We start from the raw sequence: 55608 nt of genomic DNA, 5'->3' as shown, positions 1-55608 counted from the left end.
AGCGCGCCACGTTGAGCGCCGCCAGCTTGTCCGACAGGTGCATCAGCTCGCCGACCTGTTGCGGGCTCATCTCGCGCAGCTGACCGATCAGTTCCTGGGCGTGGTCCAGGTACTGCGGCTGGGTGAAGCGCACGGTGGCCGGCGGGGTGTCGTAGTCCAGGGTCTTGGCGGGGGAAATCACCAACAGCATCGAATGGTCTCCAGAAGGCGTGGCGCGATTCTAGGACGGATGACTGCCATGGCTCTACCTATGGCGACCATAGGTACGCCCGTCGATGGGGCGGCGGGTGGGCTGAAAACGGGCGTTGGGGCCGGAGGAAGAGGGCTTTCGCCGCAGGGGTGAATTCCGACTGTAACGGTGCTTTTTCACCTCGCCAAGGGTTATTCGTCGCACTGACAAAAAAGCCTTTACGCGATGAAAAAGTTCTTTTTTCTGTCATCCGGATTGGGGTATTAACGAAGAAGACCGCCGAACCCTGCATCACAGGTGGCGGCCCTTGGCCCTCACCTTGCAGGCACCCGATCGGCTCCGGCCGAGAGGGTCGGCGGCCCTCCCGCGACGGAGCGTTCTCCGTCGCCTGGCCTTCGAGAAGGTGACCGAGTATGGATGATCACGGACGCAGCCGCTCCACCCAGCCCACCCTGTACGTCCTCGACACCAATGTCCTGATCCACGATCCCAACGCGTTACTCAATTTCCAGGAACACCACGTCGCCATCCCCATGACCGTGCTGGAGGAGCTGGACAAGCTCAAGACCGGCAAGCACACGGTCGCCGCCGAATGTCGCCAGGCCATCCGCCTGATCGACCAGGTGCTCGGTGAGGCCGACCCCGCCGAGGTGGAGCAGGGCGTGCCGATCCGCCGCGGCAAGAACGAGCCCAAGGGCACCCTGTCGATCCTCATGAGCAAGCGCGCGGAGCCCCTCACCTGGCTGCCCGAGCACCTCAACGACAACAAGATCATCAACCAGCTGGTGGAGCTGCAGAGCCGGCGCAGCGGCTCGCCGGTGGTGCTGGTGACCAAGGACATCAACATGCGCCTGAAGGCGCGTGCCTGCGGCATCGCCGCCGAGGACTACCACACCGACCAGCTGGTCGACGACGTGGCCCTGCTGTCGCGCGGCTACCACAACGTCAGCGGCTCCTTCTGGGACCGCGTGAGCAAGGTCGAGACCCGTCAGGGCCACGGTCGCACCTGGCACCAGGTACAGCTCACCGACAACCTGCCGGCCGTGCATGTCAACGAGTTCATCGTCGACGAGCAGGGTTTCGTCGGCTGGGTCAAGGGCATCGAGGGGCGCAGCCTGACCATCCTCGACCTGCACCAGGAACCGTTGCTGCACCAGGAGGCCTGGGGCCTGCGCCCGCGCGACCTGTACCAGGCGCTGGCGCTCTATGCCCTGCTCGATCCGGACATCCACCTGGTCAACCTGTCCGGTGCCGCCGGCTCGGGCAAGACCATCCTGGCGCTGGCCGCTGCCATCGAGCAGACCATGGTCAGCAAGCGCTACCGGCGCATCATCGCCACCCGCAGCGTGCAGGGCCTGGACGAGGACATCGGCTTCCTGCCCGGCACCGAGGCGGAGAAGATGGAGCCCTGGCTGGGCGCCATCACCGACAACCTGGAAGCGCTGCACATGGACGACGAGAGCACCCACGGCAGCGTCGACTACATACTGCAGAAGGTGCCGCTGCAGTTTAAGTCGCTCAACTACATCCGCGGGCGCAGCTTCCAGCAGAGCCTGATCCTGATCGACGAGTGCCAGAACCTCACCCCGCACCAGATGAAGACCATCATCACCCGCGCCGGCAACGGCTCCAAGGTGGTCTGCCTGGGCAACCTGGCGCAGATCGACACTCCCTACCTGTCCGCCACCAGTTCGGGCCTGACCTACCTCACCGAGCGCTTCAAGGACTTCGAGCACGGCGTGCACATCACCCTGCAGGGGGTGCCGCGCTCGCTGTTGGCCGAGTATGCCGAGGCGCACATGTAGCACCGCTCGGCGGGCGGCCGTGGCCGCCCGCTGACCCGGCACCGGATAAGTTGTATACAATCCCCTCGATAGGCGCCCGGTTCGCGGCGCCGAGGAGGAGATTTCGCAGTGCTGACCCATCTCGATTCCCAGGGCCGCGCCAACATGGTCGACGTCACCGACAAGGCGGTGACTTCGCGCGAGGCCAGCGCCGAGGCGCGCGTGCGCATGCTGCCCGCCACCTTGCAAATGATCGTCGACGGCGAGCATCCCAAGGGCGACGTGTTCGCCGTGGCGCGCATCGCCGGCATCCAGGCGGCGAAGAAGACCCACGAACTGATCCCCCTGTGCCATCCGCTGCTGCTGACCGGGGTCAAGGTCGAGCTGGCCGCCGAGGGCGCCGACTGCGTGCGCATCGTCGCGCGCTGCAAGCTGGCCGGGCAGACCGGCGTGGAGATGGAGGCGCTGACCGCCGCCAGCGTCGCCGCGCTGACCATTTACGACATGTGCAAGGCGGTGGATCGCGGCATGAGCATCGAAACCGTGCGCCTGCTGCACAAAGCCGGCGGCAAGAGCGGCGAATACCGCCGCGAGGAGGGCGAATGATCCGCGTCCAGTATTTTGCCCGCTACCGCGAGGTGCTGGGCGTCGACGGCGAGCAGCTGCAACGCGCCGCCATGACCAGTTTGGACGACCTGCGCCGGCATCTGTTGAACAGGGGCGGCGTGTGGCAGGTGCTGGCCGAGCAGAACCTGATGTGCGCGCGCAACCAGGAGCTCTGCGGCCTGGAGACCGAGCTGGTCGACGGCGACGAAGTGGCGTTCTTCCCCACGGTCACCGGAGGCTGACATGGGCGTGCGGGTACAGGCCGAGGCTTTCTCCCCCGGCGCCGAGCTGGACGCCCTGCATGCCGCCAACCTGGGCATAGGCGCGGTGGCCGGCTTCGTCGGCTACGTGCGTGATTTCAACGACGGCCAGGACGTGCGCGGCATGTTCCTCGAACACTATCCGGGCATGACCGAGAAGGCCCTGGAGCAGATCGCCGCCGAGGCCGCCGAGCGCTGGCCGCTGCTGCGGGTGGAGATCCTGCATCGGGTCGGCCGCCTGGAGCCGGGCGAGCCCATCGTCTTCGTCGGCACCGCCAGCGCCCACCGCCAGGCGGCGTTCGATGCCTGCAACTTCGTCATGGACTACCTGAAGACCCGCGCGCCCTTCTGGAAGAAGGAAGACACCGCGGACGGCGCGCGCTGGGTCGAAGGCCGCGCCAGCGACCAGAACGCCGCCGAGCGCTGGTCCAAGAGCTGACAGAGGGATTCCTGCGACCGCCACTGGTGTGACTGGCGGTCGTGACAGGCTGTTGACGATTTGTACGTAAAAGTCCATTGTGGACTCACGAGTACAAGTCAGCGGCCGCGCATCATGTGTCAGCACCCGCCCTATCGCTTCCAGTCTCCGCTGCGGCCCAGGCCGCCGGCGCTTTCTTCTGCCCAGCCCTTGCTCGCCAACCTGCCCGCCGTGCGGCGGGCGCTTCCGGGAGTCACACCATGAAGAAACTCGCACTGCTGGGCGGCCTCGCCCTGAGCCTGCTCGCCTCCAGCCCGTTCGCCGCCGACAAGCCCCTGCGCCTGGGCATAGAGGCGGCCTATCCGCCCTTCGCCTTCAAGCAGGCGGACGGCTCAATCGCCGGCTTCGACGTGGACATAGGCGTGGCCCTGTGCGCCGAGATGAAGGTCGAGTGCCAGTGGGTCGAGCAGGAGTTCGACGGCCTGATCCCCTCGCTCAAGGTGAGGAAGGTCGATGCCGTGCTGTCGTCCATGACCATCACCGACGAGCGGCGCAAGTCGGTGGACTTCACCGGCAAGTACTACTACAGCCCGGCGCGCCTGACGATGAAGGCAGGCACCGAGGTCAGCGCCGATTTCTCCAGCCTCAAGGGCAAGCGCATCGCCGTGCAGCGCGCCACCACCACCGACCGTTTCGCCAGCGAGGTGCTGGCGCCCAAGGGCGTGGAAGTGGTGCGCTACAGCTCGCAGAACGAGATCTACCTGGACCTGGTCTCCGGCCGCGTAGACGGCACCCTGGCCGATGCCATCCCGGTGGACGAGGGCTTCCTCAAGACCGAGCAGGGCAAGGGCTTCGCCTTCGTCGGCCCGGCCTTCACCGACCCGGCCTACTTCGGCGAGGGCGCCGGCATCGCCGTGCGCAAGGGCGACCGGGAGCTGCTGGACAGGCTCAACGCCGCCATCGCAGGCATCCGCGCCAGCGGCGAATACCAGAAGATCCAGGGCAAGTACTTCGGCTTCGATATCTACGGCGACTGAGCCAGCAGGCGCTCCAGCTCGCGCTCGCCGCGAGGGCTGAAGGCGATCACTCGCGAGGCCGGGTCGCGCTTGGCCCAGCCCAGCTCCAGCAGGCGCTGCAGCAATTGCGCGCCGAGCGCACCGCCCAGGTGGTGGCGCCGCTCGCTCCAGTCCAGGCAGGGCCGGCACAGGTGCCGGCGCCGGCCGGCGGCGGCCTCCACGTCTATCTCCAGGGCGGCGAACCAGCGCTGGCCGGCCTCGGTCAGGCGCAGCTCATCGTCCTGTTCCTCGATGCAGCCGCGTTGCAGCAGCGTCTCGTAGGCCCTCACCCCGAGCTCCCCGGCCAGGTGGTCGTAGCACACCCGTGCCTTGCGCAGGGCCGGCTCGCGCGGGCTGGAGCGCACGCGCACGGCGCCAGCGCGGAAGGCCACGCCCATCAGCGTCTCGAGCAGGCGGGCGACGTCGGCGTCGGCCAGGCGGAAGTAGCGGTGGCGGCCCTGGGACACGGCGGCGATCAGGCCGGCGTCGAGCAGCTTGGCCAGATGTGCGCTCATGGTCGGCTTGCTCACGCCGGCGATCTGCGCCAGCTCGGTGGCGGTCAGCGCGCGGTCGGCCATCAGCGCGGTGAGCACTTCGGCACGGGCGTGGTCGCCGATCAGCGCGGCGATGCGGGCGATGTTGGGGCCGTCTTTCATGGTTCGATCCTAGTCGAACCATCGGTCGGCGATAAAGCGCTAACGTGAACTCAGCTTCCAAGGAGGACGCGACATGACCATTACCTGCTTCATCCGCTACCAGATCGATCCGTTTCAGCGCGAGGCCTTCCGCGAGTATGCGGAGAACTGGGGGCGCATCATCCCCCGCTGCGGCGGCCACCTGCTCGGCTACTTCCTGCCGCACGAGGGCAGCAACGACATCGCCTGGGGGCTGATCGCCTTCCCCAGTCTGGCCGCCTACGAGACCTACCGGGCACGACTGAAGAGTGACCCCGAGGGGCGCGCCAACTTCGCCATGGCCCAGGAGAAGCGCTTCATCCTGCGCGAGGAGCGCAGCTTCCTCGAAGGGGTGGAAGGCACCCTGGGCGTGGAGCCGCGGTCATGATCGCGGTGATCTTCGAGGTGCTGCCGGCCGAGGGGCGGCGCGACGCCTACCTGGGCATCGCCGCCGATCTGCGCGAGCAGTTGCAGGGCATCGACGGCTTTCTCTCCATCGAGCGTTTCGAGAGCCTCAGCCAGCCGGGCAAGTTGCTGTCGCTGTCGTTCTGGCGCGACGAGGCGGCGGTGCGCCAGTGGCGCACTACCGAGGAGCATCGCCAGGCGCAGAGCGCCGGGCGCGGCGGGGTGTTCGCCGACTATCGGCTGCGGGTGGCCGAGGTGCTGCGCGACTACGGCATGCAGCAGCGCGAGCAGGCGCCGGACGATTCGCGTGCCGTGCACGGCTGAGCGGGCGCGCTCGGCCGTCCGCGTCAGGCCTCGCCCTTGATCTCCTTAAGGTGCTTGTACACCGTGGCGCGGCCCATGTTCAGCACGTTGGCGATGTAGTTGGCGGCGCTCTTGCCCTTGAACGCGCCCTCGGCGTGCAGGGCCTCGACCAGCTCGCGCTTGTGCTCGCGGGTGAGCAGGTTGAGGCCGAGCTGGCGCTGCTGCAGCCAGGCGTGGAGGAAGGTGTTGATGCGCTCCTGCCAGTCGTCGCGGAACAGCGAGTCCGGCTGCGGGATCAGCTTGCTCGAGCTGAGCAGCAGCTCCAGCGCCTGTCGGGCGCTTTCCAGCAGGGTGATGTTGAAGTTCAGGCACAGCACGGCCACCGGCGTGCCGCGCGCGTCGCGCAGCACCGTGCTGAGCGAGCGGATCTTCTGCCCGTCCCAGTTGAGTTTCTCGTAGGGGCCGATGGTGCGCTCGTCCGGGGTGTTCTCCAGCAGATCCTCCAGCGCGGCATCGTCGCCGACCGCGCGCTTGGAGATGTTGTTGGCGATATGGTCGATCTTCTGCGTGCGCAGGTCGTGCAGCACCACCTCGACATGGGGGAAGAACAGGGCGGCGACGGCGTCGGCGATGGCGCGGTAGTTGTCGAGGTCGGCGGCGGGCATGCGGGAACTCCGGTTGGGCGCCCCGTGCGGGGCGCTGCGAGTGTGCCGCAAACCTAGCCCAGGCGGGAAGGCGAGAGCATGGCCTCGCTCAGGCCGAAGGCGGCGATGGGGGCGGGCAGCGGCAAGCCGCGGATCAGTGCGGCGCAGGCCTCGCCCATCGCCGCGCTGGTCTGGATGCCGTAGCCACCCTGGGCGGCGACCCAGAAGAAGCCCTCGGCATCGCGCGCATAGCCGCCGACCAGGCCGCCGTCGGCGACGAAGCTGCGCAGCCCGGCCCAGGTATGTTGCGGGCGGCGGATGCTTAGCGTGGTGTGTTCCTCGATCTGGTAGATGCCCATGGCGATGTCCAGCTCCTCCGGCTGCACGTCGTGCGGCGCCACCGGGTCGGCGTTGGCCGGCGAGCCGAGCAGCTGGCCGGCGTCCGGCTTGAAGTAGAAGGCCTCGTCGAGGTCGACCACGCAGGGCCAGGCGTGGCTGTCCACGCCCTCCGGCGGGAGGAAGGTGAAGGCGGCGCGGCGCCTGGGCGTGAGGCCGATGGGCGCGACCCCGGCCAGGGCGGCGATCTCGTCGCACCAGGCGCCGGCGGCGTCGATCAGCACCGGCGCCTGGTAGCGCTGCGCGCCGCACTCGACCTGCCAGAGCCCGGCGACCCGGCGGATCGCGGTCGCCTCCTGGCCGCAGTGGATCTCCCCGCCGTGCTGGCGGATGCCGCGCAGGAAGCCCTGGTGCAGGGCATCGGTGTCGATGTCGACGGCGCTCGGGTCGAACATGGCGCCGTGCACCCTGTCGCGGCGCAGCACCGGCACCAGGGCGCAGGCCTCGTCGGCGCTGAGCAGGCGCATCTCGGGCACGCTGGCGCGGCCGCTCTCGTACTGGCGCAGCAGTTCGCTGGGATTGCCGGAGAAGTCCACCACCAGCTCGCCGCGCGGGCCGAGCAGGCTGTGCGCGTTGAAGCCGGCGGGCGGGTTGTCGAAGAAGGCGCGGCTGGCGGCGGTCAGCGCGCGCACCTGCGGCGTGCCGTAGGCCAGGGTGTAGAGCGCCGCCGAGCGCCCGGTGCTGTGGTAGCCGGGCTGCGCCTCGCGCTCCAGCAGCAGGGTCTTGCCGTGCGGGGCGAGGAAGTAGCCGGTGCTGGTGCCGGCGATGCCGGCACCGATGATCAGGTAGTCGCAGTTCATTGGCCTCGTTCCAGCAGTAGATGCAGGGCATTGGCCAGGGCCATGTCTTCCAGGCCCAGACCGATGGAGCGGAAGAACACCGGGCGGCCGTAGTCCGGCCTGGGCGCGCGGCCGCTGACCAGCTCGGCCAGGTCGCCGCGAAGGCGCGTCGGGTCCCAGCCCCGCTCGGCGGCCAGAAGCATCTCGCCGGCCGAGCCGGGGGTGGTGGCGCGGTAGTCGCAATAGACATCCATGTCCGCCAGACTCGCCGGCGGCACCTCGTGGGCGCGCGGCGCGTTGGTGCTGATCGAGGTGACCAGCGCGTTGCGGCCGAGGCTCAGCGGGTCCAGCACCGGGCCGGCGGAGGAGGTGCACAGCAATATCACCTCGGCTTCGTGCACGGCCTCGTCCAGGCTGGCGCACAGTTGCAGACGCACATCCTCGGCCAGCAGTGCGGCGCGTTCGGCCGCGTCCTTGCCGGCCAGGCTCGGCGAGTACAAGCGGATGCTCTGCCAGTCGCGCAGGCCCTTGGCGTAGTGCAGGTGGGCCCGGGCCACCGGGCCGCTGCCGACGATGGCCAGGTGGCGCGCGCCGGCCGGCGCCAGTTCCTCCACGGCCAGCGCGGTGGTGGCGGCGGTGCGCGCGGTGGTCAGGCTCTTGGCGTCGCACAGCAGCAGCGGCTGGCCGCTGCGCAGCGACATCAGCAGGGTCCAGGCGGTGACGGTGGCGCCCTGCGGGCCGGGGATATAGGGCGAAGTCTTGACCCCGTAGACGCCTTCGTCGGCCAGCACGCCCAGGTAGTTGATGAAGTCGCCGCCGCCGGGCAGTTCCACCAGCTGCTGCGCCGGTTGCACGGCGCGGCCCTCGGCCAGGCTGGCGAACATGGTACGCATGGCCTGGGGCACGTCGAGGCGGGCGAGCAGGCGTTCGGCTTCGGTATGGTCGATCACGCGGGGCATGCTGAGACTCCATTTATACATAATTGTCCATGTTGGACTTTTAAGTATTCTCCGGCAAGCGGCCGTCCGCCGAATGGTGTCTGGCCGGAGGTCGCCGTCGCCTCAGGCTGGCCGTCCGGGGTGGAGCGCGGCGACCAGAAGCGCTCCGGGGAGGGCTGCCAGCGCGATCAGGTCCAGCTGGGCCGCCACCAGCTCCAGTAGGATTTCCATTGTGCTCCAGGTGTTGCCGAACGCCTGGGCGAACAGGATGGCGGCGATGGCGCAGGCCAGCAGCGCACAGCCGGCGAAGAGGGCGAGCCGGGCCACTCGGCTGCGCAGGTGGCGGCTCGCTGCCAGGAAGATCAGCATGCCGGGTGCGGCGGCCAGGAGGATCTCGGGCATGGCGTAGCCGACGCCGTCGATCAGCGTGGGCCACTCCAGCGCCAGCCGCCCCTGGCGCAGGCTACCGGTCAGCAGGGCGATGAACAGCGCCGTGCAGGGCGCGATGGCCAGGCTCGCCGGCAGCGCCATGACGAGGCGACGCATCTCAGATCGCGCCGCCGGCCTTCAGCTCGGCGATCTGTTCGGCGCCGTAGCCCAGTTCGCCGAGCACCTGCTGGTTATGTTCGCCCAGTGCCGGGCCGGTCCATTCCACGCCGCCGGGGGTCTCGCTCAGCTTGGGTACTATGCCAGGCATCTTGAACGGCTTGCCGTCAGGCAGCCTGGCGGCGAGGAACATCTCGCGGGCGAGGAACTGCGGGTCGCCGAGCATGTCCTCGGCCGAGTAGATGCGGCTGGCCGGCACCTCGGCGCGCTTCAGCACGGCCTCCACCTCGGCCAGCGGCAGGCTCGCCGCCCAGCGGTCGATCACCCCGTAGAGCTCGTCGCGGCGGGCGTCGCGGCCGGCGTTGTCGGCCAGGCTCGGATCGCTGGCCAGATCCGCGCGGTCGATGGCGCGCATGAAGCGCTGGAAGATGGCGTCGCCGTTGGCGCCGATCTGGATATGCTTGCCGTCGGCGCAGGTGTGGATGGAGGAGGGGGTGATGCCGGGCATGATGTTGCCGGTCCTCTCCCGGACGAAGCCGAACACGTCGAACTCCGGCACCATCGACTCCATCATGGCGAACACCGCCTCGTACAGCGCCACGTCCACCACCTGGCCGCTGCCGCCGTTGACCTCGCGCTGGCGCAGCGCCATCAGCGCGCCGATCACGCCCCACAGCGCGGCGATGGAGTCGCCGATGCTGATGCCGGTACGCACCGGTGGCCGGTCCTCGAAGCCGGTGATGTAGCGCAGCCCGCCCATCGACTCGCCCACCGCGCCGAAGCCCGGCTGGTCCTTCAGCGGGCCGCTCTGGCCGAAGCCGGACAGGCGCACCATTACCAGCCTGGGGTTCAGGGCATGCAGGGTTTCCCAGTCGAAGCCAAGCTTCTCCAGCACGCCGGGGCGGAAGTTCTCGATCAGGATATCCGCCTGCGCCAGCAGCTTCTTCAGTACCTCGCGGCCGGCTTCGTGCTTGAGGTTGAGGGTGATGCAGCGCTTGTTGCGCGCCTGCACGAACCACCACAGCGAGGTGCCCTCGTACAGCTTGCGCCATTTGCGCAGCGGGTCGCCGCCGTCCGGCGACTCCACCTTGACCACCTCGGCGCCGAACTCGGCGCAGATGCGCGAGGCGAAGGGGCCGGCGATCAGGCTGCCGAGTTCGACCACTTTCAGGCCGGCGAGGGGTTTGCTGGGAATCATCTGGGCTCCTGTTGACAGTGCGACCTGGTCGGCGCTCCTCGGGTTTCGTCGGGGGAGTATCTGCGGTTAAATCGTCGGGCGAAAGGATGCGCTCACTCCCCTCGGACCAGGACGGCTCCGTCGCCGTGTTCGTTCTCCTATGCTTGCTTGCTTGCTGAAAATCGCTCCGGGCCTCAGCCGCCAAGGCATGTGGCCGGGTGTCATACGGCTGTTTCATTTTTCACATGTAAGCATGTTGATCTATTACATGTGATGTTCTAGTCTCGCATTCATGGAAAACAAATCATCCGCCCATTACCAGCGACTCTTCCGTCAGCGCCTGCGTGAGCAGGGGCTGGTCAAGAAGGAGGTCTGGATACTGCCCGAGCACGCGCCGCTGCTGGCCGCGTTCGAGCGCAAACTGCGTCAGCCTCGACCGGGGCTGGACTCTATGGAGAAGGAGGGAGCTATGAGCATGCCTCAGGTGTGGACCGCGCAGGCGCTGTTCGATGCGCTGGTCGCGACGGAGCTGTTCAAGGAAGGACGGGCAGCTATCGAGCTGATCCAGGGTGCCGATTCCAGTCTGCATGTCACCATGCGCGAATATGGCGATCTGCCGCTGTTCATGGCGGTGGTCGGCGAACAGATCATCGTCGAGGCGCTGCTCTGGCCGGCCGACGAGGTGCGCGATGCCGCGGCCTTCAACGAGGAGGTACTGCGTAGCCACAAGCTGTTCCCGCTGTCCTGCATCGGCCTGGAGACCCTGCCCGATGGTCAGTCCTGCTACACCATGTTCGGCGCGCTCAGCGCGTCTTCGAGCCTGTCCGACGTGGTGCTGGAGATTGAGCTGTTGGCGGATAACGTGATCAAGGCCACCGAAGCCTACGAGGGCTTTCTCAAGGCCGGTGCCTAAGGAGGAGTTGCCATGAATGTGTGGAGCAAGCTGCTGACCGCCCTGCGCGGCGGCGCCAACGAGATGGGTGAGGCGATCGTCGATAGCCAGGCCCTGCGCATCCTCGATCAGGAGATCCGCGACGCCGACCTGGAGCTGCGTAAGTCCAAGGAAGCGCTGGCCGAGATCATGGCCAAGCAGAAGCTGGCCGCCGAGCGTGCCGGCAAGAGCGCGGTCAAGGTCGCCGAGTACGAACAGTACGCGCTCAAGGCCCTGGAGGCCGGCAACGAGGAACTGGCCAAGGAAGTGGCGGTGAAGATCGCCAACCTGGAGGTCGAGCAGGCCGGCGAGCGCGAGCAGGCCGAGAGCTATGCCGCCAGCGTGGCCCAGCTGCGCAAGGCGGTGAGCCAGGCCGAGGCCAATATCAAGCGCCTGAAACAACAGGTGGATACGGTCAAGGCCACCGAGAGCGTGCAGAAGGCGCAGATGGCCGTGGCCCAGCGCTACGGTGGTTCGCAGGCCAAGCTGCACACCGCCGTGGAGTCGCTGGAGCGGATCAAACAACAGCAGGCCGAGCGTGCGGCGAAGATGGAGGCGGCGGCCGAACTGGCCGAGGCCGCCAATATCGACGAGTCGCTGGAGGCCAAGCTGCGTGCCGCCGGCATCAAGGCCGACAGTGCCGGCGCGGACAGCGTGCTGGCGCGCCTGAAGGACAAGGCCAAGTCCTGATAGTCGCGTGTCGCGGCGCAGCTCCGGCTGCGCCGCCTGATTCAGGGATGGGGATTCGATGGAAAACTTCCTGCACAGCGCTTTTGCGTTTCCCACCGTCATCTTCAGCTTCCTGCTGTGTCTGGCGGTGCTTTACTGGTGCGTGGCCGCGCTGGGCATCCTCGATGTCGACGTGCTCGACATCGAGGCCGATTCCACCCTGGAGTCGGTACAGCCCGAGGGGCTCGCCGGCCTGCTGCTCAAGCTGGGGCTCAACGGCGTGCCGGTGACCCTGGTGTTGACCCTGCTGTTCTTCTTCGCCTGGACGGCGAGCTATTTCGTCGAGTTGCTGCTGCTGCGCCATCTGCCGCTGGGCATCCTGCGTTACCCGCTGGGCCTGGCTATTGCCTTGGGCGCGCTGGTGGCGGCGGTGCCGTTCAGCGCCGCGCTGTGCCGGCCGCTGCGCCCGCTGTTTCGCAAGCTGGAGGCCACCAGCAGCAAGTCGGTGCTGGGGCAGACCGCCGTGGTGCGCAGCGGCCGGGTGACCCTCAGCCATGGCGAGGCGGTGCTGGAAGACGGTGGCGCGGGCCTGATCCTGCGTGTGCGTGCCGACGAGGCGCGTGGTTTCAAGCGCGGCGACCGTGTCGTGTTGCTGGAGTATCTGGAGGGCGAGCATGCCTACCGGGTCATAACCGAGGACGAGTTCAAGGGTCTCTGAGCCCTCGACCGCTTCAAGAATCAAAGGAGATTGATTGCAATGAGCCTCGAAATGGTGATGCCGTTCCTGATTGGCGTCGGTTTGTTCTTCCTGCTGATCTTCGGCTTCTTCGTGCTGTTCAAGGCCTTCTATATCAAGGTCCCGCAGGGCACGGCGCTGATCGTCAACGACATGTCCTCGACGCCCAAGGTGCACTTCACCGGCGCCTTGGTGTACCCGGTGATCTACCTCAAGGAGTTCATGAAGATCTCCCTGATCACCCTGGAAGTGGATAGGCGCGGCAAGGACGGCCTGATCTGCAAGGACAACATGCGTGCCGACATCACCGTGGCCTTCTACCTGCGCGTCAACGAGACCCAGGAAGACGTGCTCAAGGTGGCCAAGGCCATCGGCGTCGACCGTGCCTCCGACCGTGGCGCGGTCAACGACCTGTTCAACGCCAAGTTCTCCGAGGCGCTGAAGACCGTCGGCAAGCAGTTCGACTTCGTCCAGCTGTTCGAGAACCGCCAGGACTTTCGCGACCGCATCGTCGAGACCATCGGCAACGACCTCAACGGCTACGTGCTGGAAGACGTCGCCATCGACTACCTGGAACAGACCGCGAAGAACTCCCTGGACCCGAGCAACATTCTCGATGCCGAGGGCATTCGCAAGATCACCCAGCTGACCGCCGCGCAGAACGTCATCACCAACGAGCTGGAGCGCAACGAAGAGCTGGCGATCAAGAAGAAGAACGTCGAGACCCGCGAGGCCACCCTGGCCCTGGAGCGCCAGCAGGCCGATGCCGAGGCACGGCAGAAGCGCGAGATCGAGACCATCCGCGCCCGCGAGGAAGCCGAGACCATCAAGGTCAAGGAAGAGGAACGCCTCAAGGCCGAACAGGCGCGCATCCAGTCGCAGCAGGAAATCGACGTACGCGCCGAGAACCACCAGCGCGAGGTGGAAGTGGCCCAGCAGAACCGCCAGCGCGCCGTGGTCATCGAGGTGGAGAAAGTCACCCGCGCCAAGGACCTGGAAGTGGTCGCCCGCGAGCGTGAGGTGGAGCTGCAGCGCATCGAGGCCGAGAAGGCCCTGGAAGAGCAGCGCAAGAACATCGCCAACGTGATCCGCGAGCGCGTGGCCGTGGAGAAGACCGTGGCCCAGGAAGAAGAGCGCATCAAGGAAGTGCGCGAAGTGTCCGAAGCCGAGCGCGCCAAGCAGGTCATCGTCCTGCAGGCGCAGGCCGAGGCCGAGCAGGAGCTGGTACGCCAGGTCAAGCAGGCCGAAGCCGACGAGACCCGCTCCAAACACAAGGCGGTGGAAATCAACACCCTGGCCCAGGCCGAGCTGGAAGCCGCGGCCAAGCAGGCCGAGGCCAAGAAGCGCATGGCCGAAGGTATCGAAGCCGAGCGCGCCGCGCCTGGCCTGGCCGACGCCCGGGTGCTGGAAGTCACTGCCGCGGCGAAAGAGAAGGATGGTCTGGCCGCTGCCCGGGTCAAGGCCGAGCAGCTGATCGCCGAAGCCAAGGGCGAGCAGGAGAAAGGTCTGGCCGAGGCCCGCGTGCTGGAAGCGCAGGCCGCAGCCAAGGAGAAGGACGGCCTGGCCGAAGCCAAGGTGCTGGAAGAGAAGCTCGGTGCCCAGGCGCGTGGCGAGCAGCAGCTCGGCACCGCCAAGGCCCAGGCGACCAAGGATCAGGGTACTGCCGAGGCGGACATCTTGCTGCAGCGCCTGAACGCCGAAGCGGAAGGTCTGGGCAAGAAGTTCGGTGCCCTCGACGCCCTCAGCGACAGCGCTCGCCAGCACGAGGAGTTCCGCATGCAGCTGGAGAAGAGCTTCGAGGAGGCCATGGCCGCCATCGCCGCTAACAAGGACATCGCCAAGGACCAGGCCGAGGTGCTCGCCACCGCGCTGGGCAAGGCGAAGATCGAGATCGTCGGCGGCGAAGGCGACTTCTTCAACTCCTTCGCCAAGTCGCTGTCGGTGGGCAAGGCCATCGAGGGCGTGGTCGGCAAGAGCCCGGTGGTGCAGGACGTGCTGTCGCGCCTGCTGGCCGGCAAGGCGCCCGCCGCCTCGGTGGTCGCCGAGCGCAAGCTCGACGGCGAGGCACCGGCCGCCGGGGCCTGACCCGGCCGGACGGGCCGTTCGGCCCGTCCCCTCATTCTTCATAGCTCTCGCCCGGAGGGGCGGGAGCCTGACGCCGCAGATCCAGGATGACCACGATGTCGGACGCTCAAGCACCCCAGCCGCAGGACGTATTGGACCAGGCCGTCGCCCAGGGCGGCGCCTACGAGGTGCTGCACAAGCGCCTGCACGAGCAGGGCCAGCGCCTGCGGCAGACCACCGAGAATCTCAACCAGCAGCGCCTGACCGAGTTCGGCAGCAGCCAGATGGAGGTGGTCGGGCGGGTACGCATCCGCACCGAGAACAATTGCATCGCCCGCGACATCGTGCAGGTCGGCGACTGCCTGCTGTTCGGCTACAACGTGTTCCTCGGCCTGAAGAAGGAGACCCGCGTCGAGGACGTGTTCTCCCTCTATCGCCTCATCGAGCAGGACGAGGGCTACGAGGCCGAGCCTGTGGCGCTGGAGGGCAGCTTCCTGGCCCAGGCCAGCTTCGTCGCCGACTTCAACGAACTGTACAGCTACTACAAGAACACCCGCCTGCTGCAGCTGATGGTGCGCGACGGCAAGCTGCTGGCCAGCTTCCAGATCGGCGAGCGCATCAGCGACATCCGCGTGTTCCGCTGGTCGGTCTCGGTCGACGGCAAGGAAGTGCGCTATATCGACAACCGCGGCGAGCGCGACATCGCCCTGCCGGCGCCCTTCGACTTCGAGTGGACCAAGGCCACCCGCGAGATGGTGGTCGAGGGCCGCCACCCGCACCTGAATATCCTCGACACCCTGTTCGTCGAAACCATCGGCGGCGACCTGACCATCAAGGTCGAGAACAACACCGAGACGGGCCTGGGCATCTACCGCGAGGAAGTGCTGGACAAGACCCAGTCCCTCGACGATGGCCAGATCGAGTTCGCCCGCGTCGGCAGCCTGCTGCTGCTGAAGATCCTGCCATACCGCGAGGAGCAGTGGCGCTACCTGGTGTACAACGGCCTCACCGGCAAGGTCGAACGCATCGACGCCATCGGCCTGGCCTGCGTGCAGCTGCCGGAAGACCACGGCATCATCTTCCCCGGCGGCTACTACCTGCAGAGCGGCGAGCACAAGACCTTCGAGCAGTCCATGGACGGCATGCGCTTCAAGCGCGCCGTGCGCTCGCCCAACGGCGAGGACGTGCAGTACATCTTCTACCACCCGGAGCAGGGCCGTTCGGTGCTGCTCACCTACAACCTGATCAACCGCCAGCTGCAGAACCCGATCTTCGGCCACGGCTACGCGCGCCTGGAGGACGGCCGCACGGTGATCTTCGCCGCCGAGGGCGAGGAGCCGACTCGCATCCACCCGATGCAGATCTGGCAGACGCCGTTCTGCAGCGAGGAGTTCGCCGCCCGCCAGCCGGCGCGCTCAGGCTTCCTCGGCAAGATCGGCAACGCCGAGCTGGTGCGCGGGGTGTCCGACCTCTACGACCTGTGCCGCGAGATCGACACGCCGCAGGTATCGGTGCAGCGCTACGGCCTGCTGTGCCAGAACACCCGCCGCCTGTTCGATGCCTACCACTGGTTGGGCAGCGAGCAGCTGGCCGGTCTCGCTCCATTGCTGCGCGAGATCGCCGCCACCGCCGAACTGGTGCTGGACGAATACGAGAAGGTCGAGAGCATCCGCAAGCAGTCGGCCCAGGCCATGAGCGACGCCGAGAGCCGCCACAAGGCGCTGCTCGACGCCCTGCTGCCGGACAGCTGGGACCAGGTGCAGAGCTTCGTCGACGGCCTCAACGGCATCACCGCCCAGCGCGGCCTGCTGTTGACCATTCGCGAGTACCGCTACATCGATATCGCCCGCCTGGACGCCATGGAGGCCGAGCTGCTGGCCGCCCAGGAGCGTGTCTCGGCCGCCACCGCCGCGTTCCTCGCCGGCGAGGCGGCGCTGCAGCCCTTCGTCACCCGCCTGCAGGCCCTCGACGAGCAGGCGCAGAAGGCCGAGAGCGTGGCCCAGCTGAACGAGCCGCTGGGCGAGCTGCAGACCATGGCCGCCGACCTGGACATGCTGTCCAGCCTGATGGCTTCGTTGAAGATCGACGACGCCACCCAGCGCACGCGCATCGTCGAGTCGATTTCCGAGATTTACGCCCGCCTCAACCAGGCCAGGGCGCGCGCCGAGCAACGGCGCAAGGGCCTGGGTTCGGCCGAGACCGTGGCCCAGTTCGGCGCCCAGTTCAAGCTGTTCAGCCAGGGCATCACCAACGCCCTCGGCCAGGCCCAGGACCCGGAGCGCTGCGACGAGCAGCTGGCGCGCCTGCTGGTGCAGCTGGAGGAGCTGGAGAGCCAGTTCGGCGATCAGGAGCAGTTCCTCGGCGACATCCTGGCCAAGCGCGAGGAGCTGCTGGAAACTTTCGAGGCGCACAAGCAGGCGCTGCTCGACGAGCGCCAGCGCAAGGCGCAGAGCGTGCTGGACGCGGCCAAGCGCATCCTCGACAGCCTCGGCCGGCGCACCGCCAAGTTCACCCAGGCCGAGGAGCTGAACGCCTTCTTCGCCGCCGACCCGCTGATCCTCAAGCTGCGCGAGATGACCGAGCGCCTGCGCGAGCTGAAGGACAGCGTCAAGGCCGACGATATCGAGGCGCGCCTGAAGGGCGCGCGCGACCAGGCGGTGCGCGCCCTGCGCGACAAGAGCGAGCTGTTCGAGGAAGGCGGCAACGTCATCAAGCTCGGCCCGCGCCACCGCTTCAGCGTCAACACCCAGGAACTGGACCTGACCCTGCTGCCGCGCGGCGAGCAGCTGTACCTGCACCTGACTGGTACCGACTTCCTCGAGCCCCTGGCCAATGCCGAACTGGAGGCGCTTAAGCCCTTCTGGCAGGTGGTCCTGGAGTCCGAATCCGAACAGCTGTACCGCGCCGAATACCTGGCCGGCGAAGTGCTGGCCGCCGCCGATGCCGGGCGCGAGGGGCTGAGCAGCGAGCGCATCAAGCCGCTGCTGGCGCAGCCCGACGAGCTGGCCAGGCTGATCCGCGACTTCGCCGCGCCGCGCTATAAGGAAGGCTACGAGAAGGGCATTCACGACCACGATGCCGCCGCCATCCTCGCGGCGCTGCTGCCGCTGCGCGACAGCGCCGGGCTGCTGCGCTATGGCGCCGAGGCGCGGGCACTGGCCTGTCTGTTCTGGGACCTGCGACGCGAGGATGAGGCCGTCGCGCAGTGGCCGCAGCGGGCACGCACCAGCCGGCATATCCAGCAGCTGTTCGGCCAGGACAGCGGGCTGCGTCAGCTGCAGGGCGAGGTCGCCATGGCGCTGCAGGCCTTCCTCGCCGAGCAGCCGCTGGGCCTGAGCGAGGCGGTGACCGGCGAGGCGGCCGAGTACCTGGTGCAGGAACTCTCCGCCGAGCGCATCGAGTTCGTTTTCAGCAAATACGCCAAACAGTTGCTGGAAGGCCTCAAGCTGCGCCTGCAGGGCGCGCGCATGTGGGACGACTACCAGCAGGCCCTGGCCAGGCTCGACGGCCGCCCGGCCGCGCAGTGGGCCCTGGCCGGCAACTGGCTGCAGGGCCTCTGCGCCCAGGACGAGTTCGCCGCGCTGCGCGGCTACGTGGCCGAGGCCACGGCCCTGGCGCTGCTCGGCGAAGGCTTCCCCGGCCGCGCCAGCGAGGTGGACCTGCGCTTCACCGTCAGCGGGCTGATGGGCGAGCATCCGCGCATTCAGGAACACCAGCTGGTGCTGGCGGTGGACGATTTCTTCGCCCGCCTGCGCAAGCACCGCGAGCGCTTCCTGCCGGGGCTGCAGCGCTACCAGGCGCTGCGCCAGGAGGTGATCAACCGCGAGCGCGAGGCGTTGCGCCTGGCCGAGTTCAAGCCCAAGCCGCTGAGTTCCTTCGTGCGCAACAAGCTGATCAACGACGTCTATCTCGGCGTGATCGGCGACAACCTGGCCAAGCAGATGGGCACCGCCGGACAGAACAAGCGTACCGACCTGATGGGCCTGCTGATGCTCATCTCACCGCCCGGCTACGGCAAGACCACGCTGATGGAGTACGTGGCGCACCGCCTCGGCCTGATCTTCATGAAGATCAACGGCCCGGCCCTGGGCCACGAGGTGCGCTCCATCGACCCGGCGCAGGCGCCGGACGCCACCTCGCGCCAGGAGCTGGAGAAGCTCAACCTGGCGCTGGAGATGGGCAACAACGTGATGCTGTATGTCGACGACATCCAGCACACCCACCCGGAATTCCTGCAGAAGTTCATCTCGCTCTGTGATGGAACGAGGCGCATCGAAGGCGTGTGGAAGGGCAGGACCAAGACCTACGACATGCGCGGCAAGAAGTTCTGCGTGGTGATGGCGGGCAACCCCTACACCGAGTCCGGCGAGGTCTTCAAGATTCCGGACATGCTGGCCAACCGCGCCGACATCTACAACCTCGGCGACACCCTGGGCGGCATGCAGGAGGCCTTCGCGCTGTCCTACATCGAGAACGCTTTGACTTCCAACCCGGTGCTGGCGCCGCTGGCCACCCGCGACATGGCCGACGTCTACCGTTTCGTCGCCAAGGCCGAGGGCAAGCCGTTCTCCGCCAACGAGCTGAGCCATGGCTACAGCGGCGCCGAGGTCAACGAGATAGTCGCCACCCTGCAGCGCCTGATGCAGGTGCGCGACGTGGTGCTCAAGGTTAACCAGCAGTACATCGCCAGCGCCGCCCAGGCCGACCACTACCGCAGCGAGCCACCGTTCAAGCTGCAGGGCAGCTACCGCAACATGAACAAGATGGCGGAGAAGATCAGCTCGGTGATGAACGATGCCGAGCTGCTGCAGCTGATCGCCGACCACTATCAGGGCGAGTCGCAACTGCTCACCACCGGCGCCGAGGAGAATCTGCTCAAGCTGGCCGAGCTGCGCGGCAATATGACCGAAGAACAGCGTGATCGCTGGGCGCAGATCAAGCGCGACTTCCTGCGCAACAAGGCCATGGGCGGCAGCGACAGCGATGTCGGTACCCGCGTGGTGGCCCAGCTCAATGACCTGGTCGAAGGCATCCGCGCCCTCGGCGGCAGCCTGCAGCGCGAGCCGCAGGCCGCCCCGCAGGTGCCCTGGGAAGAGCTGCTGGCCGGCCTGGACAAGCTCGGCCAGTTGCGTCCGCAGGTCGAGGTGGCCGTGCAGGCGCCGCCGCAGCCGGGCGTGCAGGTGCTGCTGGAGCGCCTGGCCGAGACCCTGCAGAACAGCTTCCTGCCGCTGATGAACGCCATGGACAAGAAGATCGAGATCGATCTGCGCACCCACAATCGCATGGGCGACATGGCCCAGAGGCTACGCGAGTTGGGCCAGTTCCTCGGTGCGCCGCCGGCCTCGCCAGCGCCGACCGAGCCGGGACCCGAGCAGGCGTGACGGCCTGGCTGGCGCCGCGCCTGCGCCTGCTTGCCGGCATCGCCGGGCTGATGCTGGCGCTGCAGCTGTTCAACGGCCTGAGCGGCAACGCCCTGAACGCCTGGGGCGTGCTGCCGCGGCAGGTCGGCAGCCTGCCGGGCATCCTCTTCGCGCCCTGGCTGCATGCCGGCTGGTGGCATTTGCTCGGCAACCTGTCGGGGCTGCTGCTTCTGGCCTGGCTGGCCATGCTCGACTCGCCGCGGCGTTTCCTCGGCGCCAGCGCCTTCATCATCCTCGGCAGCGGCCTGCTGGTCTGGCTGCTGGCCCGCCCGGGCGTGCATCTGGGCGCCAGCGGCTGGCTGTTCGGCCTGTGGGGCCTGCTGCTCGGGCGCGCCTGGTTCGAGCGCAGCCTGGCCAGCCTGCTGATCGCCGTGCTGGTGCTGCTGTATTATGGCGGCTGGTGGTGGGGCCTGCTGCCGCAGCGCGGCGTGTCCTTCGAGTACCACCTGGCCGGCGCCTTCTGCGGCGTGCTCTACGCCGCCCTGACCCGTAGCGCAAGGAGAGATTGAATGGATTTCGCCCGCCTGGACCAGCAACTGCGCGACAGCCTGGTCGACCTGAAGCTGAGCAACGAGGAGCGCGACGAGCTGCGCCAGCTCGGTAGCGACCTCGGCCCCGACCAGGTGCGCTACCTGCGCAACCGCGCCTTCGCCCTGGTGCGTGAGCTGGTGCTCGAACCGGCCAACGCTCAGGCCGCGCTGAAGTGGCTGGAGCAGGTGATCAAGACCCTCGACCTCGCCAGCGCGCCGCCGCGCCCGGCGGTGGCCAGCGCCCATTTCAGCCCCGGCGAGGAGTGCCTGCGCAAGATCCGCGAGCTGTGCCGCCAGGCCCGGCGCTCGGTGGATATCTGCGTCTACACCATCTCCGATGACCGCTTGAGCGAGGAAATCCTCGCCTGCCACCGCCGCGGCGTGGCGGTGCGGGTGATCAGCGACAACGAGAAGCAGTTTGATGAGGGCAGCGACGTCGCCTACCTGCGCGGCCAGGGCGTGCCGCTGCGCATCGATTCCGGCCCCTATCACATGCACCACAAGTTCGCCCTGTTCGACGGTCAGTGGCTGCTCAACGGCAGCTTCAACTGGACCCGCAGCGCCAGCGCCAACAACGCCGAGAACCTGCTGGTGATCGACCATCCGCAGTTGCTGGCGGCCTACGCGCGGCAGTTCGACGAGCTGTGGGCGCGCTACGCCAACAACGCCTGAGGCCGCTCTTGCAGCCTGCTCTGGCTTGACCTTCGGGCTCAGCCTGCTTTAACGGAGGTTAGGTTTTCCGGCTGGCGGGGGAGGGTTACGCATGGCGTTGCGCAATGCGGTGCAGTTGATCACCTATCCGGATCGTTTCGGCGGCAATCTGGCCGGCCTTTACCAGCTGCTGGATCGGCATCTGGCCGATGCCGTCGGCGGCGTGCATATCCTGCCGCTGTATCCGTCCAACGCCGATGGCGGCTTCTCGCCGCTGACCCACCTGGAAGTCGATCCGCGCTACGGCGACTGGGCCGACGTCGAGCGCATCTCCGCGCGTTTCGACCTGTGCGTCGACCTGGTGATCAGCCATATCTCCGACCAGTCGCCGGAGTTTCTCGACTTCCTCGCCAGGGGCCTGGCCTCGCCCCATGCCGAGCTGTTCGTGCGGGTCGACGAGCTGGGCGAGATTACCCTGGAAGACCTGGCCAAGATCCATATCCGCAAGGAGAAGGAGCCGTTTCGCCAGGTGCGGCTGGCCAGCGGCGAGCGTTGCCGGGTGTGGTGCACCTTCACCGAGCGGCAGATCGACCTCAACTACCAGTCGCCCAAGACCTACCAGCTGATGGAGCGCTACCTGGCCTTTCTCGCCGCGCGCGGGGCCAAGCTGCTGCGCCTGGACGCCTTCGGCTACACCACCAAGAGGATCGGCACGAGCTGCTTTCTGGTCGAGCCGGATGTCTACCGCATCCTCGACTGGTTCCGCGAGACCGGCGAGAAGTACGGCGCCGAGATGCTGCCGGAAGTGCACGACCATATCAGCTACCAGTACGCCATCTCGCGCCGGCACATGCGCCCCTATGCCTTCGCCCTGCCGCCGCTGGTGCTGCACGCCTTTCTCAGCGGCAACGGCCGCTACCTCAAGCAGTGGCTGCGCATGTGCCCGCGCAACCAGATCACAGTGCTGGATACCCACGATGGCATCTGCATCCCCGATGTCGAGAGCATGCTGCCGGAGGCGGAGATCCGCTTCCTGGTCGACGAGGTCTCGGCACGCAGCGCCGATCCGATCATGCGCCGTTCGGCGGTCAACGTGCATAGCGTCGGCGCCATCTACCAGCTGACCTGCACCTTCTTCGAGGCGCTGATGCGCAACGAGAATGCCTATATCGCCGCGCGCGCCATCCAGTTCTTCACCCCGGGCATTCCACAGGTGTACTACGTCGGCCTGCTCGGCGGCTGCAACGACTTCGAGCTATGCGAGGCCAGCGGCGAGGCGCGTGACGTCAATCGTCACCATTACAGCCTGGCCGAGGCCGAACAGGCGCTGCAGCAACCCCTGGTGCGGCGCCTGCTGGCGCTGATGCGCCTGCGCAATAGCCACCCGGCCTTCGCCGGGCGCTTCGAACTCAACCAGTCCGCCGATACCGGCGTGTGCATGGCCTGGCGCCACGGCGAGCACTACTGCCGGCTGTGCGTCGACCTGGGCACGGCGCAGGCGATCATCGACTACAGCGACCCGCAGGATGGGCGGATGGGGCAGCTGTACTGCTGAGCCTGAGCCGCCAGGCACTCTGCCGTGCGAGTGGCTTCAGGCGGCTGCGCCGGAGGGTTCCCAGAACGCATCGCTCTGCAGCTTGCTCAGCAGCTGACCGCGCAGCGCCTGGCCCTGGTCGGCCAGGTCGGCCAGCTTGTCCGTCAGTTGTCGCAGTGGCTGGGCCAGGGCGTGCAGGGTGAAGAAGGTCAGGTGCTGGATGGCCAGTTGCAGATGGTCGTGCTCGACCAGCGCGGCCACCCACTGGTCCTCGCCGAAGGATTCGCCCGGCGGAATATCCGCGCGAGCCGCCAGGGCGAGATCGAGGTGCTGCAGCTGCAGATAGGCGAGGGCGATGTTTTCCAGCAGCAGGGCCTTGTCGAAGTCTTCCAGCTCGTCGTCAGGAGCGCTCCGGCGCAGCAGCTCATGAGCCTGCGCCAGTTTGGCGAGGGCATCCTCGTCGCGCTCGAGCTTGTGCAGCAGGCGCGCCAGGCGGGTGAGGTTGGCGATTCTGCCGTAGCAGTCCATCGACCCCAGTAGCCGCTCCATTTCCTCCAGCCCCCTGCGCAGCTCGTAGCTGGTACGTTGCCGCGCGGGCAGCCGGCTCTGGGCCAGCAGGCGCGCCTCGAGCACGAAGAAGGGCAGCTCATCCCGCTGATCCTCGGCCAGTTCGGCCAGCCAGCGCTCGGCCTGCTCCAGCAAGCGGGCCGCCAGCTCGGGCCGTTCCTCGGCATGGAGGCTCCACAGCGACAGGTACAGATCGATGCGCTGCTGCGTGTCACGGGCGAGCGCCAGCAGTGAGTCGGCGGCGCCGTTGAAGGTGCCACGGCCGATATGCCACTGGGCCAGATGCAGCAGCGGGGGCATGCGCTGCACATCGTCCAGGGTCGCCAGCAGTTCCTCGGCTTGCGCCAGCTGGCCACGCTCGAGCATGGCGGCGAGCATCTGCTCATGCAGGTCCTGGCCTGCGTGGGAGGGCAGTTTGGAGATGAGCGAGCGGGCCTGCTCGAACAGGCCGGCGCGAATCAGCTCGGTGATCGCCAGCGGACTCTGCTCCTGCGGCAGCAGCCCGGCGATGGCCTGCAGCCGCGCGAAGTCGCCGAGTTCGGCCAGTTCCCGCAGCAGGGTGTCCAGGCCGAGGTACTGCTGCAGTTCGGCGCCGGCCTGCATCGACTGCCAGGCCCGCTCGAGGGTGCGCGCGGCCTTGTCCGGCTGAGCGACCCCGCGTTGCTCTCGGGCCAGCTGCAGCAGCGGCAGGACTTCGGCGTCACCGCTGTGCTCGTCGAACTCGTCCAGCACGGCTCTTGCTTCATCGAGGCGGCCCTCGGCGCGCAGCAGCGGGGCTTTCAGCAGAGGTGAGCGGGGCAGGCCGTCGCCGGTTTTCGCCAGCAGCTCCAGGGCCCGGCGCTCATGCCCCGTCGCGATCAGGTGGTTGAGCAGGTTGTCCAGGGCGACGCCACGATGGTGCGGGTCGAGCCGGTCCAGCAGCTGCAGGAGCGCGTCTGTCTGCTCGTCGTCCAGCAGGCTGGTGCACAGTCCGCTCTGGGCGATCTGCCAGGCATCGCCCTGCAGCTTGGCGGCCAGGCTGCGGGCCAGCTGCGGGTGGATGTATTGCAGGCTGGCGATGCGGTTGATCTGCTTGGCTTCGTCCAAAGTTATGCGTGCCGGACTGCCTTTGACTTCCAGGCGTGGGTCGACCGGCTCGCCGCCGCTGAAGGCGACGAACACGGCCACGGCGATGATGACGAGCAGAACGATGGTGAATACTTCCATGGGGCTCCCTTCCCTGGGCAAGCCTCTCGACCATGAGGGCTTTCGGTGCCCGGTCTTATACGGCGGCTAATAGGTCGCGGCAACCGCCTGTGGCGCCGTTTGCCAACCCCGTCCGGTCGCATGAGCCTCACCTGCCGAAGGTTTCGCGCTAGACTTGCGCCCCTTCGCTTCCCAGCCGGTACTCCTCCTATGGCCCTGCAAGCCACGCCCTACAAGGTCGAGCTGAATCTCAGTGACCTCGACCGCAACCTCTATCAGAACCTGCGCTTCACCGTGGCCCGTCATCCTTCGGAGACCGAGGAGCGCCTGGCCGTGCGCCTGATCGCCTATGCCCTGTGGTACGACGAGCAGCTGGCCTTCGGTCGCGGCCTGTCCGATGTCGATGAGCCGGCGCTGTGGCAGAAGAGCCTGGACGACCGCGTGCTGCACTGGGTCGAGGTGGGTCAGCCGGACGCCGAGCGCATGACCTGGTGCTCGCGGCGCACCGAGCGCTTCAGTGTGCTGGCCTACGGCAGCCTGCGGGTGTGGCAGAACAAGGTGCTCGATGGCGTGCGCAGCCTGAAGAACCTCAACGTCGCCGCCGTGGGGCAGGAGGCGCTGGAGGCGCTGGCCCGCGACCTGCCGCGCTCCATCGAGTGGAGCGTGATGATCAGCGACGGCCAGCTGTTCGTCACCGACGAGCGCGGCCAGCACGAGATTCCCCTGGAGTGGCTGGCCGGCGAACGCTGAGCCGTTTTCCCCTCTCCCCCTGGGAGAGGGGCCAGGGGTGAGGGACCGACCGGCTACACGGGGCTTGCCACACCCCAACCCTCTCCCGGCGGGAGAGGGAGCTTACCGCTCCGCCCAGCAGAACAACCGGAACCCCCATGCGCATCGATCTTCGCCCCTTGCCCGCAACCCTGCCCGACCTGGGCCAGCTGCCGCCGCTGTTGACCCGTCTGTATGCCGCCCGCGGTGTGCAGAGCGCCGAGGAGCTGGACAAGGGCCTGGCGCGGCTGATCCCCTACCAGCGGCTGAAGGGCATGGACGCGGCGGTGGAACTGCTGGTGCAGGCCCTGCAGCGGCGCCAGCGCATCCTCTTCGTTGGCGACTTCGATGCCGACGGCGCCACCGCCAGCGCGGTCGGCGTGCTCGGCCTGCGCATGCTCGGCGCGGCGCAGGTCGACTACCTGGTGCCCAACCGCTTCGAGTATGGCTACGGCCTGACCCCGGAAATCGTCGCCGTGGCCCTGCAGCGCCAGCCCGACCTGCTGGTGACGGTGGACAACGGCATCTCCAGCGTCGAGGGTGTGGCCGCGGCCAAGGCCGCCGGCCTGCGGGTGCTGGTCACCGACCACCACCTGCCGGGGCCTGAGCTGCCGGCGGCCGACGCCATCGTCAACCCCAACCAGCCGGGCTGCGAGTTTCCGAGCAAGGCGCTGGCCGGCGTCGGGGTGATCTTCTATGTGCTGCTGGCGCTGCGCGCCCGGTTGCGCGAGATCGGCTGGTTTTCCACGCGCGCCGAACCGAACCTGGGCGAGCTGCTCGACCTGGTGGCCCTCGGCAGCGTCGCCGACGTGGTGCCGCTGGACGCCAACAACCGCATCCTGGTGCACCAGGGCCTGGCGCGCATCCGCGCCGGCCGGGCGCGGCCGGGGCTCAAGGCGATTCTCGAGGTGGCCGGCAAGCGTCACGAACGCATCAGCTCCACCGACCTCGGCTTTATCCTCGGGCCGCGCCTGAACGCGGCGGGGCGCCTGGACGACATGAGCTTAGGGATAGAGTGCCTGCTGTGCGACGACGAGGCGCTGGTCCGCGACATGGCCCAGCAGCTCGACGAGTTGAACCGCGACCGCAAGGCCATCGAGCAGGGCATGCAGCGCGAGGCGCTGGCCCAGCTCAAGGACCTGAGCCTGGAGGACATGCCTTTCGGCCTGTGCCTGTTCGAGCCGGACTGGCATCAGGGGGTGATCGGCATCCTCGCCTCGCGCCTCAAGGAACGCTACCACCGCCCGGCCATCGCCTTCGCCGACGCCGGCGACGGCCTGCTCAAGGGCTCGGCGCGCTCGGTGCCGGGACTGCATATCCGCGACGCGCTGGACGCCGTGGCGGCGCGCCATCCGGGGCTGATCAGCAAGTTCGGCGGCCACGCCATGGCCGCCGGCCTGTCGCTGCCGCAGGAACACTTCGGCGCCTTCGCCGCCGCCTTCGATGCCGAGGTGCGCCGCCAGCTCAGCGAGGACGATCTCACCGGTCGCCTGCTGTCCGACGGCCAGCTCGGCGCCGAGGAGTTCCATCTGGAGCTGGCCAAGGCTCTGCGTCATGCCGGGCCCTGGGGCCAGCACTTCCCCGAGCCGCTGTTCCACGGCCTGTTCCAGATCGTCAGCCAGCGGGTGGTGGGCGAGAAGCACCTGAAGCTGGTGGTCAAGACCGAGTGCGGCGGCCAGGCCCTGGACGGCATCGCCTTCAACGTCGACCGCGAAATCTGGCCCAACGCCAGCGTGCGCTGGGTCGAGCTGGCCTACAAGCTCGACGTCAACGAATACCAGGGCCGCGAGAGCGTGCAGCTGCTGGTGGCGCACCTGGCGCCGCGCTAGCGGGCTGTGGCGAGGGGGAGGTGACCCATGCGCGGCCTGGCGATTTGAATTAGCCAGGCGGGCCACTAGGCTTAGCAGGTTCCGGATTCGGCAAGGAGCGCCCATGGACCCATTCATGCAAGCCGCCATAGACGAGGCCCGCGAGGGCCTGTCCGAAGGTGGCATTCCCATAGGTTCGGTGCTGGTCCACCAGGGCCGCATCATCGGTCGCGGCCACAATCGCCGCGTGCAGCAGGGCAGCGCCATTCGCCATGGCGAGATGGATGCCTTCGAAAGCGCCGGGCGTCAGCCGGCCAGCGTCTACCGCGAATCCGTGCTCTATACCACCCTGTCGCCCTGCGCCATGTGCAGCGGGGCGATCCTGCTGTACGGCATCCCCCGGGTGGTGATCGGCGAGAACCTCAGCTTCCTCGGCGAGGAGGCGCTGCTGCGCGAGCGCGGCGTGCAGCTGGAGGTGCTGCAGGACCCCGAGTGCGTGCGCCTGATGCGGGGCTTTATCGCCGCCCGCCCCGAGCTGTGGGGCGAGGATATCGGCGAGTAGCGCTGCAATATCCGGATGCACAAAGGCGCGCGCCGGTCGGCAACCTTGCTGGCGAGAGTCGGTCTGTTCCACGGATAGGTTGACCCTGAAGGAGGGGCAGATGAATACGCGCGGTTTGCTCGACCAATTGCTCAAATCCGGCCAGGACCTGCTGCAGCAGCAGTCGGCCTCTTCCTCGTCCGCCGGCCTGGGCGGACTGCTCGGTGGCGTGGCCGGCGGCAAGGGCGGCAGCGGCGATCTATCCACCCTGCTCAAGGGCGCCGGTGCGCTGGGGCTGCTGCTGGGCAACAAGAGCGCGCGCAAGCTGGGCAGCAAGGCGCTGACCTACGGCGGTCTGGCCGCCCTCGGGGTGATCGCCTACAAGGCCTACGGCAACTGGCAGGCGCAGCAGCGCGCGGCCGGCGCCAAGCCGGTTGGCGAGCCGCAGACGCTGGATCGCCTGCCGCCGCCCCAGGCCGAGCAGCACAGCCAGGCCATCCTCAAGGCGCTGGTGGCGGCGGCCAAGGCCGATGGCCATGTCGATGCCAGGGAGCGCCAGCTGATCGAGGAGCAGCTCGGTGCCCTGGCGGGCGATGCCGAGCTGCAGCGCTGGCTGGACGCCGAGCTGAACAAGCCGCTCGACCCGGCCGAGGTGGCGCGCGCCGCCGGCACGCCGGAAATGGCCGCGGAGATGTATATCGCTAGCGTGCTGATGGTCGACGAGGAGCACTTCATGGAGCGTGCCTACCTCGAGGAGCTGGCCCGCCAGCTCAGGCTGGAGCCCGCGCTCAAGGCCGAGTTGGAAAGCCAGGTGCGCCAGGAGCTGGCGTTGCGCTGATGGTTTGCGCGAAGTTTCGGGCCGGTTCCCGGGGTTTCGCGCGCTCGCATCCGGCCCGCATGGCGCGCAAGGCGCCTGCCCGGGCAACCCCGGCGACGGGCTCGTCACCCTTGTCCAGCCGCCCCTCGTAATCGGCAGATGCCCGGCCGGGCGGCCATGAGCTCTGCATACAAAGCCCACGCAATCTTCAAACTCTTCCCATGTGCGCCCCGCAGCATCTCTGCCATCGGCAATCGACGCTGGGAGAGGCATATGTTGACGGGATTCTGCAGGAGGGCCGCCCGGGTTGCGCTGGGCATGTTGTTGCTGGGCGGCGCGAGTTTCGCCGCGGCGCAGCAAGAGCACAGCGAAAGCCCCTATTTCGCGGTGGAGGGCGGCGATCCGGCGGTGGATCACCTGCCGCTCAAGTCCACCGAGGTGCAGGTGCGCATCCTCGGCGTGATGGCCGATGTGCGTGTGCTGCAGCGCTATCGCAACGAAGGGGAAAGGGCGCTGGAGGCGCGCTACGTGTTCCCCGGTTCGACCCGCGCGGCGGTGTATGGCATGACCGTGCGCCTGGGCGAGCGCGAGCTGCGCGCGCAGATTCGCGAGAAGCAGAAGGCGCAGGAGGAGTATCGGCAGGCCAAGAGCGCCGGCAAGACGGCGGCGCTGCTGGAGCAGCGGCGCGAGAGTGTGTTCCAGATGAACGTCGCCAATATCCTGCCCGGCGACGAGGTGGATGTGGAGTTGCGCTACACCGAGCTGCTGCTGCCGGAGCAGGGGGTCTACCGTTTCGTCTACCCGGCCGTGGTTGGTCCGCGCTACAACGGCAATGCCGGCAGTGAGAGCCACCATGCCGAACCCTGGATTTCCATGCCCTATCTGGCCGAAGGCGTGGCGCCGGCCACCGGCTTCAGTCTGGATGTCGAGCTGTTGGCGCCGACCCGTCTGCAGGGCGTGGCCTCGCCCAGCCATCCGCTGCTGCGCGAGAGCCTGGCGCACAATCGCCAGCGCATTCGCCTGGGCGATGACGGCCGACCGGCTGACAACCGCGATTTCGTTCTCGACTATCGCCTCTCCGGCGACGGCTTCGAGAGCGGCGTGCTGCTGTCCGAAGGCGAGCAGGAGAACTTCTTCCTCGCCCTGGTGGCGCCGCCCAGGCAGGCGCCGCGCGAGCTGATAGTGCCGCGCGAGTACATCTTCGTGGTGGACATCTCCGGTTCCATGCACGGTTTTCCGCTGGATACTGCCAAAGTCCTGCTGCGCAGGCTGATTGGCGGCCTGCGTCCGGCCGACAGCTTCAACGTCATGCTGTTCGCCGGCAGCAACAGCATGCTGGCGGCGCAATCGCAGCCGGCCACCGCGGCGAACATCGAGGCGGCCCTGGCGCTGCTCGACACGCAGATGGGCAGCGGTGGCACCGAGTTGCTGCCGGCGTTGCGCCAGGCTCTGGCAATGCCGGTGGACGCCGAGCGCTCGCGCAGCTTCGTGGTGGTCACCGATGGCTTCGTCACGGTGGAGCGCGAGGCCTTCCGCCTGGTGCGCGAGAACCTGGACAAGGCCAATCTGTTCGCCTTTGGTATCGGAAGCTCGGTCAATCGCCAGCTGATCGAGGGCCTGGCCCGCGCCGGCCAGGGCGAGCCCTTCGTGGTGCTCGACGCCGCCATGGCCGAGGACGTGGCCGAGCGCCTGCGGCGGATGATCGATGCGCCGCTGCTGGCCAGTCCGCAGCTGAGCTTCGATGGGCTGGACGTCTACGATCTGGAGCCGGCGCTGCTGCCCGACCTGTTCGCCGAGCGGCCGCTGGCGGTGTTCGGCAAGTGGCGCGGCCCGGCGCGGGGTGTGCTGCGGGTCGAGGGCCACGGCAGTCAGGGGCTCTATCGCGCCGAGGTGCCCATTCTGGCCGCCGAGGTGCAGCGCGGCAGCCAGGCGCTGACCCATCTGTGGGCACGCCAGAGGGTCGCCAGCCTGGTGGATCAGGAGACGCTGGAGGGCGGTTACCAGCATAGCCAGGCGATTCTCGATCTGGGCCTCAAGTACGGTCTGTTGACGCCCTACACCTCCTTTGTCGCGGTGGACGAGCGGGTGCGCAACCCCCAGCCGGCGCAGGCGGTCAAGGTCCAGCAGGCCGTGCCGCTGCCGCAGGGCGTGAGCAATCAGGCCATCGGCACCCTGGTGCCGAGCACGCCGGAGCCTGCGGCCTGGGCCATGCTGCTGATCGCCCTGCTCGGCATGTTCTGGTGGACAAGGCGGCATGCCCATGTCGGCTGAACTGCGCCTGCCGGGCTGGGCCTGGCTGCTGCTGCCGACCCTGGCCCTGTGGCCGCTGTGGCTGTGGAGCGCGCGGCGCCTGAGCGATGGTTCGGACGACCCCTATGGCGTGGTGGCGCTGGGCGCGCTGTTGTTGGTGCTGTGGCGCGAGCGCCGCGTCTTTGTCGCCACGCCGAGGCGCGGCTGGCTGTTGGCGGCCGGCCTGCTCGCCGCTCTGGCCGGCCTCAGCCAGGGGCTGTGGTCGCCCCTGCCGCGCGCCGCTCTGGGCGTGTTGGCGGTGCTGAGCGCGGCCATGGCTCTGCGCGCGCCCGCGCAGCCGCGGCTGGCCTGGCTCGGTCTGGGGCTGCTGACGCTGCCCCTGCTGTCGTCGCTGCAGTTCTATCTGGGCTATCCGCTGCGCCTGCTCACCGCCGAGGTCAGCGCCTGGCTGCTGCGCGCCGGCGGCCTGGCGGTCGAGCGCCAGGGCAGTGCGCTGGATGTGGCGGGGCAGTTGGTGATGGTCGACGCGCCCTGCTCCGGCATCCAGATGGCCTGGGTCGCCTATTTCATCGCGTTTGCCAGCGCCGCCTGGCTGCGCCTGTCGGACTCCTCGCTGGTGCGGCGCTTACCGCTGCTCGGTTGCCTGGTGCTGGCCGGCAACATAGTGCGCAACAGCCTGCTGGTGTTGCAGGAGACCGGGCGCCTCGGCGGGCCGGGCTGGCTGCACGAGGCTATCGGCCTGCTGGTGTTCGCGGCGGTCTGTGCGTTGGTGCTGCGCATCGTCTCGGCCGGTGCGCCGGCGGCCGGCGCGGGAGCGAAGGGTGTAGCCGCCGTGCAGATGTCCGCCGTCTGGCAGGGGGCGCTGGCGCTACTGTTCGTGCTGCTCGGCAGCTGGCCGCTGCTACGCGGCGCGGCGGTGGAGCCGGCGCCAGTTGCGCAGGCGGTGGAGTGGCCGCAGCGCTTTGCCGGGCGCGAATTGCGGCCGCTGGCTCTGTCGCCGGTCGAGCTGCGTTTCGCCGCGCAGTTTCCCGGCGCCATCGGCCGTTTCAGCGATGGCGAGCGGGTGATCAGCCTGCGTCGGGTCGAGCGGCCGACGCGCAAGCTGCATCCGTCGAGCGACTGCTTCCGTGGCCTCGGCTTTCGCATCGGCACGCAGGCGCTGGAGCGGCGCGGCGATGCATCGGGTCTACAGCGCTGCTTCGTGGCGAGCGGGGAGGGCGGCCCGCTGCGGGTCTGCGAGTATATCGAGGACGCCGCCGGGCGCAGCTTCAGTGATCACTCCGCCTGGTACTGGAGTGCCCTGGCCGGTGAGTCGCCAGGGCCCTGGCTGGCGGTGACCACGGCGCAGCCGCTGCGCTGATAGACTTCGGCGCAGGCGGCGGGAGGCGAACATGGCGCGGCGTGGAATTCTGAGTGGACTCGGCCTGGCCCTGGTGGCCATGGGCGTGCAGGCCGGCGACCCGCTGCTCGACCAGCGCGCCCTGCTGCTGGACGACAGTCGCCTGCCGCGCGAGGCGACGCTGGATCGCCTGCAGCAGGTGCGTTTCGCCTTCCGCGAGCCCCAGGCCGAGGCCGGCGAACAGCCGCTCTGGGCGCGTGCCCAGGCGTCGAACGGCTCCTGGGACGGCGGCCTGCGGCGTGACGACGAGGGCCTGATCCTCGGCCTGGACCGACCACTGGGCGGGCAGTGGATGGGCGGGGCGCTGGCCGCCGTCTCCCATGCGCGGCAGGACGGCGACGGCGGTCATGCCGACAGTCGCAGCGGCCACCTCGGCCTGTATGCCGCCACCCGCGTCTACAACCAGCTGGGTTTCAAGCTGGGCGCCATCCACGGCTGGCACGACCTGCAGCATGGCGGGCGGGCGCGCACGACCCAGCTGTTCGGCGAGAGCGCCTTCGCCCTGGATTTTCGCGACTTCACCCTGGAGCCCTTCGCGGGCCTGGCCCTGGTGCGCCTGGACGCGTCCGCCCAGCGCCATGGCGGCCTGCGCCTGCGCGGGGCGGACGAGGAGGCCGGCTACCTGAGCCTCGGCTGGCGCCTGGCCGCGCCCTGGTACTGGCAGCAGCGCAAGTGGGTCGGGCGGGCCAGCCTGGCGCTACGCCAGGACCTGGGCAGCGACCGCCTGGCCGGCCAGGCGCACACCGATAGCGGTGAAAGCCTGAGGCTGCGCGGTCGCGAATTCGAACGCAGCAGCCTGCGCCTGGACCTGAGCCTGGATCACGAGCTGCGCGGCGACCTCTACCTCGGCCTGACCTATGCCGGGCACTACGCCGAGGACGGCCGTGACAATGCCCTGGCCGCGCGCCTGAGCCTGAAGTTCTGAGCTCGGCCCGCCGGTCTGGCCGCGGGCTGCCAGGGGGGCACGAGTCGGGTATACTCGCGGGCTTTTCCGAAACTTTGCGGTCGCGGCCCGTGCCGTGTCCCCCGCAGCCGGGCGTCATGCGGCTGCGGCGGGGCCGGGCCGGTCGTGCTGCGCCTTTGCCCGAGAGTGCTGCCCCACCATGGAAATCAATCCGATCCTCAACAGCATCAAGGACCTGTCCGAGCGCACCCAGACTATTCGGGGGTATCTTTGACTACGATCACAAGCATGATCGTCTGGTCGAAGTAAACCGCGAGCTGGAAGACCCCGGCGTCTGGAACAAGCCCGAGTACGCGCAGAGCCTGGGCCGCGAGCGCGCCATGCTGGCGCAGATCGTCGAGACCATCGACGACCTCACCGGCAGCCTGGCCGATTCGCGCGACCTGCTGGAAATGGCCGCCGAAGAGAACGACGAAGGCGCGGTGAACGACATCGTCGCCGAAGTCGAGCGCCTGCGCGCAATCCTCGAGCAGCTGGAATTCCGCCGCATGTTCAGCGGCGAGATGGACCCGAACAACTGCTACCTGGACATCCAGGCCGGCTCCGGCGGTACCGAGGCGCAGGACTGGGCCAATATCCTGCTGCGCATGTACCTGCGCTGGGCCGACAAGCGCGGCTTCGACGCCACCATCATCGAGCTGTCCGAGGGTGAAGTCGCCGGCATCAAGGGCGCCACCGTGCACATCAAGGGCGAGTACGCCTTCGGCTGGCTGCGTACCGAGATCGGCGTGCACCGCCTGGTGCGCAAGAGCCCGTTCGACTCCGGTGCCCGTCGCCACACCTCCTTCTCGGCGGTGTTCGTCTCCCCCGAGATCGACGACAAGGTCGAGATCGAGATCAACCCGGCCGACTTGCGCATCGACACCTACCGCTCCTCCGGCGCCGGTGGTCAGCACGTCAACACCACCGATTCGGCGGTGCGTATCACCCACGTGCCGACCAACACCGTGGTGGCCTGCCAGAACGAGCGCTCGCAGCACGCCAACAAGGACACCGCGATGAAGATGCTGCGGGCCAAGTTGTACGAGATGGAGATGATGAAGCGCAACGCCGCCTCGCAGGCCCTGGAAGACAGCAAGTCGGATATCGGCTGGGGTCACCAGATCCGCTCCTACGTGCTCGACGACTCGCGGATCAAGGACCTGCGCACCGGCGTCGAGCGTAGCGACTGCCAGAAGGTGCTCGATGGCGACCTCGACCAGTACCTCGAGGCCAGCCTCAAGCAGGGCCTCTAAGAGCAGCCGCAAGCTTCAAGCTGCAAGTCGAAGCGGGTGAACCTCTGCCGGAGGCATCCGTTTCAGCCAGGCAGCGATCTTTCAAGAACGATGATTTGACCGGGACGACCCGCAATGAGCGACCAACAACTCGACCAGAATGAACTGCAACAGGAAGAAAACAAGCTGATTGCCCAGCGCAAGGAAAAGCTTGCTGCCGTCCGTGAGCAGGGCAATGCCTTCCCCAACGACTTCCGCCGCGACAGCCTGTGCGCCGACCTGCAGAAACAGTACGCGGAGAAGACCAAGGAAGAGCTGGAGGCCGCCGCCATCCCGGTCAAGGTCGCCGGTCGCATCATGCTCAACCGTGGCGCCTTCATGGTGCTGCAGGACACCTCCGGGCGCCTGCAGGTCTACGTCAATCGCAAGACCCTGCCGGCCGAGCAGCTGGAAGCGGTCAAGCACTTCGACCTGGGCGACATCATCGCCGCCGAGGGCACCCTGGCCCGCTCCGGCAAGGGCGACCTGTACGTCGACATGCAGAACGTGCGCCTGCTGACCAAGTCGCTGCGCCCGCTGCCGGACAAGCACCACGGCCTGACCGACACCGAGCAGCGCTACCGCCAGCGCTACGTCGACCTGATCGTCAACGAGGAAGTGCGCGACACCTTCCGCGTACGCTCCCAGGTGATCGCCCATATCCGCCGTTTCCTCAACGAGCGCGGTTTCCTCGAAGTGGAAACCCCGATGCTGCAGACCATTCCCGGCGGCGCCGCGGCCAAGCCCTTCGAGACCCACCACAACGCCCTGGACATGCAGATGTTCCTGCGCATCGCCCCGGAGCTGTACCTCAAGCGCCTGGTGGTCGGCGGCTTCGAGAAGGTCTTCGAGATCAACCGCAACTTCCGTAACGAGGGCGTCTCGACCCGGCACAACCCCGAGTTCACCATGCTCGAGTTCTACCAGGCCTACGCCGACTACGAAGACAACATGGACCTGACCGAGGAACTGTTCCGCGAGCTGGCCCAGAGCGTGCTCGGCAGCACCGACGTGCCTTACGGCGACAAGGTGTTCCACTTCGGCGAGCCGTTCGTGCGCCTGTCGGTGTTCGATTCGATCCTCAAGTACAACCCGCAGATCAGCGCCGCCGATCTCAACGACGTCGACAAGGCCCGCGCCATCGCCAAGCAGGCCGGCGCCAAGGTGCTCGGCCACGAGGGCCTGGGCAAGCTGCAGGTGATGATTTTCGAGGAGCTGGTCGAGCACAAGCTGGAACAGCCGCACTTCATCACCCGCTACCCCTTCGAGGTCTCGCCGCTGGCCCGCCGCAGCGACGACGATCCGAGCGTCACCGACCGCTTCGAGCTGTTTATCGGCGGTAGGGAAATTGCGAACGCCTACTCCGAGCTGAACGACGCCGAGGACCAGGCCGCGCGCTTTCTGCAGCAGGTGGCCGAGAAGGACGCCGGCGACGACGAGGCCATGCACTACGACGCCGACTTCGTCCGCGCCCTGGAATACGGCATGCCGCCGACCGCCGGCGAGGGCATCGGCATCGACCGCCTGGTCATGTTGCTGACCAACTCGCCGTCGATCCGCGATGTGATCCTGTTCCCGCATATGCGCCCGCAGGCTTGATCGCGGCCCGCGCAATGGGCATCGTTGCGCCAGGGGTGGCCACTGGCCACTTCGCTGTTTGAAATGAGGGGGTCTGCCGTGTCGGCAGGCCCCTTTTGCTGTGTTCAGCCAGTGTGAGGAAGGCCCTGCAGTGAACCTCAGTCCCGCTCCGCAATGTCCGGCCAGCTTGGCCGGGCAGCTCGCCGATTCCGTGCAGTACCGTGGCCGCAAGGCCAGTCGCCAGGGCAGCGAGCGGCGGCGCCTGGCCATTCTCGAGGCGGCCCTGCGCATCATAGTGCGCGAGGGCCTGCGCGGCGTGCGCCACCGCGCGGTGGCGGCCGAGGCCGAGGTGCCGCTGTCGGCCACCACCTACTACTTCGCCGATATCCAGGACCTGATCGCCGACAGCTTCGCGCTGTTCGTCAAGCGCAGCTCGGCCAGCCTGGCGGCGCTGTGGGCCGGCCTGGACGAGGACTTCTCGCGGCTGTCGGCCAGCGGCGCGCGGGGGGAAATGGTCGCCCGGGTCATCGACCTGGCCGTGACCCATGTTCAGGCGAAGATGCGTCAGCGCGACGAGGAACTGCTGGTGGAGCTGGCCTTTCGCCAGGAGGCGCTGACCAACCCGCAGTTGCGCCCGCTGTTCCTCGCCCATCAGGAGCTGCGCTTCCGCTTTTCCGAGCGCGTCGTACGCGCCCTGGGCTCCACGGCGCCATTCGAGGATGCGCAGGTGTTGACTACGCTGGTTTTACGGATGGAATATCATGCCATTGTCGATGGGGTGGAAGACTTCGATCTAGAGGCCCAGCGTGCGGTGTTGCAGCGCTACCTGGACCTTCTCGTCGGGTCTTGAGTCCCAGCCCCGCTACGGCGGGGCTTTTCGTTTCTGGCAGCGGTTCGAATCACACAAGGAGTGCATGATGAAAGCCTGGCGCCTGGCCCTAGCCGCCCTGAGTTGCCTGCTGTTGAGCGGTTGCCTGGTCACCTTCAAGGACCCCATTCCGGCCAACGAGGCGGCCCCCATGCCGCTGCTCGGGGCCTGGGAACGCAAGGACGAGTGGGGCGAGGTGCAGTACCTGAGGATTGCCCGTGCCGGCTCCAATCTCTATCGCGCCAAGGCCTGGAGCGCGGACGAGGAGGACGCCAACGCCGAGGAGTACGGCTTCACCGTGGCCCACCACGGTCGTCGCTGGTACGTGTCCGCCGGCTTGCCCAAGCGCATGGGGGCCAACTTCGCCATCGCCGGCTTCGAGCTGACCACGGGCAACGAGCTGGTGATCTACAACCTGGATGTCGAACGCATCCTCCAGGAAATGGAGGGCGGCGCCCTGCAGGGGCAGCCGCTGGAGACGCCCGAGGGCGAGGCGGTGCTGGTCACCAGCCCGCTGGACAGGGTGTTCAGCTACCTCGACGACCAGGCCAACGCCGACGTCTTCGTCGAGGTGGCACGTTACCAACGCAGCATCGAATAAGGGCCGCGCATGAGTCGTCGCAAGGACTACCACGAGATCATCCGCACCCTGTCTTCGCGCCTGGTGGAGGCACAGACACCGATCCGCGTGCTCGACGCGGTGAAATGGGACGACGAGGTGCGCCAGGGCTTTCTCGACGCCAAGGGCAAGAAGCCGCCGGCGGTGGACCGCGACTTCTACCTGCAGCGCCCGCTGCCCTTCGACGCGGCGGCGAAGAAACTGGAATTCCAGAACATCGAGCGCGACATCACCCGCCAGCTCGGCCAGTTCAACCCCGCCGGGCACATCATGCGGCGCATGTGCCGCGAGTACCGCATGGTCATCCGCATGCTCGAGGCGCGCGGCACCGAGGACTTCGGCCTGATCTCCCAGGAGCTCTACGGCGCCGCCTCGGACGCCTTCCATGCCGGCGACCCGACCCTGGCCGATCTCGGCCTGATGCTCTCCGGCTACCTGAACAACATCGATTCGCGCGGCGACCTGGCCGACGAGCCCAAGACCCTCGACGCCAACCAGACGGTGGACCTGCTGCAGCAGCGCCTGGCCGCGGTGTTCGGCGACGACACGGTGAGGGTCATAGTCTCCGACGGCATAGTTGCCGACGCCGCCGCCGGCGCCGACTACATCAAGATCCGTGCCGACGCCCTGTTCAACCAGCGCGACGTGCGCGCCCTGGAAGTGCACGAGGGCATGGTGCACATAGGTACCACCCTCAACGGGCTCAATCAGCCGGTCTGCACCTTCCTGGCCAAGGGCCCGCCCTCGTCGACCGTGACCCAGGAAGGCCTGGCGATCCTGATGGAGGTGATCGCCTTCGCCTCCTACCCCAGCCGCCTGCGCAAGTTGACCAACCGCACCCGCGCCATCCACATGGCCGAGGAGGGCGCGGACTTCCTGCAGATCCACGACTTCTTCCGCGAGCAGGGCTACTCCCTGGAGGAGAGCTACGGTCACGCGGCGCGGGTGTTTCGCGGCTCGACCCCGTCCGGCATGCCCTTCACCAAGGACCTCTCCTACCTGAAGGGCTTCATCCTGATCTACAACTACATCCAGCTGGCCGTGCGCAAGGGCAAGCTGGAGCAGATCCAGCTGCTGTTCTGCGGCAAGACCACCCTGGAGGACATGCGCACCCTGCGCCAGCTGGTGGACGAGGGCCTGGTGGCGCCGCCCAAGTACCTGCCGCCGCAGTTCCGCGACCTCAACGCGCTGTCGGCCTGGATGTGCTTCTCCAACTTCCTCAACCACCTGAGCCTGGACCGCATCGAGGCGGACTACGCCAATATTCTCTGAAGCGGCAAGCTGCAAGCCTCAAGCCTCAAGCCTCAAGCCTCAAGCGGCAAGAGGGGGCCCCTGCAACGCTTGCAGCTCGCCACTTATAGCTAGCCGCTAACCGAAGGTTCTCCCATGCCCAGCCATCAGCTCGACTACGAAATTCTTGGCGCCTCGGCGCAGACCGTGGAAATCATCCTCGACCCGGGCGAGACGGTGATCGCCGAGGCCGGGGCGATGAACTACATGACCGAGGGCATCCGTTTCGAAACGCGCATGGGCGACGGCTCGGCCAGCGGCGTGCTGGGCAAGCTGTGGGGCGCCGGCAAGCGCCTGCTCACCGGCGAGTCGCTGTTCATGACCCACTTCAGCAACCAGGGCCAGGGTCGCCAGCGCGTGGGCTTCGCCGCGCCCTATCCGGGCACCGTGGTGCCCATCGACCTGGCCCAGGTCGGCGGCAAGCTGATCTGCCAGAAGGACGCCTTCCTCTGCGCGGCCCACGGCACCGCGCTCGGTATCAGCTTCAGCAAGCGCCTGGGCGCCGGCTTCTTCGGCGGCGAGGGCTTCATCCTGCAGAAGCTGGAAGGCGACGGCCTGGCCTTCGTGCATGCCGGCGGCACGGTGATCCGCAAGGAGCTGCAGGGCGAGACCCTGCGCCTGGATACCGGCTGCCTGGTGGCCTTCACCGCCGGCATCGACTACGACATCGGCCTGGCCGGCGGCCTCAAGAGCATGCTGTTCGGCGGCGAGGGCATACTCCTCGCCACCCTCAAGGGTAGCGGCACCGTGTGGATCCAGAGCCTGCCCTTCTCGCGCCTGGCCGAGCGCATCTACGAGGCCACCTACAAGGCGCGCGAAGAGGTGCGCGCGGGCGGCAAGTGATGCGGGCGCTGGCGCTGCTACTGCTGGCGTGCGCCCTGCAGGGTTGCAGCGGCTGGCTGTTCTACCCGGTCAAGGGGCTGCCGATCACCCCGCAGCGGGCCGAACTGGCCTATCGCGACGTACAGCTGGTGGCCGCCGACGGCACCCGCCTGCACGCCTGGTGGCTGCCGGCCAAGGCCGGGGTGGCGGTCAAAGGCACAGTGCTGCACCTGCACGGCAACGGCGGCAACCTGGCCTGGCACCTGGGCGGCGCGGCCTGGCTGCCGGAGCAGGGCTATCAGGTGCTGATGCTGGACTATCGCGGCTACGGCCTTTCCGAGGGCGAGCCCGGGCTGCCGGAGGTCTACCAGGACATCGAGGCGGCCTTCGCCTGGCTGGCGCGGGCGCCCGAGGTGCAGGGCAAACCGCTGGTGCTGCTCGGCCAGAGCCTGGGCGGCGCACTGGCCCTGCATTACCTGGCCGAGCATGAGGAGCGCCGCGCCATGCTCGCGGCCCTGGTGCTCGACGGCGTGCCGGCCAGCTATCGCGAGGTGGCGCGCTTCGCCCTGGGCAACTCCTGGCTGACCTGGCCGCTGCAGGTGCCGCTGTCCTGGCTGGTGCCCGACGGCGACAGCGCCATCCATGCCATGCCGCGGCTGTCCGGCGTGCCCATGCTGATCTACCACAGCCTGGACGACGAGGTGGTGCCCCTTGCCAACGGCGTGCGCCTGTATCAGGCTGCGCCGCCGCCGCGGGTGTTCCAGCCGACCCGTGGCGGCCACGTGCAGACCTTCGCCGAGCCGGCCTGGCGCGAGGTGATGCTGCGCTTTCTCGACGATCCACAGGGCTTCGTCGGCCTGCACCGGCTGGCCGAGATACCCAACCCCGATTCACCCCAGTAAGCGAAGATCCCCATGAGTGAAGAGCGCAACGCCATCCCCCTGATTCTCACCGGTATCGCCAGCGTCGTCGGCACGGTCGCGGTGCTCTGGTACTACGGCTACCTGCATTTCGCCAAGCCGCAGGACGCCCTGCTGCTGAGCGAATTCACCATGCTCAAGACCCTGCCCGGCGAGGACTACAAGGTCTCGCTCAAGCCGGCCAGCCAGGTGGCGCAGTGCATCGACGGCGTGCTGGTGTTGTTCGACACCCGGCAAAAGGGCCTGAGCGGCGTGCTGGTGGACGATCAGAAGCAGGCCGTGCGTTGCCTGGGCCAGGAGACTCCGCAGCAGTAAGGCTGCGCACCGGCCTATGCTTGTCCTCACGGGAGGATGCGGCATGCGGATCGAGGTCTTTCACGGCGACATCACCGGCCTGGCGCTGGACGCCATAGTCAACGCCGCCAACAGTTCGCTGCTGGGCGGTGGCGGGGTGGACGGTGCCATCCACCGCGCGGCCGGCCCCGAGCTGCTGGCCGCCTGTCGCCCTCTCGGCGGCTGCCCGACCGGCGAGGCGCGGATCACCCCGGGCTTTCGTCTGCCGGCGCGCCATGTGATCCACACCGTGGGGCCGGTATGGGCCGGCGGCGAGCGCGGCGAGGCGGAGTTGCTGGCCGCCTGCTATCGCAACAGCCTGGCCCTGGCCGAACGCCATGGCCTGGGCGAGATCGCCTTCCCCGCCATCAGTTGCGGCGTCTACGGCTATCCGCCGGAGGCCGCCGCGCGCATCGCCGTGGCCGAGCTGAGGCGCCCGCGGCCACCCGCCAGCAGCCTGCGGCGGGCGCTGCTGGTGGCCTTCTCGGCGGACATGGCCGAACTCTATCGGCGTCTGCTGCGGGGCTGAGCCAGCCTCAGTGCTGGGTGCAGTCCTGCTGCTCGCTGAGCTGCTGCAGGTACTTGCGCGACAGGGCGAGGAAGCGCGGCGTCGGGCCTATGTCCTCGTACAGCGGGTCGCCCTGCTCATCGGTGGCCACCACCTTGCTGCCCTTCACATAGGGCAGGCTGGCTTCCAGCTCCTCCAGGGCAGAGCCAATCAGCTCGCCGAGCAGCTCTTCGGCCCCGCGCTTCGGGTACATCTCGCTCAGCGCCGCCAGGCGCGCGGCGGATTCCAGGTCGAGATGAATGTGGTACTGACTGCGAGTCAGGCGCCCCCTGGCGTTCTGCTCCCAATGGCGGACGAGTTCACGGATCTTCATAGACACCTCGGTTGCCCATTCGTGGTGGGCGGTTTCTGCCCGCGACTGCTGGGCAGTGGGGCTTATGGCTCCCGTAGTTTCAGACTAGCTCGTTACCGACTGCCCGGCGGTCGTTTGTCGTGTGCTTGTAAGAAGCGGTCGCCCTGTGCAAGCTGAGCGCTCCATCCTGAGGCGGAGAGGGCGGCCATGGCGGAAATCGATGCGCGCTTGCGCGAAGAGGTACACCTGCTCGGCGAGTTGCTCGGCGACTGCATCAGCAACCAGCGCGGGGCGGACTTCCTGGCCAAGATCGAGCAGATCCGCCAGGGCTCCAAGGCCGGGCGCCAAGGCTCTTCGGCCGGCGAGCGGCAGCTGCGCGCGACCCTCGCCGCGCTGGCCGACGACGAGCTGCTGCCGGTGGCCAGGGCCTTCAACCAGTTCCTCAACCTGGCCAATATCGCCGAGCAGTATCACCGCATTCGCCGCCGTCGCCCGGACGAGGCGCAACCCTTCGACGACCGCGTGCTGGTCGAGTTGCTCCAGCGCCTGGTCGCGGCCGGCCACAAGCCCGAGCTACTGGCCCGCCAGATCGGCCGCCTGGACATCGAACTGGTGCTCACCGCGCACCCCACCGAGGTCTCGCGGCGCACCCTGATCCAGAAATACGATGCCATCGCCGCCCAGCTCGCCGCGCTCGATCGCCACGACCTGCTGGCGGCCGAGCGCGGCGAGGTGCAACTCAAGTTGCGCCGGCTGATCGCCGAGGCCTGGCATACTGAGGAGATCCGGCGCCAGCGGCCCAGCCCGGTGGACGAAGCCAAGTGGGGCTTCGCGGTGATCGAGCATTCCCTGTGGCAGGCCGTGCCGAACTTCCTGCGCAAGGCCGACCAGGCCCTGCAGGACAGTTGCGGCCTGCGCCTGCCACTGGAGGCGGCGCCGGTGCGCTTCGCCTCCTGGATGGGCGGCGACCGCGACGGCAACCCCAATGTCACCGCCGAGGTGACCCGCGAGGTGCTGCTGCTGGCGCGCTGGATGGCCGCCGACCTGTACCTGCGCGATGTCGACCGGCTGGCCGCCGAGCTGTCCATGCAGCAGGCCAGCGACGAGTTGCGCCTGCGCGTCGGCGTGCATCCCGAGCCCTATCGCGCGGTGCTCAAGCAGCTGCGCGAGCGCCTGCGCGCCACCCGCGCCTGGGCCGAGGCGGCGCTGCACGGGGAGGCCAGCCCCGGCCCCGAGGTGCTGCACGACAATCGCGAACTGCTCGAGCCACTGGAGCTCTGCTACCACTCGCTGCACGCCTGCGGCATGGGCGTGATCGCCGAGGGCGAGTTGCTCGACTGCCTGCGTCGCGTCGCCTGCTTCGGCCTGTTCCTGGTGCGCCTGGACGTGCGCCAGGACGCCGCCCGGCACGCTGCGGCGCTGGCCGAGATCACCGACTTCCTCGGCCTGGGCAGCTACGCCGAGTGGGACGAGGAGCGGCGCATCGAGTTTCTCCTGCGCGAGCTGGACAACCGCCGCCCGCTGCTGCCACCGGGGCAGCGCCTGTCGGCCGAGACCGCCGAGGTGCTGGCCACCTGCCGGGTGGTGGCCGCCGCGCCGGCGGCTTCGCTCGGCACCTACGTGATCTCCATGGCCGGTGCTCCCTCCGATGTGCTGGCCGTGCAGCTGCTGCTCAAGGAGGCCGGGCTGCGGCGGCCGATGCGGGTGGCGCCGCTGTTCGAGACCCTGGCCGATCTGGACAACGCCGGCCCGGCCATCGACCGCCTGCTTGGCCTGCACGGCTACCGCTCGCGCCTGCACGGCCCGCAGGAGGTGATGATCGGCTACTCGGACTCGGCCAAGGACGCCGGCACCACGGCGGCGGCCTGGGCCCAGTACCGCGCCCAGGAGGCCCTGGTCGAGGTGTGCCGGCGCCACGAGGTCGAACTGCTGCTGTTCCACGGCCGTGGCGGCACGGTCGGGCGCGGCGGGGCGCCGGCCCACGCGGCCATCCTGTCGCAGCCGCCGGGCTCGGTGGCCGGGCGTTTCCGCGCCACCGAGCAGGGCGAGATGATCCGCTTCAAGTTCGGCCTGCCGCGCCTGGCCGAGCAGAACCTCAACCTTTATCTGGCCGCCGTGCTGGAGGCCACCCTGCAACCGCCGCCGTCGCCCGAGCCGGCCTGGCGCCTGGCCATGGACCGCCTGGCCGCCGACGGCCTGGCCGCCTACCGCGAGGTGGTGCGCGGGCACCCGCAGTTCGTCGAGTATTTCCGCCAGGCCACGCCCGAGCAGGAGCTCGGCCGCCTGCCGCTGGGCAGTCGCCCGGCCAAGCGTCGCGCCGGCGGCATCGAGAGCCTGCGCGCCATCCCCTGGATCTTCGCCTGGACCCAGACGCGCCTCATGCTGCCGGCCTGGCTGGGCTGGGAGACGGCCCTGGGCAAGGCGCTGGAGCGTGGCGACCAGGCCCTGCTGGAGGAAATGGGCGAGCGCTGGCCGTTCTTCCGCACGCGCATCGACATGCTGGAAATGGTCCTGGCCAAGACCGAGCCGGCCATCTCGGCGCTGTACGACGAACAACTGGTCGAGACCGGGCTGCGACCGCTGGGTGCGCATCTGCGCGACCTATTGTCGCAGTGTCGCGCCCTGGTGCTGGGGCTGACCCGGCAGTCCGAGCTGCTCGCGCACAACCCGGAGATGCGCGAGGCCATCACCGTGCGCAATATCTATCTGGACCCGTTGCACCTGCTGCAGGCCGAGCTGCTGGCTCGTTCCCGGCAGCGTCAGGCCGAGATGGACAGCCCCCTGGAGCAGGCCCTGCTGGTCAGCGTCGCGGGGATCGCGGCGGGGTTGCGCAACACCGGCTGAGGCCTAGTCGCCTCAGACTTTCGGTGGCTTGTGCAGGTCGGGTGCGCTGTGTATCGTGGCCATCCTTTCGCCGTGCAAAGGCGCGGAAACCCTTTAACGAGATTGGCCCCACGAGGCGAGTCCGACGATTTTCTGTCATTTTTGAGGAGCACTTCGATGCGCGTGATTCTGCTGGGGGCGCCCGGTGCCGGAAAAGGTACCCAGGCCGGTTTCATCACCAAGAAGTTCGGTATTCCGCAGATCTCCACCGGCGACATGCTGCGCGCCGCGGTCAAGGCCGGCACCGAGCTGGGCCTGCAGGCCAAGAGCGTGATGGACGCCGGCGGCCTGGTCTCCGACGACCTGATCATCAATCTGGTCAAGGAGCGCATCGCCCAGCCGGACTGCGCCAACGGCTTCCTGTTCGACGGTTTCCCGCGCACCATTCCCCAGGCCGAGGCCATGAAGGAAGCCGGCGTGAGCATCGACAACGTGATCGAGATCGCCGTGGATGACGAGGAAATCGTCCAGCGCATCGCCGGCCGCCGCGTGCACGAGGCCAGCGGCCGCGTCTACCATGTGGTCTACAACCCGCCGAAGGTCGAGGGCAAGGACGACGAGACCGGCGAGGAGCTGGTCCAGCGCAAGGACGACACCGAGGAGACCGTGCGTCACCGCCTGTCCGTCTACCACTCGCAGACCAAGCCGCTGGTGGACTTCTACCAGAAGCTGGCCGCCGCCGAAGGCACCCCCAGGTACAGCGCCATCGCCGGCGTCGGCTCGGTGGAGGAGATCACCGCCAAGGTGTTCGAAGCCCTCAGCTAAGGCTGTCGCGCTGCCTGTCCAACGGCCCGCCATTCGCGGGCCGTTGTCGTTTCTGCGGGTGGCGCTCTGGAGTCGCTGAGCGTCGTTCACAGAATGGTCATCTTGCTTTCGTACTCTAGCATCGGTTCTGGTCTAGACCATCTCGAGATGGTCGTGGGCGCAGGTCTTAACTGATCCTAAGGAAGAGAGCGCATTCAATGATTGAGAAAACAGTAAATAGTGTTGCCTGGCTGGGGCTGGCGGTATCGCTGCTTTCCGCCCCCGCAGCTTTTGCCGATACCGCCGCCAAGCCCAAGAAGGACTGCGCTGTCGCCGAGTTCGCCATGGGGCTGCGCTTTCAGCAGCAGTCGGCGGAAATCCAGGCGTTGCAACTGCAGGCCTACAACATCGCCACGGATAAGCTCGACAAGGCCGTGGCGGCGGCGAAAGACCCGTCCAAGTTGGCTGTCGTCACCGACCTGGACGAAACCGTGCTCGACAACAGCGCCTTGCTGGCGCGCGATCTGGCCAACTGTCACCAATACGATGCCTGGGACACCTGGCTGCCCTGGGAGCGTGATGGCATGCCTGGGCTGATTCCGGGTGCCAAGCAGTTTCTCGAGCATGCGGACAAGTTGGGGGTGACTATCCGCTATATCTCCGATCGCGCCGACGAGCAGAAGAAATACACCCTGGCCACCCTGAGCAAGCTTGGCCTGCCCCAGATTTCCGAGGACAGCGTGCTGCTGCTGGGCCCTCCCAAGGTGGAGCGGCGCGCCATTGTCGGCGCCGATCATCAGATCGTGCTGCTGCTCGGTGATACCCTGCACGACTTCGATGCGCGCTTCCGCAAAACACCGCTGGATCAGCAGCGCCAGACTGTGGCCGGTGAGGCGGGCAAGTGGGGCGCAGAGTGGATCGTGTTCCCCAACGCGACCTATGGAACCTGGTCCAAGGCGCCCCTGCAGACCTGGGCGGCCGAGACAGTCGTGGAGCCCTGGTAAGCCTGCCGCGGGCTCGTTCTGATCCGTAGAGCCCGCTGTTTTTCGCCAGCCGCCTGTCGTGTGGCTGGCACAAGCCGCCGTCACGGTGCTGGAAAAAAAATCTTCACGCCGGTCTAATGCCGGCTCGTTTTTTTCTGCAGCCATCCGAACACAATGACCACGATCCTGGCCCTGGATACCGCTACCGAAGCCTGCTCCGTCGCCCTGTTGCACCGGGGCGAGGTGCTCAGCCACTACGAGGTGATTCCGCGCCTGCATGCCCAGCGCCTGTTGCCCATGGTCCAGCAGATTCTCGACGAGGCCGGTATCACGCTGGCCGAGCTGGATGCCATCGCCTTCGGTCGCGGCCCCGGCGCCTTCACCGGCGTGCGCATCGCCATCGGCGTGGTCCAGGGCCTGGCCTTCGCCCTGGACAAGCCGGTGTTGCCGGTCTCCAGCCTGGCCGTGCTGGCCCAGCGCGCCTTGCGCGAGCATGGCGCGCAGCAGGTGGCCGCGGCCATCGACGCGCGCATGGACGAGGTGTACTGGGGCTGTTACGTCGCCGAGCAGGGCGAGATGCGCCTGCAGGGCGTCGAGGCGGTGCTGCCGCCCGAGTCGGCCCGGCTGCCGCGTGGCGCCGCAGGCGACTGGTTCGCCGCCGGCACCGGCTGGGGCAGCTATGGCGCGCGCATCGATGTGGCGCCCTGCGCCAGCGACGCGGCCATGTTGCCGCACGCCCGCGACCTGCTGAGCCTGGCCGGCTTCGCCTGGGCGCGCGGCGAGGCGCTGCCGGCCGATCAGGCGCAGCCGGTGTACCTGCGCGACAACGTGGCCACGCCCAAGCAGTCCGGCTGAGGCCAGTGTCCTTCCGTCCGCCATTTGGCGCCGGGAAATTGCCAACTCCGTCCACCGCCGCTACATTGCCTCCCACGTACCCCGAGCAGTAACAGATGCGTATCGACGGTTTCTCCTCCTACTCGCTGGACCGCAGCCCCCGCCCGGGCAGCGCGGTCACGCCTCTGCGCGAGAGCCAGCGGGAAGTCGAGCAGCGCCGCGAGCAGCCGCCGTCGCCAGCGGCCACCCAGGGCTACGAGCAGGTCGCCCAGCCGCGTCGGGTCGAGGCCGGCAATGCCGGCAGCGAGAACCTGCCGGCGCGCTACCAGGACAGCTTCGCCCAGCAGCGCGGCCTCAGCGCTCGCGCCAACCAGGCGCTGGCCGCCTACGGCAACACCTCCGGCTACACCGAAGAGCGCGACGCCAGCCAGGTTCTCGGCCTCGATCTCTACGCCTGATGCTGCCCTATTTCCTCGGCTGCCCGTCGTGGAACGAGCCGGCCTGGCGCGGCAGTTTCTACCCCGCCGACCTGCGTCCCGCCGAGACCCTGAGCCACTACGCCGCCACCTTCAATGCGGTGGAGGGCAACACCACCTTCTATGCCCGTCCCAGCCCGCAGACGGTGCGGCGCTGGGCCGAGCAGATGCCTGGGCATTTCCGTTTCTGTGCCAAGCTGCCGCGCGATATCAGCCATGCCGGCGATCTGCGCGAGCATTGCACCGCCACCGACGAGTTCCTCTCCTTGCTGGCGCCACTGGGTGAGCGGGTGGCGCCGTTGTGGCTGCAGCTGCCGGCCACTTTCGGTCCCTGGCGCCTGGGCGAGCTGCTGGCCTGGCTGGACGAGTTCGCCGGCCGCGCCATCGCCGTGGAGTTGCGCCACCCGGCCTTCTTCGCCCGCGGCGAGGAGGAACGCCGGCTCAATCGCGAGCTGCAGGCGCGCGCGGTGGAGCGCATCTGCCTGGATTCGCGGGCGCTGTTCGCCTGCACCTCGGGCGATGCGGCGGTGCTGCATGCCCAGGCGAAGAAGCCGCGCCTGCCGCCGCGCCCGACCGCGTTCAGCGCCAGCCCGCAGCTGCGCTTCATCGGCGGGCCCGATCTGGACGCCAATCAGCCCTTCCTCGAGCCCTGGCTGGACAAGGTGGCGGGTTGGATAGAGCAGGGGCTGAGGCCCCATGTATTCCTGCACACGCCGGACAACCAGCTGGCCGCCGCCCAGGCGCAGCGCTTTCACCAAGCCCTGATGCGGCGTCTGCCGGGCCTGCCGGCACTCGCCGAGCCACAGGCCGAGGTCGAGCAGCTGGGGCTGCTGTGAGGCGGGCGTAGGATGGCTTGAGGCGCCTTCGCGCCGATACCCGTGGATAGCGCTAGCTAGCGCCTGGCCAGCAGCAGATCGGCGGCCTGGCCGCCGCGGCCGTCGGCGAACTCGAAGCGGCCGAGCTGGGCGATCTCGTCGTAGATGCCCAGCGCCTGCCTGACGTCGCGCGCCCGCAGCTCGATGGCGGCGACGCCGGCCTCGGCCAGGCTCTGGGTCTGCTGGCGGCCGCCGGCGTCGAAGCGCAGCAGGCGCAGGCGCCCGAACACCGCGTCGCGGGCATCGATGCGACCGTCGCCGTTGTCGTCGAACTTGGCCAGCTCGGCGAAGCCGTTGGCGGCGCCGTGCTGGTCGCCGAACAGCTCGCGGCCGTCGTCGATGCGGCCATTGCCGTTGCGATCCAGGGCCAGCAGGGCGTCGTCGCCGCTCGGCGCGCTGATGCGGTCGATGCGCCCGTCGCCATCCAGATCGAAGCGCACCGGGTCGTCCAGGCCGCGGGTGGCGAAGCCGTTGCCGGCCAGGTCGAGCACCAGCGGGTCGGTCTTCTGCGGCTCGGCATTGGCGGTGACGTTGAGTTGCAGCTCGCGCTGCTGCAGTACCTGCTGGAAGTTGGCGGCCTGGGCCGTGGCATCAGTCGTGGTGGCGCCATCGGGCTGCGCGCCGCGCGCCTCCTCGATCTCGGCAGCCGCCGCCTCGGGCGCGGGCTGCTCGGTCTTGGGCATCAGGGTGCGGCGTAGGATCTGGTAGTCCAGGGAGTCGCGCAGGCCGGCATCCAGCTGCCGCTCAAGGCTGGGGCCGCGAGGGGAGGAGAGGGCATCGAACATGCTGGAACTCGCTGCGGTCGGCGCGGGCCGCGTCTGGCAGAATAGGACATCACCCTGCTATCGGCCGCGTGCCGTTCCGATTGAACATTTTTTGAGCATATTTTCCGATGAGCGATGAGCGGCCTATAACCAGAATCCGGGTCGAGGCCCTGCATCCCGCTTTTACCGACCAGGCGCGCGCCTGGGCCGGGCGCCTCGCCCTGCCGCTGGATGGCGAGGCCGAATTCGCCCTGCAGCTGGGCGAGCAGGGTCTGCAACTGGTCGAGCTGGGGCCGCAGGCGCCGGGGCCGGTGCGGGTGGACTTCGTCGAGGGCGCCGTGGCGCACCGGCGCCTGTATGGCGGCGGCAGCGGGCAGATGATCGCCAAGGCGGTCGGCGTGCAGCCCGGGGTGCGCCCCTGCGTGCTGGACGCCACGGCCGGCCTGGGGCGCGATGCCTTCGTGCTGGCGACCCTGGGCTGCCGGATGACCCTGATCGAGCGCCAGCCGATCATCGCCGCGCTGCTGGAGGATGGCCTGGCCCGCGCGGTGCGCGACGCCGAAGTCGCGCCGATTGCCGCGCAGATGCGCCTGCTGGCCGGCAATGCCATCGAACTGATGCACAACTGGCAGGGTGAGCCGCCACAGGTGATCTACCTCGACCCGATGTTCCCGCACCGCGACAAGAGCGCCCTGGTGAAGAAGGAGATGCGCCTGTTCCGCCCGCTGGTGGGCGACGACCTGGACGCCCCGGCGCTGCTGCGGGCCGCCCTGGGCCTGGCCAGCCACCGGGTGGTGGTCAAGCGCCCGCGCAAGGCGCCGGTCGTCGAGGGGGGTAAGCCGAGCTATGCGCTGGAGGGCAAGTCCAGCCGCTACGACATCTATCCGAAGAAGGCCCTGAAGGGCTGACCCTCAGGGCCGATAGGCGCGCAGGAACAGGCGCACCACTTCCTGCACGTGCTCCTCGGCCTCCCGCGCCGCGAGCGGCTGGGCGATGCCCATCAGCAGGCGGAAGTGGCAGCCGCCCTTGACCAGGCAGAAGAAGTGCTCGGCGGCATGCTGCGGGTTGTCGATGCACAGCTGGCCGTTCCGGTTGGCCTGCTCCAGCAGGTGCCGCAGGGCGTCTATCACCCGCTGCGGGCCGGCGTTGAAGAACAGCTGCGCCAGCTGCGGGTTCTGCGCGCCCTGGGCCACCATCAGGCGATGCATGGCCAGCGACTCCTCGCTGCTGATCAGGGCGTTGAAGCCACGGCCGATGGCCAGCAGGGCCTGCTCCACGCTGCTGTCCGGGCCCAGTTCGAAGAACAGCGAAGGCAGCTGCTCCTCGCACTTGGACTGCACCGCGCAGGCGAACAGGTTCTCCTTGTCGGCGAAGTGGCTATAGACCGTGAGCTTGGAGACGCCGGCCTCGGCGGCGATGGCATCCATGCTGCTGCCCTCGTAGCCGTTCTGCATGAACAGGCACTTGGCGGCCTCCAGGATGGCCTGGCGCTTGGCCGGGTCCTTGGGCCGTCCGGGGCCGCTGGGAGGCTGTAACGATTTGTCGGACATTTGGCTCTTTTAATACTGGACTGGTGAGTTTGCTATTTTTACTATACCGGGCAGTATAAGTATTCCAAGCTTCTTTTGCGAAAGGTCACCATCATGCTCCGCCATGCCTTGTCCCTCGCCGTCCCCCTGTCCCTGATCTCCCTGCTGGTCGCCTGCGGCAATGGCGAAACCGTCGAGGCCCCGGTGCGCCCGGCCATGGTGGTGCAGCCGCTGCCCGCGGCAGACGCCGTGGATACCTACCCCGGCGAAGTGCGCGCGCGTTTCGAGCCGGAGCTGGCCTTCCGCATCGGTGGCAAGATCGCCAAGCGCCTGGTGGATGCCGGCGACCGGGTACGCAAGGACCAGCCCTTGGCCGAGCTCGACCCGCAGGACGTCAAGCTGCAGCTGGAGGCCGCCCGTGCCCAGCTCAACGCCGCCGAGGCCAACCTTAAACTGGTGCGTTCCGAGCGCGACCGCTACAAGACCCTGCTGGCCCGCCAGCTGATCAGCCAGTCGCAGTACGACAACGTGGAGAACCAGTACCGCGCCGGCGAGGCGCGGGTTAAGCAGATTCGCGCCGAGTTCGACGTGGCCAGCAACCAGGCCGGCTACTCGGTGCTGCGCGCCTCGCAGGACGGCGTGGTGGCGCGTCGTCTGGCCGAGGTGGGGCAGGTGGTGGCCGCCGGCCAGACCGTGTTCACCCTGGCCGCCGACGGCGAGCGCGAGGTGCTGATCAGCGTGCCGGAACAGTCCCTGGAGCGCGTGCGCATCGGTCAGGAGGTCAGCATCGAGTTGTGGTCGCAGCCGGACAAGCAGTTCTCCGGGCGTATTCGCGAGCTATCGCCGGCCGCCGACGCGCAGTCACGCACCTTCGCCGCCCGCGTGGCCTTCGCCGATGCCAAGGTCAAGGCCGAGGTGGGCCAGAGCGCCCGCGTGGCGGTCAAGGCCGACGGCGAGGTACCGCTGTCGGTGCCGCTGTCGGCGCTCAGCGCCGAGAAGGGCACGCCCTATGTCTGGGTGATAGATCCCAGTAACTCCAAGGTGGTGCGTACGCCGGTGCGGGTGGGCGCCTACGGCCAGGAGCGGGTCTCCATTCTGGAAGGCTTGAAGGAGGACGACTGGGTGGTCGCCGCCGGCGTGCACGTGCTGCTCGATGGGCAGCAGGTGCGCCCGGTGGATCGCGACAACCGCGTGGTTGCACTGGCGCACAAGGAGTAAGCCATGTCCTTCAACTTGTCCGAATGGGCGCTGCGCAACCGCAGCCTGGTGCGTTACCTGATGATAGTGCTGGCGGTGATAGGCGCTCTGTCCTACACCAAGCTGGGGCAGAGCGAGGACCCGCCCTTCACCTTCAAGGCCATGGTGGTGCGCACCGACTGGCCGGGCGCCACCGCCGAGGAAGTCTCGCGGCAGATCACCGAGCGCATCGAAAAGAAGGTGATGGAGACCGGCGACTACCAGTTCATCAACTCCTATTCGCGCCCAGGCGAGTCCGTGGTGACCTTCATGGCCCGCGACGACATCGTCTCCCGCGACATTCCCGAGCTCTGGTACCAGATTCGCAAGAAGGTCGGCGATATCCGCCACACCCTGCCGCCGGGCGTGCGTGGACCCTTCTTCAACGACGAGTTCGGCACCACCTTCGGCAACATCTACGCGCTGACCGGCGAGGGCTTCGACTACGCGGTGATGAAGGACTTCGCCGACCGCTTGCAGCTGCAACTGCAGCGGGTCAAGGACGTGGGCAAGGTCGAACTGCTCGGCCTGCAGGACGAGAAGATCTGGATCGAGCTGTCCAACGTCAAGCTGGCCACCCTGGGCCTGCCGCTGGCGGTGGTGCAGCAGGCGCTGGACGAGCAGAACGCGGTGGCCTACTCGGGCTTCTTCGAGACCCCCACCGACCGCGTGCAGCTGCGCGTGTCGGGGCGCTTCAAGTCGGTCGAGGAGATTCGCGACTTCCCCATCCGCGTCGGCGATCGCACCTTCCGCATCGGCGACGTGGCCGAGGTGCACCGCGGCTTCAACGACCCGCAGGCGCCGCGCATGCGTTTCATGGGCGAGGACGCCATCGGCATCGCCGTGTCGATGAAGGCCGGCGGCGACATCCTGCGCCTCGGCGAGACCCTGGAGCATGAGTTCGCCCGCCTGCAGCAGACCCTGCCGGTGGGCATGGAGCTGCGCAAGGTGTCCGACCAGCCGGCGGCGGTGAAGACCGGCGTGGGCGAGTTCGTCCAGGTGCTGGTCGAGGCGCTGGTGATAGTGCTGCTGGTCAGCTTCTTCTCCCTGGGCCTGCGCACCGGCCTGGTGGTGGCGCTGTCCATCCCCCTGGTGCTGGCGATGACTTTCGCCCTGATGCACTACTTCGGCATCGGCCTGCACAAGATTTCCCTGGGCGCGCTGGTGCTGGCCCTGGGCCTGCTGGTGGACGACGCGATCATCGCGGTGGAGATGATGGCGATCAAGATGGAGCAGGGCTACGACCGCTTCCGGGCGGCTGGCTACGCCTGGACCAGCACGGCCTTCCCCATGCTCACCGGCACCCTGATCACCGCCGCCGGCTTCCTGCCGATCGCCACCGCGCAGTCCGGCACCGGCGAGTACACCCGCTCGATCTTCCAGGTGGTGTGCATCGCCCTGCTGGTGTCCTGGATCGCCGCCGTGGTCTTCGTGCCCTACCTGGGCGACCGCCTGCTGCCGGACCTGGCCAAGCTGCACGCGAAGAAGCATGGCGGCAACCCGGAAGGGCACGACCCCTACTCGACCACCTTCTACCAGACGGTGCGCGAGGTGGTGGAGTGGTGCGTGCGCCGGCGCAAGACGGTGATCCTGGTGACCGTCGGCCTGTTCGTCGCCTCCCTCGTGCTGTTCCGCTTCGTGCCGCAGCAGTTCTTCCCGGCCTCCGGGCGCCTGGAGCTGATGGTCGACATCAAGCTCACCGAGGGCTCGTCGCTCAAGGCCACCGAGGAACAGGTCAAGCGCCTGGAGGCCAAGCTCAAGGACCACCCGGGCATCGACAACTACGTGGCCTATGTCGGCAACGGCTCGCCGCGCTTCTACCTGCCGCTGGACCAGCAGCTGGCCGCCACCCGCTTCGCCCAGTTCGTCATCCTGGCCAAGAGCATCGAGGACCGCGAAAAGCTGCGCACCTGGCTGATCGAGGTGATGAACGAGGACTTCGCCTTCGCCCGCACCCGCGTCTCGCGCCTGGAGAACGGCCCGCCCGTGGGCTTCCCGATCCAGCTGCGGGTCAGTGGCGAGCACATCGACGAGGTACGCGACATCGCCCGCCAGGTGGCGGCCAAGGTGCGCGAGAACCCGCACGTGGCCAACGTGCACCTGAACTGGGAAGAGCCGAGCAAGGTGGTCTACCTGAACATCGACCAGGAGCGCGCCCGCGCCCTGGGGGTGAGCAGCGCCGACCTGTCGCGGTTCTTGCAGAGCTCGCTGACCGGCGCCAGCGTCAGCCTGTTCCGCGAGGGCAACGAGCTGATCGAGATCCTCCTGCGCGGCACCGTGCGCGAGCGCCAGGCGCTGGAGTTGCTGCCGAGCCTGGCGGTGCCGACCAGCAGCGGCAAGAGCGTGGCCCTGGCGCAGGTCGCCACCCTGGAATACGGCTTCGAGGAAGGCGTGATCTGGCACCGTGACCGCCTGCCGACCGTCACCGTGCTCGGCGACATCTATGGCGGCGAGCAGCCGGCCAGCCTGGTCAAGCAGATCATGCCGAGTCTGGAACCGATCCGCGCCGCGCTGCCCAGCGGCTACCTGCTGGAAGTCGGCGGCACGGTGGAGGATTCTGAGCGCGGACAGAAGTCGGTCAATGCCGGTGTCCCGCTGTTCATCCTGGTGGTGCTGACCCTGCTGATGCTGCAGCTCAAGAGCATGTCGCGCACCGCCATGGTGTTCCTCACCGCGCCGCTGGGGCTGATCGGCGTGACCCTGTTCCTGCTGGTGTTCCGGCAGCCCTTCGGCTTCGTCGCCATGCTCGGCACCATCGCCCTGAGCGGGATGATCATGCGCAACTCGGTGATTCTGGTGGACCAGATCGAGCAGGACATCGCCGCCGGCATGGACCGCTGGCACGCCATCATCGAGGCCACGGTGCGGCGCTTCCGCCCCATAGTGCTGACCGCCCTGGCCGCCGTGCTGGCGATGATCCCGATGTCGCGCAGCGTGTTCTTCGGCCCCATGGCCGTGGCCATCATGGGCGGCCTGATAGTCGCCACGGCGCTGACCCTGCTGTTCCTGCCGGCGCTCTACGCGGCCTGGTTCAGGGTCAAGGAAGTGGAGTCGCGCTGAACACGGCGTGAAACGAGAAGCCCGGCCAGCGCGCCGGGCTTTTTGCTGTTTGCTCGTTGGAGTTGCTGGGTTTCGCTGCGCTCTACCCAGCCTACGGCGGGGGTGAGGTAGGCTGGGTAGAGCGCAGCGAAACCCAACGGTCCCGGTCAGTCGTAGGCGGAGTGGATTACCGCGAGACCCGACGCACTACTAGGGCGAGCCCCAATCTCACGGATGTGGTTGTAGTCCTGATGCAATCCAGGAGCGGAGTCGCCTGTCTTCCGGGCTGCATCTGTACTGCAGCCGAGTCAGCGTCGGGGCTCTGCATGTTGCTCGATTCTGTAGAGGCTGCAGGGGCCAGGAACCGAAGCTTTGAGCCGGCAATGAAAAACGCTGTACCTATGCGAAGCAGACGCGGCGTTTCTTAGTTGAGCAGATTACGGTGAGAGCTGGATTTTTTATTTTCGCCTACCCCTTAACTATTCCCCAAATCTTGGAATAAAGCCCTTAACAGAGCCGAATCGCCCCGGTGGGGTGGGCTGACGCATTGGGCTGCGCCTGCAGCCAACTTGATTGGGGGAAGGGAAATGGTTGCGGTGATTGCCGGCAATGGACTGGGTCTGTTCAACACCTCGCTGAACACCTTGGGTGGCGCGGGGGTGTTGGGTCAGGGTGGCTTTGGCCAGGTGGGTG

General features: G+C 67.9%; 51 protein-coding genes (1 of these 51 only partly in view). 40 read left to right on the top strand and 11 right to left on the bottom strand.

Annotation, left to right across the window (positions count from 1 at the left end; all coding sequences use genetic code 11):
• Window positions 1-190, bottom strand: partial view of a peroxide stress protein YaaA gene (gene yaaA / locus AAFN46_RS18610; protein ID WP_347810188.1) — the 5' portion only. It extends 590 nt beyond the left edge of the window; 190 of the gene's 780 nt are visible here — the first part of the coding sequence; its start codon is at window positions 188-190; its stop codon lies off the left edge, out of view.
• Between the two features lie 413 nt (window positions 191-603).
• Between yaaA and AAFN46_RS18605 the strand changes: the two genes are divergently transcribed.
• The 5 genes from AAFN46_RS18605 to AAFN46_RS18585 all read left to right on the top strand — a co-directional run bounded on the left by AAFN46_RS18605 (window position 604) and on the right by AAFN46_RS18585 (window position 4295).
• Window positions 604-1995 (top strand): PhoH family protein, encoded by a 1392-nt coding sequence (locus AAFN46_RS18605; protein WP_347810187.1) that lies wholly within the window; start codon window positions 604-606, stop codon window positions 1993-1995.
• Window positions 1996-2103: 108 nt separating this feature from the next.
• Window positions 2104-2580, top strand: a complete 477-nt coding sequence (gene moaC, locus AAFN46_RS18600; RefSeq protein ID WP_347810186.1) for a cyclic pyranopterin monophosphate synthase MoaC — start codon at window positions 2104-2106, stop codon at window positions 2578-2580.
• On the top strand, window positions 2577-2822 hold the full coding sequence (locus AAFN46_RS18595; RefSeq protein ID WP_347810185.1) for a MoaD/ThiS family protein: 246 nt from the start codon (window positions 2577-2579) through the stop codon (window positions 2820-2822). The genes moaC and AAFN46_RS18595 overlap by 4 nt, the downstream gene beginning before the upstream one ends.
• A gap of 1 nt (window position 2823) precedes the next feature.
• Window positions 2824-3279 carry a molybdopterin synthase catalytic subunit MoaE gene (gene moaE / locus AAFN46_RS18590; protein ID WP_347810184.1) on the top strand — a complete coding sequence of 152 codons (456 nt, stop codon included), beginning with the start codon at window positions 2824-2826 and terminating at the stop codon, window positions 3277-3279.
• 239 nt (window positions 3280-3518) lie between these two features.
• Window positions 3519-4295 carry an ABC transporter substrate-binding protein gene (locus AAFN46_RS18585; RefSeq protein ID WP_347810183.1) on the top strand — a complete coding sequence of 259 codons (777 nt, stop codon included), beginning with the start codon at window positions 3519-3521 and terminating at the stop codon, window positions 4293-4295.
• Here AAFN46_RS18585 and AAFN46_RS18580 read toward each other — a convergent pair.
• On the bottom strand, window positions 4283-4969 hold the full coding sequence (locus tag AAFN46_RS18580; RefSeq protein ID WP_347810182.1) for a helix-turn-helix domain-containing protein: 687 nt from the start codon (window positions 4967-4969) through the stop codon (window positions 4283-4285). The genes AAFN46_RS18585 and AAFN46_RS18580 overlap by 13 nt on opposite strands.
• A 73-nt stretch (window positions 4970-5042) precedes the next feature.
• Here AAFN46_RS18580 and AAFN46_RS18575 point away from each other — a divergent pair, with 73 nt between their 5' ends.
• Complete coding sequence (locus AAFN46_RS18575) at window positions 5043-5375, top strand: NIPSNAP family protein (protein ID WP_347810181.1); 333 nt, start codon at window positions 5043-5045, stop codon at window positions 5373-5375.
• Window positions 5372-5716: an antibiotic biosynthesis monooxygenase gene (locus AAFN46_RS18570; RefSeq protein WP_347810180.1), complete on the top strand. Its 345-nt coding sequence runs from the start codon at window positions 5372-5374 to the stop codon at window positions 5714-5716. The genes AAFN46_RS18575 and AAFN46_RS18570 overlap by 4 nt, the downstream gene beginning before the upstream one ends.
• Window positions 5717-5739: 23 nt before the next feature.
• On the opposite strand, the gene AAFN46_RS18565 is transcribed toward AAFN46_RS18570, so the two are convergent.
• The 5 genes from AAFN46_RS18565 to AAFN46_RS18545 form a co-directional block, all read right to left on the bottom strand.
• Window positions 5740-6360, bottom strand: coding sequence for a PAS domain-containing protein (locus AAFN46_RS18565; RefSeq protein ID WP_347810179.1), 621 nt, complete (start codon window positions 6358-6360; stop codon window positions 5740-5742).
• A 53-nt stretch (window positions 6361-6413) separates the two neighbouring features.
• Window positions 6414-7535: an FAD-binding oxidoreductase gene (locus AAFN46_RS18560; protein ID WP_347810178.1), complete on the bottom strand. Its 1122-nt coding sequence runs from the start codon at window positions 7533-7535 to the stop codon at window positions 6414-6416.
• A complete protein-coding gene (locus tag AAFN46_RS18555; protein ID WP_347810177.1) occupies window positions 7532-8473 on the bottom strand; it encodes an ornithine cyclodeaminase family protein in 942 nt (313 codons plus the stop codon). Before AAFN46_RS18555 ends, AAFN46_RS18560 begins: the two co-directional genes overlap by 4 nt.
• Before the next feature lie 102 nt (window positions 8474-8575).
• Window positions 8576-8998 (bottom strand): hypothetical protein, encoded by a 423-nt coding sequence (locus AAFN46_RS18550; RefSeq protein ID WP_347810176.1) that lies wholly within the window; start codon window positions 8996-8998, stop codon window positions 8576-8578.
• A gap of 1 nt (window position 8999) precedes the next feature.
• Window positions 9000-10196, bottom strand: a complete 1197-nt coding sequence (locus tag AAFN46_RS18545) for a CaiB/BaiF CoA-transferase family protein (protein ID WP_347810175.1) — start codon at window positions 10194-10196, stop codon at window positions 9000-9002.
• A gap of 271 nt (window positions 10197-10467) precedes the next feature.
• Here AAFN46_RS18545 and AAFN46_RS18540 point away from each other — a divergent pair, with 271 nt between their 5' ends.
• The 8 genes from AAFN46_RS18540 to gtfA all read left to right on the top strand — a co-directional run bounded on the left by AAFN46_RS18540 (window position 10468) and on the right by gtfA (window position 22731).
• The gene (locus AAFN46_RS18540; protein ID WP_347810174.1) at window positions 10468-11088 is read left to right on the top strand and encodes a YjfI family protein; all 621 of its coding nucleotides are present in this window, start codon (window positions 10468-10470) and stop codon (window positions 11086-11088) included.
• A gap of 12 nt (window positions 11089-11100) precedes the next feature.
• Window positions 11101-11796, top strand: a complete 696-nt coding sequence (locus AAFN46_RS18535) for a PspA/IM30 family protein (RefSeq protein WP_347810173.1) — start codon at window positions 11101-11103, stop codon at window positions 11794-11796.
• Window positions 11797-11854: 58 nt separating this feature from the next.
• The gene (locus tag AAFN46_RS18530) at window positions 11855-12493 is read left to right on the top strand and encodes a hypothetical protein (RefSeq protein WP_347810172.1); all 639 of its coding nucleotides are present in this window, start codon (window positions 11855-11857) and stop codon (window positions 12491-12493) included.
• Window positions 12494-12532: 39 nt separating this feature from the next.
• Window positions 12533-14596 carry a flotillin family protein gene (locus AAFN46_RS18525; RefSeq protein ID WP_347810171.1) on the top strand — a complete coding sequence of 688 codons (2064 nt, stop codon included), beginning with the start codon at window positions 12533-12535 and terminating at the stop codon, window positions 14594-14596.
• A gap of 95 nt (window positions 14597-14691) precedes the next feature.
• Entirely contained in the window at window positions 14692-19956 is a 5265-nt protein-coding gene (locus AAFN46_RS18520; protein ID WP_347810170.1) for a DNA repair ATPase, read from the top strand.
• 50 nt (window positions 19957-20006) lie between these two features.
• Entirely contained in the window at window positions 20007-20504 is a 498-nt protein-coding gene (locus AAFN46_RS18515) for a rhomboid family intramembrane serine protease (RefSeq protein WP_347810210.1), read from the top strand.
• Window positions 20505-21197 (top strand): phospholipase D-like domain-containing protein, encoded by a 693-nt coding sequence (locus tag AAFN46_RS18510; RefSeq protein ID WP_347810169.1) that lies wholly within the window; start codon window positions 20505-20507, stop codon window positions 21195-21197.
• 91 nt (window positions 21198-21288) lie between these two features.
• Window positions 21289-22731 carry a sucrose phosphorylase gene (gene gtfA, locus AAFN46_RS18505; protein ID WP_347810168.1) on the top strand — a complete coding sequence of 481 codons (1443 nt, stop codon included), beginning with the start codon at window positions 21289-21291 and terminating at the stop codon, window positions 22729-22731.
• 36 nt (window positions 22732-22767) lie between these two features.
• Here the strand turns inward: gtfA and AAFN46_RS18500 are convergent, their stop codons facing one another.
• Complete coding sequence (locus AAFN46_RS18500; RefSeq protein WP_347810167.1) at window positions 22768-24483, bottom strand: hypothetical protein; 1716 nt, start codon at window positions 24481-24483, stop codon at window positions 22768-22770.
• 189 nt (window positions 24484-24672) lie between these two features.
• On the opposite strand from AAFN46_RS18500, the gene AAFN46_RS18495 reads away from it, so the two are divergent.
• The 16 genes from AAFN46_RS18495 to AAFN46_RS18420 all read left to right on the top strand — a co-directional run bounded on the left by AAFN46_RS18495 (window position 24673) and on the right by AAFN46_RS18420 (window position 41221).
• On the top strand, window positions 24673-25212 hold the full coding sequence (locus AAFN46_RS18495) for a YaeQ family protein (RefSeq protein WP_347810166.1): 540 nt from the start codon (window positions 24673-24675) through the stop codon (window positions 25210-25212).
• Window positions 25213-25349: 137 nt separating this feature from the next.
• Window positions 25350-27059: a single-stranded-DNA-specific exonuclease RecJ gene (gene recJ, locus AAFN46_RS18490; protein WP_347810165.1), complete on the top strand. Its 1710-nt coding sequence runs from the start codon at window positions 25350-25352 to the stop codon at window positions 27057-27059.
• Window positions 27060-27162: 103 nt separating this feature from the next.
• Window positions 27163-27600: a nucleoside deaminase gene (locus AAFN46_RS18485; protein WP_347810164.1), complete on the top strand. Its 438-nt coding sequence runs from the start codon at window positions 27163-27165 to the stop codon at window positions 27598-27600.
• A gap of 100 nt (window positions 27601-27700) precedes the next feature.
• Complete coding sequence (locus AAFN46_RS18480; protein ID WP_347810163.1) at window positions 27701-28417, top strand: tellurite resistance TerB family protein; 717 nt, start codon at window positions 27701-27703, stop codon at window positions 28415-28417.
• A gap of 297 nt (window positions 28418-28714) precedes the next feature.
• Window positions 28715-30667 carry a VIT and VWA domain-containing protein gene (locus AAFN46_RS18475; RefSeq protein WP_347810162.1) on the top strand — a complete coding sequence of 651 codons (1953 nt, stop codon included), beginning with the start codon at window positions 28715-28717 and terminating at the stop codon, window positions 30665-30667.
• A complete protein-coding gene (gene xrtQ, locus AAFN46_RS18470) occupies window positions 30657-32006 on the top strand; it encodes an exosortase Q (RefSeq protein WP_347810161.1) in 1350 nt (449 codons plus the stop codon). Before AAFN46_RS18475 ends, xrtQ begins: the two co-directional genes overlap by 11 nt.
• Window positions 32007-32037: 31 nt before the next feature.
• Window positions 32038-32970, top strand: coding sequence for an autotransporter outer membrane beta-barrel domain-containing protein (locus AAFN46_RS18465; RefSeq protein WP_347810160.1), 933 nt, complete (start codon window positions 32038-32040; stop codon window positions 32968-32970).
• A gap of 178 nt (window positions 32971-33148) precedes the next feature.
• Window positions 33149-34244 (top strand): peptide chain release factor 2 gene (gene prfB, locus AAFN46_RS18460; RefSeq protein WP_347810159.1). Its coding sequence is split into 2 segments (ribosomal slippage): window positions 33149-33220 and window positions 33222-34244, totalling 1095 coding nucleotides; the frame shifts between segments, so codons are not numbered across the junction.
• A 114-nt stretch (window positions 34245-34358) separates the two neighbouring features.
• Window positions 34359-35861: a lysine--tRNA ligase gene (gene lysS, locus AAFN46_RS18455; protein WP_347810158.1), complete on the top strand. Its 1503-nt coding sequence runs from the start codon at window positions 34359-34361 to the stop codon at window positions 35859-35861.
• Window positions 35862-35991: 130 nt separating this feature from the next.
• Complete coding sequence (locus tag AAFN46_RS18450) at window positions 35992-36690, top strand: TetR family transcriptional regulator (RefSeq protein ID WP_347810157.1); 699 nt, start codon at window positions 35992-35994, stop codon at window positions 36688-36690.
• 67 nt (window positions 36691-36757) lie between these two features.
• Window positions 36758-37309: a hypothetical protein gene (locus AAFN46_RS18445; protein WP_347810156.1), complete on the top strand. Its 552-nt coding sequence runs from the start codon at window positions 36758-36760 to the stop codon at window positions 37307-37309.
• Between the two features lie 9 nt (window positions 37310-37318).
• A complete protein-coding gene (locus AAFN46_RS18440; RefSeq protein WP_347810155.1) occupies window positions 37319-38599 on the top strand; it encodes a flavohemoglobin expression-modulating QEGLA motif protein in 1281 nt (426 codons plus the stop codon).
• Window positions 38600-38713: 114 nt separating this feature from the next.
• Complete coding sequence (locus tag AAFN46_RS18435; RefSeq protein ID WP_347810154.1) at window positions 38714-39460, top strand: TIGR00266 family protein; 747 nt, start codon at window positions 38714-38716, stop codon at window positions 39458-39460.
• Window positions 39460-40341 (top strand): alpha/beta hydrolase, encoded by an 882-nt coding sequence (locus AAFN46_RS18430; RefSeq protein ID WP_347810153.1) that lies wholly within the window; start codon window positions 39460-39462, stop codon window positions 40339-40341. The genes AAFN46_RS18435 and AAFN46_RS18430 overlap by 1 nt, the downstream gene beginning before the upstream one ends.
• Before the next feature lie 12 nt (window positions 40342-40353).
• Window positions 40354-40674, top strand: coding sequence for a hypothetical protein (locus tag AAFN46_RS18425; RefSeq protein WP_347810152.1), 321 nt, complete (start codon window positions 40354-40356; stop codon window positions 40672-40674).
• A 43-nt stretch (window positions 40675-40717) separates the two neighbouring features.
• Window positions 40718-41221, top strand: coding sequence for an O-acetyl-ADP-ribose deacetylase (locus AAFN46_RS18420; protein WP_347810151.1), 504 nt, complete (start codon window positions 40718-40720; stop codon window positions 41219-41221).
• A gap of 7 nt (window positions 41222-41228) precedes the next feature.
• On the opposite strand, the gene AAFN46_RS18415 is transcribed toward AAFN46_RS18420, so the two are convergent.
• The gene (locus AAFN46_RS18415; RefSeq protein WP_347810150.1) at window positions 41229-41573 is read right to left on the bottom strand and encodes a pilin assembly protein; all 345 of its coding nucleotides are present in this window, start codon (window positions 41571-41573) and stop codon (window positions 41229-41231) included.
• A gap of 186 nt (window positions 41574-41759) precedes the next feature.
• On the opposite strand from AAFN46_RS18415, the gene ppc reads away from it, so the two are divergent.
• The 6 genes from ppc (at window position 41760) to AAFN46_RS18385 (ending at window position 48308) form a co-directional block, all read left to right on the top strand.
• A complete protein-coding gene (ppc, locus tag AAFN46_RS18410; protein WP_347810149.1) occupies window positions 41760-44396 on the top strand; it encodes a phosphoenolpyruvate carboxylase in 2637 nt (878 codons plus the stop codon).
• Window positions 44397-44552: 156 nt separating this feature from the next.
• Window positions 44553-45200 carry an adenylate kinase gene (gene adk / locus AAFN46_RS18405; RefSeq protein WP_347810148.1) on the top strand — a complete coding sequence of 216 codons (648 nt, stop codon included), beginning with the start codon at window positions 44553-44555 and terminating at the stop codon, window positions 45198-45200.
• Window positions 45201-45397: 197 nt separating this feature from the next.
• Window positions 45398-46183, top strand: coding sequence for an HAD family acid phosphatase (locus tag AAFN46_RS18400; RefSeq protein WP_347810147.1), 786 nt, complete (start codon window positions 45398-45400; stop codon window positions 46181-46183).
• Between the two features lie 153 nt (window positions 46184-46336).
• Window positions 46337-47017: a tRNA (adenosine(37)-N6)-threonylcarbamoyltransferase complex dimerization subunit type 1 TsaB gene (gene tsaB, locus AAFN46_RS18395; RefSeq protein WP_347810146.1), complete on the top strand. Its 681-nt coding sequence runs from the start codon at window positions 46337-46339 to the stop codon at window positions 47015-47017.
• A gap of 95 nt (window positions 47018-47112) precedes the next feature.
• Entirely contained in the window at window positions 47113-47454 is a 342-nt protein-coding gene (locus AAFN46_RS18390; RefSeq protein WP_347810145.1) for a hypothetical protein, read from the top strand.
• Window positions 47454-48308 (top strand): DUF72 domain-containing protein, encoded by an 855-nt coding sequence (locus AAFN46_RS18385; RefSeq protein WP_347810144.1) that lies wholly within the window; start codon window positions 47454-47456, stop codon window positions 48306-48308. Before AAFN46_RS18390 ends, AAFN46_RS18385 begins: the two co-directional genes overlap by 1 nt.
• Window positions 48309-48364: 56 nt before the next feature.
• Here AAFN46_RS18385 and AAFN46_RS18380 read toward each other — a convergent pair whose 3' ends face one another.
• Entirely contained in the window at window positions 48365-49132 is a 768-nt protein-coding gene (locus AAFN46_RS18380; RefSeq protein ID WP_347810143.1) for a hypothetical protein, read from the bottom strand.
• Between the two features lie 107 nt (window positions 49133-49239).
• On the opposite strand from AAFN46_RS18380, the gene AAFN46_RS18375 reads away from it, so the two are divergent.
• A complete protein-coding gene (locus AAFN46_RS18375; protein ID WP_347810142.1) occupies window positions 49240-50019 on the top strand; it encodes a class I SAM-dependent methyltransferase in 780 nt (259 codons plus the stop codon).
• 3 nt (window positions 50020-50022) lie between these two features.
• Here AAFN46_RS18375 and AAFN46_RS18370 read toward each other — a convergent pair whose 3' ends face one another.
• A complete protein-coding gene (locus AAFN46_RS18370) occupies window positions 50023-50661 on the bottom strand; it encodes a TetR/AcrR family transcriptional regulator (RefSeq protein WP_347810141.1) in 639 nt (212 codons plus the stop codon).
• A gap of 93 nt (window positions 50662-50754) precedes the next feature.
• Here AAFN46_RS18370 and AAFN46_RS18365 point away from each other — a divergent pair, with 93 nt between their 5' ends.
• Complete coding sequence (locus AAFN46_RS18365) at window positions 50755-51858, top strand: efflux RND transporter periplasmic adaptor subunit (RefSeq protein ID WP_347810140.1); 1104 nt, start codon at window positions 50755-50757, stop codon at window positions 51856-51858.
• 3 nt (window positions 51859-51861) lie between these two features.
• Window positions 51862-54936, top strand: coding sequence for an efflux RND transporter permease subunit (locus AAFN46_RS18360; RefSeq protein ID WP_347810139.1), 3075 nt, complete (start codon window positions 51862-51864; stop codon window positions 54934-54936).
• The last annotated feature ends 672 nt before the right edge of the window (window positions 54937-55608 follow it).

The sequence above is a fragment of the Pseudomonas sp. CAU 1711 genome (assembly GCF_039888625.1).
GTDB lineage: Bacteria > Pseudomonadota > Gammaproteobacteria > Pseudomonadales > Pseudomonadaceae > Aquipseudomonas.
This window is presented reverse-complemented; position numbering and strand designations above follow the sequence as displayed.

Excerpts from the sequence above, each read along its gene's own strand:
- AAFN46_RS18605 (WP_347810187.1), top strand. The coding sequence starts at position 604 with ATGGATGATCACGGACGCAGCCGCTCCACCCAGCCCACCCTGTACGTC.
- AAFN46_RS18595 (WP_347810185.1), top strand. The coding sequence starts at position 2,577 with ATGATCCGCGTCCAGTATTTTGCCCGCTACCGCGAGGTGCTGGGCGTC.
- moaE (WP_347810184.1), top strand. The coding sequence starts at position 2,824 with ATGGGCGTGCGGGTACAGGCCGAGGCTTTCTCCCCCGGCGCCGAGCTG.
- AAFN46_RS18585 (WP_347810183.1), top strand. The coding sequence starts at position 3,519 with ATGAAGAAACTCGCACTGCTGGGCGGCCTCGCCCTGAGCCTGCTCGCC.
- AAFN46_RS18580 (WP_347810182.1), bottom strand. The coding sequence starts at position 4,969 with ATGAAAGACGGCCCCAACATCGCCCGCATCGCCGCGCTGATCGGCGAC.
- AAFN46_RS18575 (WP_347810181.1), top strand. The coding sequence starts at position 5,043 with ATGACCATTACCTGCTTCATCCGCTACCAGATCGATCCGTTTCAGCGC.
- AAFN46_RS18570 (WP_347810180.1), top strand. The coding sequence starts at position 5,372 with ATGATCGCGGTGATCTTCGAGGTGCTGCCGGCCGAGGGGCGGCGCGAC.
- AAFN46_RS18565 (WP_347810179.1), bottom strand. The coding sequence starts at position 6,360 with ATGCCCGCCGCCGACCTCGACAACTACCGCGCCATCGCCGACGCCGTC.
- AAFN46_RS18560 (WP_347810178.1), bottom strand. The coding sequence starts at position 7,535 with ATGAACTGCGACTACCTGATCATCGGTGCCGGCATCGCCGGCACCAGC.
- AAFN46_RS18555 (WP_347810177.1), bottom strand. The coding sequence starts at position 8,473 with ATGCCCCGCGTGATCGACCATACCGAAGCCGAACGCCTGCTCGCCCGC.
- AAFN46_RS18550 (WP_347810176.1), bottom strand. The coding sequence starts at position 8,998 with ATGCGTCGCCTCGTCATGGCGCTGCCGGCGAGCCTGGCCATCGCGCCC.
- AAFN46_RS18545 (WP_347810175.1), bottom strand. The coding sequence starts at position 10,196 with ATGATTCCCAGCAAACCCCTCGCCGGCCTGAAAGTGGTCGAACTCGGC.
- AAFN46_RS18540 (WP_347810174.1), top strand. The coding sequence starts at position 10,468 with ATGGAAAACAAATCATCCGCCCATTACCAGCGACTCTTCCGTCAGCGC.
- AAFN46_RS18535 (WP_347810173.1), top strand. The coding sequence starts at position 11,101 with ATGAATGTGTGGAGCAAGCTGCTGACCGCCCTGCGCGGCGGCGCCAAC.
- AAFN46_RS18530 (WP_347810172.1), top strand. The coding sequence starts at position 11,855 with ATGGAAAACTTCCTGCACAGCGCTTTTGCGTTTCCCACCGTCATCTTC.
- AAFN46_RS18525 (WP_347810171.1), top strand. The coding sequence starts at position 12,533 with ATGAGCCTCGAAATGGTGATGCCGTTCCTGATTGGCGTCGGTTTGTTC.
- AAFN46_RS18520 (WP_347810170.1), top strand. The coding sequence starts at position 14,692 with ATGTCGGACGCTCAAGCACCCCAGCCGCAGGACGTATTGGACCAGGCC.
- AAFN46_RS18515 (WP_347810210.1), top strand. The coding sequence starts at position 20,007 with ATGCTGGCGCTGCAGCTGTTCAACGGCCTGAGCGGCAACGCCCTGAAC.
- AAFN46_RS18510 (WP_347810169.1), top strand. The coding sequence starts at position 20,505 with ATGGATTTCGCCCGCCTGGACCAGCAACTGCGCGACAGCCTGGTCGAC.
- gtfA (WP_347810168.1), top strand. The coding sequence starts at position 21,289 with ATGGCGTTGCGCAATGCGGTGCAGTTGATCACCTATCCGGATCGTTTC.
- AAFN46_RS18500 (WP_347810167.1), bottom strand. The coding sequence starts at position 24,483 with ATGGAAGTATTCACCATCGTTCTGCTCGTCATCATCGCCGTGGCCGTG.
- AAFN46_RS18495 (WP_347810166.1), top strand. The coding sequence starts at position 24,673 with ATGGCCCTGCAAGCCACGCCCTACAAGGTCGAGCTGAATCTCAGTGAC.
- recJ (WP_347810165.1), top strand. The coding sequence starts at position 25,350 with ATGCGCATCGATCTTCGCCCCTTGCCCGCAACCCTGCCCGACCTGGGC.
- AAFN46_RS18485 (WP_347810164.1), top strand. The coding sequence starts at position 27,163 with ATGGACCCATTCATGCAAGCCGCCATAGACGAGGCCCGCGAGGGCCTG.
- AAFN46_RS18480 (WP_347810163.1), top strand. The coding sequence starts at position 27,701 with ATGAATACGCGCGGTTTGCTCGACCAATTGCTCAAATCCGGCCAGGAC.
- AAFN46_RS18475 (WP_347810162.1), top strand. The coding sequence starts at position 28,715 with ATGTTGTTGCTGGGCGGCGCGAGTTTCGCCGCGGCGCAGCAAGAGCAC.
- xrtQ (WP_347810161.1), top strand. The coding sequence starts at position 30,657 with ATGTCGGCTGAACTGCGCCTGCCGGGCTGGGCCTGGCTGCTGCTGCCG.
- AAFN46_RS18465 (WP_347810160.1), top strand. The coding sequence starts at position 32,038 with ATGGCGCGGCGTGGAATTCTGAGTGGACTCGGCCTGGCCCTGGTGGCC.
- lysS (WP_347810158.1), top strand. The coding sequence starts at position 34,359 with ATGAGCGACCAACAACTCGACCAGAATGAACTGCAACAGGAAGAAAAC.
- AAFN46_RS18445 (WP_347810156.1), top strand. The coding sequence starts at position 36,758 with ATGAAAGCCTGGCGCCTGGCCCTAGCCGCCCTGAGTTGCCTGCTGTTG.
- AAFN46_RS18440 (WP_347810155.1), top strand. The coding sequence starts at position 37,319 with ATGAGTCGTCGCAAGGACTACCACGAGATCATCCGCACCCTGTCTTCG.
- AAFN46_RS18435 (WP_347810154.1), top strand. The coding sequence starts at position 38,714 with ATGCCCAGCCATCAGCTCGACTACGAAATTCTTGGCGCCTCGGCGCAG.
- AAFN46_RS18430 (WP_347810153.1), top strand. The coding sequence starts at position 39,460 with ATGCGGGCGCTGGCGCTGCTACTGCTGGCGTGCGCCCTGCAGGGTTGC.
- AAFN46_RS18425 (WP_347810152.1), top strand. The coding sequence starts at position 40,354 with ATGAGTGAAGAGCGCAACGCCATCCCCCTGATTCTCACCGGTATCGCC.
- AAFN46_RS18420 (WP_347810151.1), top strand. The coding sequence starts at position 40,718 with ATGCGGATCGAGGTCTTTCACGGCGACATCACCGGCCTGGCGCTGGAC.
- AAFN46_RS18415 (WP_347810150.1), bottom strand. The coding sequence starts at position 41,573 with ATGAAGATCCGTGAACTCGTCCGCCATTGGGAGCAGAACGCCAGGGGG.
- ppc (WP_347810149.1), top strand. The coding sequence starts at position 41,760 with ATGGCGGAAATCGATGCGCGCTTGCGCGAAGAGGTACACCTGCTCGGC.
- adk (WP_347810148.1), top strand. The coding sequence starts at position 44,553 with ATGCGCGTGATTCTGCTGGGGGCGCCCGGTGCCGGAAAAGGTACCCAG.
- AAFN46_RS18400 (WP_347810147.1), top strand. The coding sequence starts at position 45,398 with ATGATTGAGAAAACAGTAAATAGTGTTGCCTGGCTGGGGCTGGCGGTA.
- tsaB (WP_347810146.1), top strand. The coding sequence starts at position 46,337 with ATGACCACGATCCTGGCCCTGGATACCGCTACCGAAGCCTGCTCCGTC.
- AAFN46_RS18390 (WP_347810145.1), top strand. The coding sequence starts at position 47,113 with ATGCGTATCGACGGTTTCTCCTCCTACTCGCTGGACCGCAGCCCCCGC.
- AAFN46_RS18385 (WP_347810144.1), top strand. The coding sequence starts at position 47,454 with ATGCTGCCCTATTTCCTCGGCTGCCCGTCGTGGAACGAGCCGGCCTGG.
- AAFN46_RS18380 (WP_347810143.1), bottom strand. The coding sequence starts at position 49,132 with ATGTTCGATGCCCTCTCCTCCCCTCGCGGCCCCAGCCTTGAGCGGCAG.
- AAFN46_RS18375 (WP_347810142.1), top strand. The coding sequence starts at position 49,240 with ATGAGCGATGAGCGGCCTATAACCAGAATCCGGGTCGAGGCCCTGCAT.
- AAFN46_RS18370 (WP_347810141.1), bottom strand. The coding sequence starts at position 50,661 with ATGTCCGACAAATCGTTACAGCCTCCCAGCGGCCCCGGACGGCCCAAG.
- AAFN46_RS18365 (WP_347810140.1), top strand. The coding sequence starts at position 50,755 with ATGCTCCGCCATGCCTTGTCCCTCGCCGTCCCCCTGTCCCTGATCTCC.
- AAFN46_RS18360 (WP_347810139.1), top strand. The coding sequence starts at position 51,862 with ATGTCCTTCAACTTGTCCGAATGGGCGCTGCGCAACCGCAGCCTGGTG.